53 protein-coding genes, 1 tRNA gene and 1 pseudogene (1 of these 55 running past the window's edge) are annotated in these 57,511 nt (G+C 54.4%); 34 read left to right on the top strand and 21 right to left on the bottom strand.

Annotated elements, in window-relative coordinates:
• The 5 genes from ubiI to L3068_RS18700 all read left to right on the top strand — a co-directional run.
• Positions 1–926: the 3' portion of an FAD-dependent 2-octaprenylphenol hydroxylase gene (gene ubiI, locus L3068_RS18720; RefSeq protein WP_117581059.1), read on the top strand. The gene continues 277 nt to the left of window position 1, outside the view; 926 of the gene's 1,203 nt are visible here — the last part of the coding sequence; the start codon falls outside the window, past its left edge; its stop codon occupies positions 924–926.
• A 397-nt stretch (positions 927–1,323) separates the two neighbouring features.
• Entirely contained in the window at positions 1,324–2,418 is a 1,095-nt protein-coding gene (gene gcvT / locus L3068_RS18715) for a glycine cleavage system aminomethyltransferase GcvT (RefSeq protein WP_117581057.1), read from the top strand.
• Positions 2,419–2,441: 23 nt separating this feature from the next.
• Positions 2,442–2,831 (top strand): glycine cleavage system protein GcvH, encoded by a 390-nt coding sequence (gcvH, locus tag L3068_RS18710; protein ID WP_014885143.1) that lies wholly within the window; start codon positions 2,442–2,444, stop codon positions 2,829–2,831.
• A gap of 124 nt (positions 2,832–2,955) precedes the next feature.
• A complete protein-coding gene (gene gcvP, locus L3068_RS18705) occupies positions 2,956–5,829 on the top strand; it encodes an aminomethyl-transferring glycine dehydrogenase (protein WP_214602899.1) in 2,874 nt (957 codons plus the stop codon).
• Positions 5,830–5,899: 70 nt separating this feature from the next.
• The gene (locus L3068_RS18700; protein WP_117581053.1) at positions 5,900–6,643 is read left to right on the top strand and encodes an SDR family oxidoreductase; all 744 of its coding nucleotides are present in this window, start codon (positions 5,900–5,902) and stop codon (positions 6,641–6,643) included.
• Between the two features lie 88 nt (positions 6,644–6,731).
• Here the strand turns inward: L3068_RS18700 and bglA are convergent, their stop codons facing one another.
• Both bglA and L3068_RS18690 read right to left on the bottom strand, forming a co-directional pair.
• Positions 6,732–8,165, bottom strand: a complete 1,434-nt coding sequence (bglA, locus tag L3068_RS18695; protein ID WP_014885140.1) for a 6-phospho-beta-glucosidase BglA — start codon at positions 8,163–8,165, stop codon at positions 6,732–6,734.
• 116 nt (positions 8,166–8,281) lie between these two features.
• Complete coding sequence (locus L3068_RS18690; RefSeq protein WP_014885139.1) at positions 8,282–9,013, bottom strand: MurR/RpiR family transcriptional regulator; 732 nt, start codon at positions 9,011–9,013, stop codon at positions 8,282–8,284.
• A 265-nt stretch (positions 9,014–9,278) separates the two neighbouring features.
• On the opposite strand from L3068_RS18690, the gene trhA reads away from it, so the two are divergent.
• The gene (gene trhA, locus L3068_RS18685; protein ID WP_023331242.1) at positions 9,279–9,938 is read left to right on the top strand and encodes a PAQR family membrane homeostasis protein TrhA; all 660 of its coding nucleotides are present in this window, start codon (positions 9,279–9,281) and stop codon (positions 9,936–9,938) included.
• An 84-nt stretch (positions 9,939–10,022) separates the two neighbouring features.
• Here trhA and ygfZ read toward each other — a convergent pair whose 3' ends face one another.
• On the bottom strand, positions 10,023–11,003 hold the full coding sequence (gene ygfZ / locus L3068_RS18680) for a tRNA-modifying protein YgfZ (protein WP_088127263.1): 981 nt from the start codon (positions 11,001–11,003) through the stop codon (positions 10,023–10,025).
• A gap of 294 nt (positions 11,004–11,297) precedes the next feature.
• Between ygfZ and sdhE the strand changes: the two genes are divergently transcribed.
• Both sdhE and L3068_RS18670 read left to right on the top strand, forming a co-directional pair.
• Positions 11,298–11,564, top strand: a complete 267-nt coding sequence (gene sdhE, locus L3068_RS18675; protein WP_010435322.1) for an FAD assembly factor SdhE — start codon at positions 11,298–11,300, stop codon at positions 11,562–11,564.
• Positions 11,545–11,955 carry a protein YgfX gene (locus L3068_RS18670; RefSeq protein ID WP_014885136.1) on the top strand — a complete coding sequence of 137 codons (411 nt, stop codon included), beginning with the start codon at positions 11,545–11,547 and terminating at the stop codon, positions 11,953–11,955. Before sdhE ends, L3068_RS18670 begins: the two co-directional genes overlap by 20 nt.
• Before the next feature lie 5 nt (positions 11,956–11,960).
• Here L3068_RS18670 and fldB read toward each other — a convergent pair whose 3' ends face one another.
• Positions 11,961–12,482 (bottom strand): flavodoxin FldB, encoded by a 522-nt coding sequence (gene fldB, locus L3068_RS18665; RefSeq protein ID WP_014885135.1) that lies wholly within the window; start codon positions 12,480–12,482, stop codon positions 11,961–11,963.
• 101 nt (positions 12,483–12,583) lie between these two features.
• Between fldB and xerD the strand changes: the two genes are divergently transcribed.
• The 5 genes from xerD (at position 12,584) to lysS (ending at position 18,677) form a co-directional block, all read left to right on the top strand.
• The gene (gene xerD, locus L3068_RS18660; RefSeq protein ID WP_014885134.1) at positions 12,584–13,480 is read left to right on the top strand and encodes a site-specific tyrosine recombinase XerD; all 897 of its coding nucleotides are present in this window, start codon (positions 12,584–12,586) and stop codon (positions 13,478–13,480) included.
• A gap of 28 nt (positions 13,481–13,508) precedes the next feature.
• The gene (dsbC, locus tag L3068_RS18655) at positions 13,509–14,222 is read left to right on the top strand and encodes a bifunctional protein-disulfide isomerase/oxidoreductase DsbC (protein WP_014885133.1); all 714 of its coding nucleotides are present in this window, start codon (positions 13,509–13,511) and stop codon (positions 14,220–14,222) included.
• A 5-nt stretch (positions 14,223–14,227) separates the two neighbouring features.
• Positions 14,228–15,961, top strand: a complete 1,734-nt coding sequence (gene recJ / locus L3068_RS18650; RefSeq protein ID WP_023331239.1) for a single-stranded-DNA-specific exonuclease RecJ — start codon at positions 14,228–14,230, stop codon at positions 15,959–15,961.
• 90 nt (positions 15,962–16,051) lie between these two features.
• Positions 16,052–17,150, top strand: a protein-coding gene (gene prfB, locus L3068_RS18645) for a peptide chain release factor 2 (RefSeq protein ID WP_096059326.1) whose coding sequence is annotated in 2 segments (ribosomal slippage) — positions 16,052–16,126 and positions 16,128–17,150 — 1,098 coding nt in all. Because the reading frame shifts where the segments join, the coding sequence is not laid out codon by codon here.
• A gap of 9 nt (positions 17,151–17,159) precedes the next feature.
• A complete protein-coding gene (gene lysS / locus L3068_RS18640) occupies positions 17,160–18,677 on the top strand; it encodes a lysine--tRNA ligase (RefSeq protein ID WP_014885130.1) in 1,518 nt (505 codons plus the stop codon).
• Between the two features lie 38 nt (positions 18,678–18,715).
• Here lysS and idi read toward each other — a convergent pair whose 3' ends face one another.
• A complete protein-coding gene (gene idi, locus L3068_RS18635) occupies positions 18,716–19,258 on the bottom strand; it encodes an isopentenyl-diphosphate Delta-isomerase (protein WP_117581049.1) in 543 nt (180 codons plus the stop codon).
• Positions 19,259–19,422: 164 nt separating this feature from the next.
• Here idi and actS point away from each other — a divergent pair, with 164 nt between their 5' ends.
• Both actS and L3068_RS18625 read left to right on the top strand, forming a co-directional pair.
• Positions 19,423–20,166, top strand: coding sequence for an amidase activator ActS (gene actS, locus L3068_RS18630; protein WP_032635615.1), 744 nt, complete (start codon positions 19,423–19,425; stop codon positions 20,164–20,166).
• Between the two features lie 80 nt (positions 20,167–20,246).
• Positions 20,247–20,320 (top strand) — tRNA-Gly (locus L3068_RS18625).
• A 557-nt stretch (positions 20,321–20,877) separates the two neighbouring features.
• On the opposite strand, the gene L3068_RS18620 is transcribed toward L3068_RS18625, so the two are convergent.
• Positions 20,878–21,591 (bottom strand): hypothetical protein, encoded by a 714-nt coding sequence (locus L3068_RS18620; protein ID WP_236904759.1) that lies wholly within the window; start codon positions 21,589–21,591, stop codon positions 20,878–20,880.
• 207 nt (positions 21,592–21,798) lie between these two features.
• Between L3068_RS18620 and L3068_RS18615 the strand changes: the two genes are divergently transcribed.
• A protein-coding gene (locus L3068_RS18615) for an IS3 family transposase (RefSeq protein WP_089518920.1) occupies positions 21,799–22,946 on the top strand; the annotation gives its coding sequence in 2 pieces (ribosomal slippage) (positions 21,799–22,036 and positions 22,036–22,946; 1,149 coding nt in all).
• Between the two features lie 639 nt (positions 22,947–23,585).
• Here the strand turns inward: L3068_RS18615 and L3068_RS18610 are convergent.
• On the bottom strand, positions 23,586–23,879 hold the full coding sequence (locus L3068_RS18610) for a hypothetical protein (protein WP_117581045.1): 294 nt from the start codon (positions 23,877–23,879) through the stop codon (positions 23,586–23,588).
• Positions 23,880–24,260: 381 nt separating this feature from the next.
• Between L3068_RS18610 and arsR the strand changes: the two genes are divergently transcribed.
• From arsR to arsC, 5 genes are read left to right on the top strand one after another with little or no spacing between them, the layout of a single operon-like run.
• Positions 24,261–24,611, top strand: coding sequence for an As(III)-sensing metalloregulatory transcriptional repressor ArsR (gene arsR / locus L3068_RS18605; RefSeq protein WP_014885112.1), 351 nt, complete (start codon positions 24,261–24,263; stop codon positions 24,609–24,611).
• 48 nt (positions 24,612–24,659) lie between these two features.
• The gene (gene arsD, locus L3068_RS18600) at positions 24,660–25,022 is read left to right on the top strand and encodes an arsenite efflux transporter metallochaperone ArsD (protein ID WP_063861937.1); all 363 of its coding nucleotides are present in this window, start codon (positions 24,660–24,662) and stop codon (positions 25,020–25,022) included.
• Positions 25,023–25,039: 17 nt separating this feature from the next.
• Positions 25,040–26,791: an arsenite efflux transporter ATPase subunit ArsA gene (gene arsA, locus L3068_RS18595; protein WP_117581043.1), complete on the top strand. Its 1,752-nt coding sequence runs from the start codon at positions 25,040–25,042 to the stop codon at positions 26,789–26,791.
• Between the two features lie 47 nt (positions 26,792–26,838).
• Positions 26,839–28,128 (top strand): arsenite efflux transporter membrane subunit ArsB, encoded by a 1,290-nt coding sequence (gene arsB / locus L3068_RS18590; RefSeq protein ID WP_117581041.1) that lies wholly within the window; start codon positions 26,839–26,841, stop codon positions 28,126–28,128.
• Positions 28,129–28,140: 12 nt separating this feature from the next.
• Positions 28,141–28,566 carry a glutaredoxin-dependent arsenate reductase gene (arsC, locus tag L3068_RS18585; RefSeq protein WP_014885108.1) on the top strand — a complete coding sequence of 142 codons (426 nt, stop codon included), beginning with the start codon at positions 28,141–28,143 and terminating at the stop codon, positions 28,564–28,566.
• 75 nt (positions 28,567–28,641) lie between these two features.
• Here arsC and L3068_RS18580 read toward each other — a convergent pair whose 3' ends face one another.
• The 5 genes from L3068_RS18580 to L3068_RS18560 form a co-directional block, all read right to left on the bottom strand.
• Positions 28,642–29,712, bottom strand: coding sequence for an ABC transporter ATP-binding protein (locus L3068_RS18580; protein ID WP_045134115.1), 1,071 nt, complete (start codon positions 29,710–29,712; stop codon positions 28,642–28,644).
• Entirely contained in the window at positions 29,705–31,474 is a 1,770-nt protein-coding gene (locus L3068_RS18575) for an ABC transporter permease (protein WP_023331232.1), read from the bottom strand. The genes L3068_RS18580 and L3068_RS18575 overlap by 8 nt, the downstream gene beginning before the upstream one ends.
• A gap of 86 nt (positions 31,475–31,560) precedes the next feature.
• Positions 31,561–32,649: an ABC transporter substrate-binding protein gene (locus L3068_RS18570; RefSeq protein WP_045269584.1), complete on the bottom strand. Its 1,089-nt coding sequence runs from the start codon at positions 32,647–32,649 to the stop codon at positions 31,561–31,563.
• 168 nt (positions 32,650–32,817) lie between these two features.
• Positions 32,818–33,513, bottom strand: coding sequence for a response regulator (locus L3068_RS18565; RefSeq protein WP_014885104.1), 696 nt, complete (start codon positions 33,511–33,513; stop codon positions 32,818–32,820).
• Positions 33,497–35,137 (bottom strand): ATP-binding protein, encoded by a 1,641-nt coding sequence (locus L3068_RS18560; protein WP_117581039.1) that lies wholly within the window; start codon positions 35,135–35,137, stop codon positions 33,497–33,499. Before L3068_RS18560 ends, L3068_RS18565 begins: the two co-directional genes overlap by 17 nt.
• Before the next feature lie 177 nt (positions 35,138–35,314).
• On the opposite strand from L3068_RS18560, the gene yjdI reads away from it, so the two are divergent.
• On the top strand, positions 35,315–35,545 hold the full coding sequence (gene yjdI, locus L3068_RS18555) for a 4Fe-4S mono-cluster protein YjdI (protein ID WP_008499689.1): 231 nt from the start codon (positions 35,315–35,317) through the stop codon (positions 35,543–35,545).
• Between the two features lie 10 nt (positions 35,546–35,555).
• Positions 35,556–35,828 carry a GNAT family N-acetyltransferase gene (locus L3068_RS18550; RefSeq protein WP_014071634.1) on the top strand — a complete coding sequence of 91 codons (273 nt, stop codon included), beginning with the start codon at positions 35,556–35,558 and terminating at the stop codon, positions 35,826–35,828.
• Between the two features lie 63 nt (positions 35,829–35,891).
• Here L3068_RS18550 and L3068_RS18545 read toward each other — a convergent pair whose 3' ends face one another.
• Together L3068_RS18545 and L3068_RS18540 are read right to left on the bottom strand one after the other, a co-directional pair.
• Positions 35,892–37,121: an amino acid permease gene (locus tag L3068_RS18545; protein ID WP_032635639.1), complete on the bottom strand. Its 1,230-nt coding sequence runs from the start codon at positions 37,119–37,121 to the stop codon at positions 35,892–35,894.
• A gap of 119 nt (positions 37,122–37,240) precedes the next feature.
• Positions 37,241–37,702, bottom strand: a complete 462-nt coding sequence (locus tag L3068_RS18540; RefSeq protein WP_032635641.1) for a multidrug/biocide efflux PACE transporter — start codon at positions 37,700–37,702, stop codon at positions 37,241–37,243.
• A 104-nt stretch (positions 37,703–37,806) separates the two neighbouring features.
• On the opposite strand from L3068_RS18540, the gene L3068_RS18535 reads away from it, so the two are divergent.
• The 7 genes from L3068_RS18535 (at position 37,807) to L3068_RS18505 (ending at position 45,724) form a co-directional block, all read left to right on the top strand.
• Positions 37,807–38,673 carry a LysR family transcriptional regulator gene (locus L3068_RS18535; protein WP_117581038.1) on the top strand — a complete coding sequence of 289 codons (867 nt, stop codon included), beginning with the start codon at positions 37,807–37,809 and terminating at the stop codon, positions 38,671–38,673.
• 93 nt (positions 38,674–38,766) lie between these two features.
• Positions 38,767–39,945, top strand: coding sequence for an acetyl-CoA C-acetyltransferase (locus L3068_RS18530; protein WP_014885099.1), 1,179 nt, complete (start codon positions 38,767–38,769; stop codon positions 39,943–39,945).
• Between the two features lie 233 nt (positions 39,946–40,178).
• A complete protein-coding gene (kduI, locus tag L3068_RS18525; protein WP_117581036.1) occupies positions 40,179–41,015 on the top strand; it encodes a 5-dehydro-4-deoxy-D-glucuronate isomerase in 837 nt (278 codons plus the stop codon).
• Between the two features lie 62 nt (positions 41,016–41,077).
• Positions 41,078–41,839 (top strand): 2-dehydro-3-deoxy-D-gluconate 5-dehydrogenase KduD, encoded by a 762-nt coding sequence (gene kduD, locus L3068_RS18520; protein ID WP_014885097.1) that lies wholly within the window; start codon positions 41,078–41,080, stop codon positions 41,837–41,839.
• Positions 41,840–42,153: 314 nt separating this feature from the next.
• Complete coding sequence (gene araE, locus L3068_RS18515) at positions 42,154–43,569, top strand: arabinose-proton symporter AraE (protein ID WP_117581034.1); 1,416 nt, start codon at positions 42,154–42,156, stop codon at positions 43,567–43,569.
• A gap of 249 nt (positions 43,570–43,818) precedes the next feature.
• Positions 43,819–44,943, top strand: a complete 1,125-nt coding sequence (wzz(fepE), locus tag L3068_RS18510; protein WP_023337715.1) for an LPS O-antigen length regulator Wzz(fepE) — start codon at positions 43,819–43,821, stop codon at positions 44,941–44,943.
• A gap of 88 nt (positions 44,944–45,031) precedes the next feature.
• Positions 45,032–45,724: an aspartate/glutamate racemase gene (locus tag L3068_RS18505; RefSeq protein ID WP_117581032.1), complete on the top strand. Its 693-nt coding sequence runs from the start codon at positions 45,032–45,034 to the stop codon at positions 45,722–45,724.
• On the opposite strand, the gene L3068_RS18500 is transcribed toward L3068_RS18505, so the two are convergent.
• Positions 45,719–46,645 carry a LysR family transcriptional regulator gene (locus L3068_RS18500; protein WP_014885093.1) on the bottom strand — a complete coding sequence of 309 codons (927 nt, stop codon included), beginning with the start codon at positions 46,643–46,645 and terminating at the stop codon, positions 45,719–45,721. The genes L3068_RS18505 and L3068_RS18500 overlap by 6 nt on opposite strands.
• Positions 46,646–46,767: 122 nt before the next feature.
• On the opposite strand from L3068_RS18500, the gene lysA reads away from it, so the two are divergent.
• A complete protein-coding gene (gene lysA / locus L3068_RS18495) occupies positions 46,768–48,030 on the top strand; it encodes a diaminopimelate decarboxylase (RefSeq protein WP_117581030.1) in 1,263 nt (420 codons plus the stop codon).
• Here lysA and L3068_RS18490 read toward each other — a convergent pair.
• The gene (locus L3068_RS18490) at positions 48,000–49,037 is read right to left on the bottom strand and encodes a LacI family DNA-binding transcriptional regulator (protein ID WP_117581029.1); all 1,038 of its coding nucleotides are present in this window, start codon (positions 49,035–49,037) and stop codon (positions 48,000–48,002) included. The genes lysA and L3068_RS18490 overlap by 31 nt on opposite strands.
• A 221-nt stretch (positions 49,038–49,258) precedes the next feature.
• On the opposite strand from L3068_RS18490, the gene L3068_RS18485 reads away from it, so the two are divergent.
• On the top strand, positions 49,259–49,744 hold the full coding sequence (locus L3068_RS18485) for a GNAT family N-acetyltransferase (RefSeq protein WP_014885090.1): 486 nt from the start codon (positions 49,259–49,261) through the stop codon (positions 49,742–49,744).
• Here L3068_RS18485 and galR read toward each other — a convergent pair.
• Entirely contained in the window at positions 49,705–50,721 is a 1,017-nt protein-coding gene (gene galR / locus L3068_RS18480; protein ID WP_014885089.1) for an HTH-type transcriptional regulator GalR, read from the bottom strand. The genes L3068_RS18485 and galR overlap by 40 nt on opposite strands.
• Positions 50,722–51,344: 623 nt before the next feature.
• Between galR and aas the strand changes: the two genes are divergently transcribed.
• A complete protein-coding gene (aas, locus tag L3068_RS18475) occupies positions 51,345–53,504 on the top strand; it encodes a bifunctional acyl-ACP--phospholipid O-acyltransferase/long-chain-fatty-acid--ACP ligase (protein WP_023331223.1) in 2,160 nt (719 codons plus the stop codon).
• Positions 53,497–54,690 (top strand): lysophospholipid transporter LplT, encoded by a 1,194-nt coding sequence (gene lplT, locus L3068_RS18470; RefSeq protein ID WP_117581027.1) that lies wholly within the window; start codon positions 53,497–53,499, stop codon positions 54,688–54,690. The genes aas and lplT overlap by 8 nt, the downstream gene beginning before the upstream one ends.
• Positions 54,691–54,781: 91 nt before the next feature.
• On the opposite strand, the gene L3068_RS18465 is transcribed toward lplT, so the two are convergent.
• The 4 genes and pseudogenes from L3068_RS18465 to L3068_RS18450 all read right to left on the bottom strand — a co-directional run.
• Entirely contained in the window at positions 54,782–55,822 is a 1,041-nt protein-coding gene (locus tag L3068_RS18465; protein WP_014885086.1) for an NADP(H)-dependent aldo-keto reductase, read from the bottom strand.
• 131 nt (positions 55,823–55,953) lie between these two features.
• Positions 55,954–56,172, bottom strand: coding sequence for a YgdI/YgdR family lipoprotein (locus L3068_RS18460; protein ID WP_014885085.1), 219 nt, complete (start codon positions 56,170–56,172; stop codon positions 55,954–55,956).
• A 128-nt stretch (positions 56,173–56,300) separates the two neighbouring features.
• Positions 56,301–56,993 carry a DNA mismatch repair endonuclease MutH gene (gene mutH, locus L3068_RS18455; protein WP_014885084.1) on the bottom strand — a complete coding sequence of 231 codons (693 nt, stop codon included), beginning with the start codon at positions 56,991–56,993 and terminating at the stop codon, positions 56,301–56,303.
• 154 nt (positions 56,994–57,147) lie between these two features.
• Positions 57,148–57,213, bottom strand: a pseudogene (locus tag L3068_RS18450) (hypothetical protein); the annotation flags it as partial.
• Between the last annotated feature and the right edge of the window lie 298 nt (positions 57,214–57,511).

The following is a 57,511-nucleotide window of genomic DNA, read 5'->3' as shown; positions in this document are numbered from 1 at the left end:
CTTTTGATGATGAAAGCATGGGCTATAGCCATCTGGGTCACATCATTGAGAATGCGGTGATCCACCACGCGCTGTGGCAGAAAGCTCAGCAGTGCAGCGACGTAACGCTGGTTGCGCCTGCGCAAATCCAGCAGGTTGCGTGGGGCGAAAACGAGGCGTTTATCACCCTGCAAAGTGGCGATATGCTCACCGCGCGTCTGGTGGTCGGTGCCGATGGCGCTAACTCTTGGCTGCGCAATAAAGCGGATATTCCGCTGACCTACTGGGATTACCGCCATCATGCCATGGTGGCGACGATCCGTACCCAAGAGCCTCACGGCGGCGTGGCGCGCCAGATTTTCCACAACGACGGCATTCTGGCATTCCTGCCGTTAAGCGATCCGCATCTCTGCTCAATTGTCTGGTCTCTGGTGCCGGAAAAAGCGCAGCAGATGCATGAGGCGACGCCAGAGGCCTTTAACCAGGCACTGTGCGTGGCGTTTGATAACCGTCTGGGGCTTTGTACTCTTGAGAGCGAGCGTCAGGTCTTCCCCTTAACCGGACGCTATGCGCGTCAGTTTGCCGCGCACCGTCTGGCGCTGGTGGGCGACGCGGCCCATACCATTCATCCGCTGGCCGGGCAGGGCGTTAATCTCGGCTTTATGGATGCGGCGGAGCTGGTAGAAGAGCTGCGTCGTCTGCAGCGAGAGGGTAAAGATATTGGGCAGCATGTGTATCTGCGTCGCTACGAGCGCAGCCGCAAGCACAGTGCGGCGATGATGCTTGCAGGCATGCAGGGCTTCCGCGAGCTGTTTGCCGGGGCAAATCCGGCGAAAAAACTGCTGCGTGATATTGGGCTCAAGCTCGCCGATACCCTCCCTGGCGTCAAACCTCAACTCCTGCGTCAGGCGATGGGTCTTAACGACCTGCCGGACTGGCTGAAATAAAATAGACCCCCGTCACACTTTCTTTTCCCGGCCTCTGTGCCGGGAAAATTCCCTCGTTTGAAATATTCTAATTCCACGTCATTTTTCGCATTAGATAATCTAATGTCATGATTTTTATGTGACGGAAATTCGGCCCGTTTTTCCGCATGAAATATCACCATGTGCTAAATCCTGTTAGATCATTGTTAATTTTGTGCGGGGTTAATCGCATTTTTCCAGTGAATAACTCTGTAGGCTTTTCAGCGTTTTTTGGTCATAAGCTAATGTGATGACCCGTTTTACCTTATGGTTAACCGCCGGTTTCGGTGGTAAGTTCAGGTAAAAGAGAACGTTTGCGTCGGCATTCGGAAACGAGGCCGATACCGGGTTTCACGGTGAATTTTTCAACGAGGACAAGATGGCTCAACAGACTCCTTTGTACGAACAGCACGTGTTATGCGGCGCCCGCATGGTGGATTTCCATGGCTGGATGATGCCGCTGCACTACGGCTCGCAAATTGATGAGCACCACGCGGTGCGCACCGATGCCGGTATGTTCGACGTGTCCCACATGACAATTGTCGATCTGCGCGGTAGCCGCACCCGGGAGTTTCTACGTTATCTGCTGGCGAACGATGTCGCGAAGCTGAAGACACCGGGGAAAGCGCTCTATACCGGTATGCTGAACGCCTCGGGTGGCGTGATTGATGACCTTATCGTCTACTACTTCACCGAAGACTTCTTCCGCCTCGTTGTAAACTCCGCCACCCGCGAAAAAGACCTCTCCTGGATCACCCAACACGCCGAACCTTATGCCATCGACATCACCGTCCGTGACGATCTGTCGCTGATTGCCGTGCAGGGGCCGAACGCGCAGGCGAAAGCCGCGTCTCTGTTCAGCGACGAGCAGCGTAAAGCCACCGAAGGGATGAAGCCCTTCTTTGGCGTGCAGGCGTGCGATCTGTTTATTGCCACGACCGGCTATACCGGTGAAGCGGGCTATGAAATTGCCATGCCAAACGAGAAAGCAGCTGATTTCTGGCGTGCGCTGGTGGAAGCGGGCGTGAAGCCGGCTGGCCTGGGCGCGCGCGATACGCTGCGCCTTGAAGCGGGGATGAACCTCTACGGTCAGGAGATGGACGAAGGCGTCTCTCCGCTGGCGGCCAACATGGGCTGGACCATCGCATGGGAACCCGCTGACCGTGAGTTTATTGGCCGCGAAGCGCTGGAAATGCAGCGCGAGAAGGGCACTGAACAGCTGGTTGGTCTGGTGATGAAGGAAAAAGGCGTGCTGCGCGGAGAACTGCCGGTGCGTTTTACCGATGCCGACGGCAATCCGCGCGAAGGCGTGATCACCAGCGGGTCCTTCTCCCCGTCGCTGGGCTACAGTATTGCACTGGCTCGCGTGCCGGCGGGCATTGGCGAGACGGCGGTGGTGCAAATCCGCAACCGCGAAATGCCGGTCAACGTGACCAAACCGATTTTTGTTCGCGCCGGTAAGCCGGTCGCCTAACTATTTTTATCAGGAGAACTTCAATGAGCAATGTGCCAGCAGAACTGAAATACAGCAAAGAACACGAGTGGCTGCGCAAAGAGGCGGACGGCACTTACACCGTAGGGATCACCGAGCATGCGCAGGAGCTGCTGGGCGACATGGTGTTTGTTGACCTGCCGGAAGTGGGCGCAACCGTGAGCGCGGGCGATGACTGCGCCGTGGCGGAGTCCGTTAAAGCAGCATCCGATATCTACGCACCGGTAAGCGGTGAAATTGTGGCCGTGAACGACGCGCTGAGCGATTCGCCGGAGCTGGTGAACAGCGAGCCTTATGAAGGTGGCTGGATCTTCAAGATCAAAGCCAGTGACGAATCTCAGGTTGCCGCGCTGCTGGATGCGACCGCGTACGAAGCCCTGTTAGAAGACGAGTAAGCCATTATCCCTCTCCCCATTGGGGAGAGGGCAGGGGTGAGGGTGCCCATCTTCCCCTCACCCTAACCCTCTCCCGAGGGGAGAGGGAACTTAAATTCACTGCACGTTTCAGGAACCATCGCTCATGACACAGACTTTAAGCCAGCTTGAAAACCGTGGCGCTTTCATTGAACGTCACATTGGGCCGGATGCTCAGCAACAGCAGGAGATGCTGAAAACGGTTGGCGCGGATTCATTAAACGCACTGATCGGCCAGATCGTGCCAAAAGACATCCAGCTTGCCACGCCGCCTCAGGTGGGAGAAGCCACCACGGAATTCGCCGCACTGGCGGAGCTGAAGGCCATCGCTGGCCTTAACAAGCGCTATAAGTCTTACATTGGCATGGGCTACACCAACGTGCAGTTACCGCCGGTTATCCTGCGTAATATGCTGGAAAACCCGGGCTGGTACACCGCCTATACCCCGTATCAGCCGGAAGTGTCCCAGGGCCGTCTGGAAGCGCTGCTGAACTTCCAGCAGGTGACGCTCGACCTGACCGGGATGGATATCGCTTCCGCCTCGTTGCTGGATGAAGCGACCGCGGCAGCTGAAGCCATGGCGATGGCAAAACGCGTCAGCAAGCTGAAAAATGCCAACCGCTTCTTCGTGGCGGCGGACGTGCATCCGCAGACGCTGGACGTGGTGCGTACCCGTGCGGAAACCTTTGGTTTTGACGTGATTGTCGACGACGCTGACAAAGTGCTGGATCACCAGGACGTCTTTGGTGTGCTGTTACAGCAGGTGGGTACCACCGGCGAAGTGCATGATTACAGCGCACTGATTGCCGAGCTGAAATCCCGCAAAGTGGTGGTCAGCGTTGCCGCTGATTTTATGGCGCTGGTGCTGCTGACGGCTCCGGGCAAACAGGGTGCGGATATTGTATTCGGCTCGGCCCAGCGTTTCGGCGTGCCGATGGGCTACGGCGGACCGCACGCGGCATTCTTTGGCGCGAAAGATGAATTTAAACGTTCCATGCCGGGCCGCATTATTGGCGTATCGAAAGATGCCGCCGGTAACACCGCGCTGCGCATGGCGATGCAGACTCGCGAGCAGCATATCCGCCGCGAGAAAGCGAACTCTAATATCTGTACTTCTCAGGTTCTGCTGGCAAACATCGCCAGCCTGTACGCCGTCTTCCACGGCCCGGTTGGGCTGAAACGCATTGCCGGCCGCATCCACCGTCTGGCGGATATTCTGGCCTGTGGCCTGCAGCAGAAAGGCCTGAAGCTGCGTCATGAGCACTACTTCGACACGCTGTGCGTTGACGTCGCAGATAAAGCGGTGGTGCTGGCACGTGCGGATGCCGCACAAATTAACCTGCGCAGCGACATTCATCACGCCGTGGGCATCACCCTTGATGAATCCACCACGCGCGACGATATCGTCAACCTGTTTAATGTCGTGCTGGGCGATGCGCACGGTCTGGATATTGATGCGCTGGACAAAGAGGTCGCGCATGACAGCCGCTCTATTCAGGAGAGCATGCTGCGCAATGACGCTATCCTGACGCATCCTGTGTTCAACCGTTATCACAGCGAAACCGAGATGATGCGTTATATGCACTCTCTGGAGCGCAAAGATCTGGCGCTGAACCAGGCGATGATCCCGCTGGGCTCGTGCACCATGAAGCTGAACGCCGCGGCAGAAATGATCCCTATCACCTGGCCTGAGTTCTCCGAGCTGCACCCGTTCTGCCCGCCAGAGCAGGCGGAAGGATATCATGTCATGATCAACCAGCTTTCCGACTGGCTGGTGAAACTGACCGGTTATGACGCGCTCTGTATGCAGCCGAACTCCGGCGCGCAGGGTGAATATGCGGGGCTGCTGGCAATCCGTCACTATCACGAAAGCCGTAACGAAGGCCACCGTGATATCTGCCTGATCCCGAGCTCTGCCCACGGCACCAACCCGGCGTCTGCCCAGATGGCGGGCATGGAAGTGGTGGTCGTGGCGTGTGATAAGAACGGTAACATCGACCTGGCCGACCTGCGCGCGAAAGCCGAGCTGGCGGGCGATAAGCTCTCCTGCATCATGGTGACCTACCCGTCGACTCACGGCGTGTACGAAGAAACCATCCGCGAAGTGTGTGAAGTGGTGCATCAGTTCGGCGGTCAGGTGTACCTCGACGGCGCGAACATGAATGCTCAGGTGGGCATTACCTCTCCGGGCTTCATCGGCGCGGACGTGTCGCACCTGAACCTGCACAAAACCTTCTGCATCCCACACGGTGGTGGCGGTCCGGGCATGGGGCCTATCGGCGTGAAAGCGCATCTGGCGCCGTTCGTGCCGGGTCACAGCGTCTTGCAGATAGAAGGTATGCTAACCCGTCAGGGCGCGGTCTCTGCTGCACCGTTCGGTAGCGCTTCAATCCTGCCAATCAGCTGGATGTACATCCGCATGATGGGCGCGGAAGGGCTGAAACAGGCAAGCCAGGTCGCGATCCTGAATGCTAACTATATTGCGACTCGCCTGAAGTCGGCCTTCCCGGTGCTTTACACCGGTCGCGATGGGCGTGTGGCACACGAGTGCATCCTCGATATTCGTCCGCTGAAAGAAGCGACGGGTATCAGCGAACTGGATATCGCCAAGCGTCTGATCGACTACGGCTTCCACGCACCAACCATGTCGTTCCCGGTTGCGGGTACGCTGATGGTGGAGCCAACGGAGTCTGAAAGCAAAGCCGAGCTGGACCGCTTTATTGACGCGATGCTGGCCATCCGCATGGAGATAGACCGCGTGCAGGACGGCGAATGGACGCTGGAAGATAACCCGTTGGTTAACGCTCCGCACACCCAGCACGAGATGGTGGCCGAGTGGAATCACGGTTATTCCCGTGAACTGGCTGTCTTCCCGGCAGGCGTGGCGAATAAATACTGGCCGACCGTGAAGCGTCTTGATGACGTATACGGCGACCGTAACCTGTTCTGCTCCTGTGTGCCGATGAGCGAATACCAGTAATTTTTTTGCTGTAGTAACGTAGGCCGGGTAAGGCGAAGCCGCCACCCGGCTTTTTTATTGGGAGAAGACAATGGCAATTGCACTGGTCACCGGCGCCAGCCGCGGCATTGGCAAAGCCACCGCGCTGCAACTGGCTCGCGAAGGTTATACCGTGGCGGTGAACTATCACCACAATATCAAAGCCGCAAAGGACGTCATCAATCAGATCGTTGAGGCGGGTGGAAAAGCATTTGCCCTGCGTGCAGACATTAGCGATGAAGCGCAGGTCATGGCCATGTTTGACAGCCTCGATCGCGAAGGTGAGCCCCTTACCGCGCTGGTCAATAATGCAGGCATTCTGTTTGAGCAATCCACTATTGAAAATCTGTCCGCTGAACGCATTAATCGCGTGCTGAGCACCAACGTCACGGGCTATTTTCTCTGCTGCCGTGAGGCGGTAAAGCGCATGTCGCACAAACATGGCGGCAAGGGTGGCGCGATTGTCAATGTCTCCTCTGCCGCGTCTCGTCTGGGCGCGCCGGGGGAGTATGTCGATTACGCGGCCTCCAAAGGCGCGGTAGATTCCCTGACTACCGGATTATCGCTGGAGGTCGCGGCGCAGGGTATCCGCGTAAACTGCGTGCGGCCCGGGCTGATTTATACCGATATTCACGCGTCTGGTGGGGAGCCGGGGCGGGTGGAACGCGTGAAATCGTTACTGCCGATGCAGCGCGGCGGCCAGCCGGAAGAGGTCGCGCAGGCGATAGTCTGGCTGCTGAGCGAGAAGGCGTCATACGTGACGGGCAGTTTTATTGAACTGGCGGGCGGGAAATAAACGCCGGGTGGCGGCTTCGCCTTACCCGGCCTACGATTCGCAGGTTTTGTAGGCCGGTGCAAGCGTAGCGCCGCCCGGCGTTACGGCGTTAAAGTTGCTCGCCGTTGCTGGCAATCACGCCTTTATACCATTCGAAGCTTTTCTTACGGGAACGCGACATGTCGCCGGTGCCGTCGTCGTGTTTATTGACGTAGATAAAACCGTAGCGCTTGCTGTACTGGCCGGTAGTGAATGACACGCAGTCAATGCAGCCCCATGGCGTATAGCCCATCAGATCCACGCCATCGTGGGTGACGGCTTTGATCATCTCTTCAACGTGGGCGCGCAGGTAGTCGATACGATAGTCATCGTTGATGCTGCCATCCTCTTCCACCTTATCGTAGGCACCGAAGCCGTTTTCCACGATAAACAGCGGCTTCTGATAGCGTTCGTACAGTTCGCACAGGGAATAACGCAGGCCCACCGGGTCAATCTGCCAGCCCCAGTCGGACGCCTTGACGTGCGGATTAGGTACGCTGCCCTCGAAGCCAGAAATCGCGTCACCGGTGCCACCTTCCGCTTTCACCGCATTGGTCATGTAGTAGCTGAAGCCCAGGTAGTCGCAGGTACCTTCGCGGAGGATCTGCTCATCGCCTGCGTCCATTTTGATGGAGAAACCGCGGCGCTCCCATTCATTCAGTACGTAAGATGGATAGTAGCCACGCAGCTGAACATCGGTAAAGACATAGCGCTCGCGCATGGATTCCTGGGCGAACATCACGTCTTCCGGTTTGCAGGAGAATGGATAGAGCGCCACCATGGCCAGCATGCAGCCGACTTTCATCTCCGGATTGATACGGCGCGCGGCTTTCACCGCCAGGGCACTCGCCACAAACTGGTGGTGCAGCACCTGATACATGGTCTCTTCCGGATTTTCATGTTCGGTATAGACCACGCCTGAGCAGCAATAACCAAAGAGCGGCGCACGCCAGTTACGCTGGTTGTTGATTTCATTGAAGGTCATCCAGTATTTGACCTTGTGCTTGTAGCGCTCAAAAACCACTTCCGCGAAGCGTACAAAGAAATCGACCACTTTACGGTTGGTCCAGCTGCCGTACTCCTGCACCAGGTGCAGCGGCATTTCGAAGTGGGAGAGGGTGATCACCGGCTCGATGTTGTATTTCAGCAGCTCATCGAACATGTCGTCATAGAACTTCAGCCCTTCCTCGTTTGGCTGCGTTTCGTCACCTTTCGGGAAGATGCGCGTCCAGGCAATCGAGGTGCGGAAACATTTGAAGCCCATCTCGGCAAACAGCTTGATATCTTCTTTGTAGTGGCCGTGGAAGTCGATGGCCTCGTGATTTGGATAGTATTTACCCGGCACTACGTCCTGCGTGATTTCGCGCGGCACGCCGTGCGCCCCGCCGGTCAGTACGTCGCAGATGCTCGGCCCCTTGCCGCCTTTGTCCCAGCCGCCTTCAACCTGATGCGCCGCAACGGCACCGCCCCATAGAAAATCTTTCGGTAAGGTCAATTTTTTCATCGCTGCTATTCTCAATAAATGACGTATTGGTTTTGAGTCTAGCAAAGCGAAATTGAATGTCACGATATAACAATTCGCGGAAATTGTGATTTGTCACATCAAAAAAACAGGATGTTTTATTCCGCCAGTTTCTTCGCCAGTTTGCGTCCGAGAGATTCCAGAATATAGATAACGGGGATTTGTGTGGTGATGTCGTAGACGCCTGCAATACGCGTCTGGGGAACGTGCCAGGAGAGATTAAAGTCCGCCAGTTTTGCCAGGCGTGAGTGTTCATGGCTGGTAATGGAGAGAACCTTGCAGTGATGCAGGCTGAACTGGCTGGCGAAGCGCAGGATCTCCTCGGTCTCGCCCGACACAGAGAGCACAATTGCCAGTGCATTTTTCGCCATATCATTGGTGACCGGGAAATAAGGGTCATCAATATGGTTGCTGAATTTTCCGATATTCGAAAAGAAACGGGCACCGTATTTTGCCAGCGATCCTGATGTCCCTGCGCCGACAAATATAATTCGCTCCGAAGAGAGAATGATATTTACCGCGTCATCCAGTAAAGCGTCGAACTCTTCATTATTCACGCTTTTAAAGAAACTGATAATTTCGCTGGCGCCGAAATTCGCCTGCTGAGGTTCGTTCTGTTCAAGATAGAGCTTAAAGCGCACGCGAAACTCAGAATACCCTTCACAGTTGAGCTTACGGCAAAAGCGCAGGATGGTGGTGGTTGAGACGCCCGCCGCATCCGCCAGTTCGCGGATGGTCATGTACATCACTTTGTCACGGTTTTTAATGACATAGTTGTAGACCATCATCTCCAGGTTATTGAGACTGGCAATGGCGGAGTGGGTGAACATACTCACAGTGGCAAAACTCTCATTCAGACCTCGTTTAACCATCATAACATGCAGCCAGACGGCAGGATCTAATTTTATGCTATTGATTCGTAAAGCATAAATTTTAATGTGAACAAATGTCAGGTGAAAAATATATCTATGTTTTTGATTTTTATTGTAAAAAAATCACAATGAAAATATTTTAGCTAACAGGTGTTCACTGGAATCATTCTCAGTTAGCATAGTCATGCGATGAATAATCATCTTTAGTTTCCCGGAGTTTTGTATGGCGAGCAGACCATTAATCGCACAGGGATATTCACTGGCGGAGGAAGTAGCCAACAGCATCAGCCATGGCATTGGCCTGGTGTTTGGGATAGTCGGTTTAGTGTTATTGCTGGTACAGGCGGTTGATACCAATGCCAGCGCGATGGCGATTACCAGCTATAGCCTGTATGGCGGAAGCATGATCCTGTTATTCCTGGCGTCGACGCTCTATCACGCGATTCCGCATCAACGGGCCAAGATATGGCTCAAGAAATTTGACCACTGTGCTATCTATCTGCTTATTGCAGGAACCTATACGCCTTTTCTGCTGGTGGGGCTCAACTCGCCGCTGTCGCGCGGACTGATGATTGTCATCTGGAGTCTGGCGCTGCTGGGGATCCTCTTCAAGCTAACCATTGCACACCGGTTTAAAGTGTTGTCACTGGTGACCTATCTGACCATGGGTTGGCTGTCGCTGATTGTGGTGTATCAACTGGCGATTAAGCTGGCGGTTGGCGGGGTTACGTTGCTGGCAGTGGGAGGCGTAGTGTACTCGTTGGGCGTGATTTTCTACGTCTGCAAGCGCATTCCATACAATCATGCCATCTGGCACGGTTTTGTACTGGGCGGCAGCGTGTGCCATTTTTTGGCGATTTATTTGTATGTGGGGCAGGTGTAGTTTGTTGTCGGGTGGCGGCTTCGCCTTACCCGACCTACGGGATCGGTAGGCCCGGTAAGCGCAGCGCCACCGGGCGATACAGCATCACTCTTCCAGCGAATACGGTAACGGCTCAATACTCAACGTATTCGCATCATCACGCACGCGGAACACGCTGTCGGCTTCCATGTCGTTGTTCATGACGGCCTGGACTAAAAGACGACCATCATCCAGCTGTACGGCGGCTAACACGGTGCCGGTACGGCGCCAGTTATCGCCCATTTTCAGCTCTAAATCTTCACCCGCTTCCGGTACGCGGCTGGCATGACCTGCCAGTGTCCACAGTGCACGTTTATTTGCCCCACGGAATTTTGCACGCGCCACCATCTCCTGGCCGGTGTAACAGCCTTTTTTAAAGCTGATGCCGCCCAGCGCCTGCAGGTTAGTAGCCTGTGGAATAAACTGCGCGCTGTTGGCGGCGTCAATGATCGGCAGACCGGCTTCAATATTCAGCGCCAGCCACTGCTGGCTGTTGTTGAGCTGCGCTTCGCCGCGCAGTGCTTCGGTGACGCGTTCGGCGGTTGCTGCATCCGTGACAAGAAGGAAGCGCTCCGCCGGATGTTCAAACCACAGGATGGAGGTGGCCCCCTCGCTGACGACCTGTTTTTCTGCATCCGGCAGCTCAGCAAACAGATTTTTCAGCGCGGCACGTGCCTGGAAGCCCGCCACGCCCAGCAGAACATGTTCGTCGTCCGGGACGATAGTGACTTTGGAAAAGACTGCATACTTTTTCAGTTCTTTGAGCTGCGCATCTCGCAGGCTGCGGCGTTCAATAAAGGCAAAACCGTCCTGACGGCGGAAAAGATGCAGATTGCTCCACATTTTGCCTTTGGGGTCACAATGCGCCGCCAGCAGGTGCTGGTGTTCGGTCATCTGGCTGACGTCGGTGGTGACCTGGCCCTGGAGGTATTTTTCGGCGTCGGCGCCGGCGAGCGTCGCCAGCGCCCAGTCATCAAGAGAAATAAGCGTCAGCGGCAGACGCGCAGAGGCGGCGGGCTGGCGAGGAGAAAATGGTGTAAATGCCATAACGATATCCTGAATTGCTTAACGCTTTGATAATGCCTAATGGTAAAAGAGCCTGCTGGCAATGCAAGCGCTTTCAGCAGACCATTTGTGCCATAAACCGGTTATGCGTAGCGCTACGCAAAATAGTGTAATCCGCTGTCTTTGTAGGGTTTATTCTGGAAGCCTGCTCGTTGATCGCAATATTCCAGTAATGAAACGGTCAAAAACACGTTACACTAGCTGGTGTCCCCGTAGAGAAATAAAGAACACTGAACGGGGGCCCGACTGTGCCAAACGTAATGCAGGAAACTGAACATGGATATTAACAACAAGGCCCGTATTCACTGGGCATGCCGTCGCGGCATGCGTGAACTTGATATTTCCATCATGCCTTTCTTCGAATATGAGTATGACAGCTTAAGCGATGATGATAAGCGGCTGTTTGTTCGCCTGCTTGAGTCTGACGATCCGGATTTATTCAACTGGCTGATGAACCACGGCAAACCCGCCGACACCGAGTTGCAACGGATGGTGCAATTAATTCAAACACGGAATCGGGAACGTGGTCCTGTGGCAATCTGATCTTCGCGTCTCGTGGCGCTCACAGTGGATGTCGTTAATGCTCCACGGCCTGGTTGCGGCCATCGTGTTACTCATGCCATGGCCCCTGAGCTATACACCGCTGTGGCTGCTGTTACTTTCGTTTGTCGTTTTTGACAGCGTACGCAGCCAGCGTCGCATTAATGCTCGTCAGGGTGAGATCAAGTTACTGATGGATTCCCGCCTGCGCTGGCAGGGAAAAGAGTGGGATATTCTGGGTATGCCATGGATGCTCAACTCCGGCATGATGTTACGGTTACGCAATGTGGACGGCGGGCGTTGCCAGCACCTGTGGCTGGCGGCTGACAGTATGGATGCTTCAGAATGGCGAGATCTGCGCCGGATGTTGTTGCAACAGCCGACGCAGGAGTAACCCACTTAGCTAAATTTTTCTGCCATTTCGCCAAGTATCTGTTCGCACCAGGCCTGCAGGCGCTCGTCGCTGAGATCGTACTGATTGGTTTCATCCAGCGCGAGTCCGACAAACAGCTGGCCGTCGGCAATGATCGGTTTTTGACTGGTGAACTCGTATCCTTCGGTTGGCCAGTAGCCGATAAACGTCGCCCCTTTCGGTACCAGTTTGTCATGCAGCATGCCAAGTGCATCAAGAAACCATTCGCCGTAGCCCAACTGATCGCCCATGCCGTACATCGCAATGATTTTGCCGTCGAGATTGACTGAATCGAGCTGATCCCAGATAGCTTCCCAGTCTTCCTGTATCTCACCAAAATCCCAGGTTGGGATGCCGAGGATCAGTACATCGTACTGTTCCATCAGCGCGACCGCGTCATCTTTCAGGTTATGCAACGTCACCAGTTCGGGGCCAATGATGTCGCGAATTTTCTCTGCCGCCATTTCGGTGTAGCAGGTGCTGGAACCATAGAAAAGACCAATATTCATCGCGTAACTATCTCAATTCATGCTTTGACTTTGTGCGTAGTGTACCAGAAACCGGTCGCAATCAGGCATAATGGCCTGACTGCAGAATCAAAGGGGCCGATGTGGAAAAGGATCTCGCACTCGTTGAACAGTTTCTCGATGCGCTGTGGCTGGAGAAAAATCTGGCCGAGAACACGCTCAGTGCCTATCGGCGCGATCTCACCATGCTGGTGGAGTGGCTGGCGCGTCGCGAATTATCGCTGGCGAGTGCGCAAAGCGACGACCTTCAGGCGCTGCTCGCGGAACGGGTTGAAGGGGGCTATAAGGCCACCAGTTCTGCACGCTTGCTCAGCGCGATGCGTCGGCTGTTCCAGCATCTCTACCGTGAGAAGATTCGGGAAGACGATCCGAGTGCGCTGCTGGCGTCCCCTAAACTCCCGCAGCGGCTGCCGAAAGATCTCAGCGAAGCACAAGTTGAGAGATTATTACAGTCACCTGCTGTTGACCTGCCGCTGGAGTTACGCGATAAAGCCATGCTTGAGCTATTGTATGCTACCGGTTTGCGTGTCTCTGAACTGGTTGGCCTGACGATGAGCGACATCAGCCTGCGTCAGGGCGTGGTGCGCGTCATCGGTAAAGGAAATAAGGAAAGGCTGGTGCCGCTGGGAGAAGAAGCGGTTTACTGGCTGGAAACGTATCTTGAGCATGGCCGTCCATGGTTGCTCAATGGCGTGTCTATCGACGTCTTGTTTCCGAGCCAGCGCGCACAGCAGATGACACGACAAACGTTCTGGCATCGCATCAAGCATTACGCCACACTGGCGGGTATCGACAGTGAAAAGCTTTCGCCGCACGTATTGCGTCACGCTTTCGCGACGCATCTGTTAAACCACGGCGCAGATTTACGCGTGGTGCAGATGCTACTGGGACACAGCGATCTTTCTACGACGCAAATTTACACCCATGTCGCGACGGAACGCCTGCGGCAGCTACACCAACAGCACCACCCTCGTGCGTGAGTGCCGACAAATTGTAACGGGATCAACTATGAAAAAGTCTTTCGCGCTGTTCACCCTGCTGGCAGCCTCTTTTACCGGGTTCGCCCATGCGGATGACGCCGCTATTAAACAGTCACTGGCTAAACTGGGCGTTACCAGCAGCGACATCCAGTCTGCACCGGTTGCCGGGATGAAAACGGTACTGACTAACAGCGGCGTGCTGTATGTCACCGAAGACGGCAAACATATTATTCAGGGGCCAATGTATGACGTGAGCGGCGCGCAGCCGGTCAATGTCACCAACCAGCTGCTGATGAAAAACCTGAATGCGCTCGAAAAAGAGATGATCGTCTATAAAGCGGCGCAGGAAAAACATGTGATTACCGTCTTCACCGACATCACCTGTGGCTACTGCCACAAGCTCCATGAGCAGATGAAAGACTATAACGCACTGGGCATTACCGTGCGTTACCTGGCCTTCCCGCGTGCAGGCGTGCAGAGCCAGCCAGAGCAAGACATGAAAGCGATTTGGTGTGCGAAAGATCGCAACAAAGCGTTTGACGATGCGATGAGCGGTAAAGAGGTTAAGCCTGCGTCCTGCGATATCGATATTGCTAACCACTACGCGCTGGGCGTGCAGTTCGGCGTAAGCGGTACGCCAGCGATTGTACTGAGCAATGGCTATGTTGTGCCGGGTTACCAGGGACCAAAAGAGATGAAAGAGTTCCTCGACGCGCACCAGAAACAGTTTGGTGGTAAATAATCCGCGTGAAAGCCCCGATAAAATTGCGCCGCCGCGAGGCGGTTGAACCGGTTGATTTGCCAGACGATCTCCCGCCCCTGCTGAAGCGTCTCTACGCCAGCCGCGGCGTGCGCAGTGCTGAGGATCTTGAACGCAGCGTCAAAGGGATGCTGCCCTGGCAGCAGCTCAACGGCATCGAAAAAGCCATCGAAATGCTCTACAACGCGCTCCGTGAGGGAACGCGTATTGTGGTGGTAGGGGATTTCGATGCAGATGGCGCAACCAGCACGGCCTTGAGCGTTTTGAGTCTGCGCGCGCTGGGCTGCGATAACGTCACTTACCTTGTGCCGAACCGCTTTGAAGACGGTTACGGCCTCAGCCCGGAAGTGGTCGATCAGGCTCACGCCCGCGGGGCACAGATGATCATGACCGTTGATAACGGGATCTCTTCCCATGCAGGTGTCGATCATGCGCACGCGCTGGGGATCCCGGTGTTAGTCACCGATCACCACTTGCCGGGTGAAACGTTGCCGGACGCTGAAGCGATCATCAATCCCAACCTGCGCGACTGCGATTTCCCGTCAAAATCTCTCGCCGGTGTGGGGGTAGCGTTTTATCTGATGCTGGCGCTGCGGACCCTGCTTCGTGATAAGGGCTGGTTCGAATCACGCGGTATCGCCATACCAAACCTGGCCGAATATCTCGACCTGGTGGCGCTGGGTACCGTCGCGGATGTCGTGCCGCTCGATACCAATAACCGTATTTTGACCTGGCAGGGCTTAAGCCGCATTCGCGCGGGCAAGTGCCGTCCGGGGATTAAGGCGCTGCTGGAAATTGCCAACCGCGATCCGCTCAAGCTGGCGGCAAGTGATTTGGGTTTTGCCCTCGGGCCGCGTCTGAACGCTGCCGGAAGGCTGGACGATATGTCCGTCGGTGTGGCGCTGCTGCTGTGCGATAACATCGGCGAAGCGCGCGTCCTGGCCAATGAGCTCGACGCGTTGAACCAGACCCGTAAAGAGATAGAGCAGGGAATGCAGGTCGAAGCGCTGACCCTTTGCGAAAAACTCGAACGCAGCGGTGAAACGCTGCCGGGCGGGCTGGCGATGTATCATCCTGAGTGGCATCAGGGTGTGGTTGGCATTCTGGCCTCGCGCATTAAAGAGCGCTTCCACCGCCCGGTGATCGCGTTTGCCCCGGCTGGTGACGGCACGCTGAAAGGCTCTGGCCGTTCGATTCAGGGTCTTCACATGCGTGATGCACTGGAGCGTCTGGATACGCTGTACCCGGGCCTGATGATCAAATTTGGCGGCCATGCGATGGCGGCGGGTCTGTCGCTGGAAGAGGCGAAATTTGACGAATTTCAGCGGCTATTTGGTGAACTTGTCACCGACTGGATTGACCCTGCCTTGTTGCAGGGAGAAGTGGTGTCCGACGGAGAGCTCTCACCGCATGAGATGACAATGGACGTGGCGCAGATGCTGCGCGATGCCGGTCCGTGGGGACAGATGTTCCCTGAACCGCTGTTCGACGGCCGTTTCCGCCTGCTTCAGCAACGTATCGTCGGCGAGCGTCATCTGAAAGTCATGGTTGAGCCCGTTGGCGGCGGACCGCTGCTGGACGGCATCGCCTTCAACGTCGATACGGCCATCTGGCCGGACAACGGCGTGCGCGAGGTCGAACTGGCATACAAACTGGATATCAACGAGTTTCGCGGAAACCGCACCCTTCAGATCATCATCGACAATATCTGGCCAATTTAGCGGCAGTAATCTCTATAAAAAAGGGCGTGGATTCGGTACAATCCCGCTCTTATCACCGCATTTTGACAAGTCCATAAAAGAAAACAGACCATGTTTGAAATTAATCCGGTAAAAAACCGTATTCAGGACCTCACGGAGCGCTCTGACGTTCTTAGGGGGTATCTTTGACTACGATGCCAAGAAAGAGCGTCTTGAAGAAGTAAACGCCGAGCTGGAACAGCCGGACGTCTGGAACGAACCTGAACGCGCACAGGCGTTGGGTAAAGAGCGTTCCTCTCTCGAAGCTATCGTAGATACGCTGGATCAAATGGCTCAGGGGCTGGAAGATGTTTCCGGTTTGCTCGAGCTGGCCGTCGAAGCCGACGACGAAGAAACCTTTAACGAAGCCGTGGCAGAACTCGACGTGCTGGAAGAGAAGCTGGCGCAGCTGGAATTCCGTCGTATGTTCTCCGGCGAATACGACAGCGCTGACTGTTACCTCGATATTCAGGCAGGTTCTGGCGGTACCGAAGCGCAGGACTGGGCCAGCATGCTGACGCGTATGTACCTGCGTTGGGCAGAAGCGCGCGGCTTCAAAACCGAAATCATCGAAGAGTCTGAAGGTGAAGTGGCCGGTATTAAATCCGTCACCATCAAGATCATTGGCGACTACGCCTACGGCTGGCTGCGTACCGAGACCGGCGTTCACCGTCTGGTGCGTAAGAGCCCGTTCGACTCCGGTGGCCGTCGCCATACCTCCTTCAGCTCGGCGTTTGTTTACCCGGAAGTTGACGAAGATATTGATATCGAAATTAACCCGGCGGACCTGCGTATTGACGTTTATCGCGCCTCCGGTGCGGGTGGTCAGCACGTTAACCGTACGGAATCGGCGGTGCGTATTACCCACATTCCAACCGGGCTGGTAACACAATGCCAGAACGACCGTTCCCAGCATAAGAACAAAGACCAGGCCATGAAGCAGATGAAAGCGAAGCTTTATGAGCTGGAGATGCAGAAGAAAAATGCTGAGAAACAGGCGATGGAAGATAACAAGTCCGACATCGGTTGGGGCAGCCAGATCCGTTCTTACGTCCTTGATGACTCCCGCATCAAAGACCTGCGTACCGGAGTTGAAACCCGTAACACGCAGGCGGTGCTGGACGGCAGCCTGGACCAATTTATCGAAGCAAGTTTGAAAGCAGGGTTATGAGGAACCAACATGTCTGAACAACAAGCACAGGGCGCTGACGCGGTAGTCGATCTTAACAACGAACTGAAAACCCGCCGCGAGAAGCTGGCAGCGCTGCGTGAGCAGGGCGTGCCGTTCCCGAACGATTTTCGTCGTGACCACACCTCAGACCAACTGCACGCTGACTTCGACGGTAAAGAGAACGAAGAGCTGGAAGCGCTGAACATCGAAGTGGCCGTTGCTGGCCGTATGATGACCCGTCGTATTATGGGTAAAGCCTCCTTCGTGACTTTGCAGGACGTGGGTGGCCGTATTCAGCTGTATGTTTCCCGTGACGATCTGCCGGAAGGCATCTACAACGAGCAGTTCAAGAAGTGGGATCTGGGCGATATCCTTGGCGCGAAAGGTAAACTGTTCAAAACCAAAACCGGTGAACTGTCTATCCACTGTACCGAGCTGCGTCTGCTGACCAAAGCGCTGCGTCCGCTGCCGGACAAATTCCACGGCCTGCAGGATCAGGAAGCGCGCTATCGTCAGCGTTATCTGGATCTCATCTCTAACGATGAATCCCGCAAGACCTTCAAAATTCGCTCCCAGATCATGGCCGGTATTCGCCAGTTCATGGTGAACCGCGACTTTATGGAAGTGGAAACCCCGATGATGCAGGTGATCCCAGGCGGTGCGTCTGCCCGTCCATTCATCACCCATCATAACGCCCTGGACCTGGACATGTACCTGCGTATCGCGCCGGAACTGTACCTGAAGCGTCTGGTGGTAGGTGGCTTCGATCGCGTATTCGAGATCAACCGTAACTTCCGTAACGAAGGTATCTCCGTTCGTCATAACCCAGAGTTCACCATGATGGAACTCTATATGGCGTATGCAGATTACAAAGATCTGATCGAGCTGACCGAATCCCTGTTCCGTACCCTGGCGCAGGACATTCTGGGCACCACCCAGGTCCCTTACGGTGAAGAAGTGTTCGACTTCGGCAAGCCGTTCGAAAAACTGACCATGCGCGAAGCGATCAAGAAATACCGTCCTGAAACCAACATGGCGGATCTGGATAACTTCGACTCTGCGAAAGCAATCGCGGAAAGCATCGGTATTAAGGTTGAGAAGAGCTGGGGTCTGGGCCGTATCGTGACCGAGATCTTCGAAGAAGTGGCCGAAGCGCACCTGATTCAGCCGACCTTCATCACCGAATACCCTGCTGAAGTGTCTCCGCTGGCGCGTCGTAATGACGAGAACCCAGAAATCACTGACCGTTTCGAATTCTTCATTGGCGGCCGTGAAATCGGCAACGGCTTTAGCGAGCTGAACGATGCGGAAGATCAGGCGCAGCGCTTCCAGGATCAGGTTGATGCGAAAGCAGCGGGCGATGACGAAGCGATGTTCTTCGACGAAGACTACGTGACCGCGCTGGAGCACGGCCTGCCACCGACGGCGGGTCTGGGTATTGGTATCGACCGTATGGTCATGCTGTTCACCAACAGCCACACCATCCGTGACGTGATCCTGTTCCCGGCGATGCGTCCGGTGAAATAAGGCGTTAAGATGTAAAAAAAGCCCCGTTAGGGGCTTTTTTATTGCGCGGCAAACGCTCTCAAAGCGTCTCGTGCGACCGTTGCTTCCAGCACCATCCACGGGCTGAAACCCCAGGGCGCGGCGTTTAGGGCCTGGAACAACGATTCCAGTTCAACCCATTCAAATTCCATCACTTCTTCGTGATTAATACGCAGTTCGCTGGTAATACGTGCCGCGAATACCGGGCAAATCTCATTTTCCACAATCCCGGAAGGATCGGTTTCGCGGTAGCGAAACTCGGCGGCCACGGGGGTAATCGCCGTGATTTCAGCGCCAACCTCATAGCGGCAGCGGCGGATAATCGCCTCTTCTGTCTTTTCACCGGTTTGAGGGTGCCCGCAGACGGAATTCGTCCAGACGCCCGGCCAGGCTTTTTTGTTTAGCGCGCGTCGGGTGACCAGGCACTCCCCTTCGGCGTTAAACAGCCAGGAGGAGAAGGCCAGATGCAGAGGGGTTTGGGTGGTGTGTGCGGCGTACTTTTCCTGAGTGCCAATCACCATTCCCTGGTCGTTTACCAAAATAACGTGTTCTTGAATACTCATTCGTGCTCCAGTGCCAACGATGCGGATGGTTCTGCACCATCAGCAGAGCACTATTATACGGCATTCTTATACGAACGGTTTGACCCACAGAGCGGAAAAGGGCTGACCCATTTCTGCCAGGGCTGGTATCATAGGGCGCCATTCACGCTGACCGAGGATCTGTTTTGTTTGCAGGAAGCCTGACGAGAAACCCCATCATCGCCATTTTTTGCCTGACGCTGACATTATTACTGGCCGGCTGTTCGGGGAGTAAATCTTCGGATATGGGCAGCTATTCCGGTTCGGTCTACACCGTTAAGCGCGGTGACACGCTGTATCGGATTTCGCGCGCGACGGGGACCAGCGTGAAGGATCTGGCGCGTCTGAATAACATCTCTCCACCGTATACCATCGAAGTGGGGCAGAAGCTGAAGGTTAACGGCAGTTCGACCTCGGGTAAAAAATCCTCTGCGAAAGGCAAAACCGCTAAAGTGACGCCATCCTATGCGGTGCCGCAGTCCTCCTGGCCACCGGTCGGTCAACGCTGCTGGATTTGGCCAGCCAGCGGTAAAGTGGTGCTGCCGTACTCTCTGTCTGAAGGGGGGAACAAAGGCATTGATATCGCCGCTGCACGCGGTACGCCGGTTTACGCCTCAGGCGCAGGTAAGGTGGTTTATGTCGGTAACCAGCTACGCGGCTACGGCAACCTGATCATGATTAAGCATGGCGAAGACTACATCACGGCCTATGCGCACAACGACACGATGCTGGTCAATAACGGGCAAAACGTCAAAGCAGGGCAGAAGATTGCCACCATGGGCAGCACGGGAACGGATTCGGTGAAGCTGCACTTCCAGATTCGTTATAAGGCGACGGCCATCGATCCGCAGCGTTATCTTCCGGCACCCGGCAGCAAACCGAAGTGCTAAGTGATTATTTTATCGCCACTTAGTGGTGAAGAGGCTTGTATGAAGAGGCGTAAGGTCTATAATGCCTTACGCACCTCAAAGCGGGCGTAGTTCAATGGTAGAACGAGAGCTTCCCAAGCTCTATACGAGGGTTCGATTCCCTTCGCCCGCTCCAATCTCATGATAAATCAACAAGTTATGATTTATCAGTTAGTTACGTTGCCCCGCTTTAGCAGCTACAACTTAAACTACCCATTGTTCTACGCTCGTACCTGTCGCGTGATTGGTCTGTGGTACAAGGGAGCATATCATCACGCTGGCGGTGGTTCCAAGTTCTTACCGCGACAGTACAACAACGAACAAAAAGCCGCATACCTGGCATAACTCCCGAACAGATTGATCATACGCATTTAAGCCCGATGTGCGGCCTTGTGGCTGCGGAAACAGGTGAATAGTGGTAAACGTACCTGCACACGACATGCAGGCTCTGCCAGCGCTTCGCTCACGCTCCGAAAGGTACACGAGCACCCTGATAAGGTGTGATCCCTCTGACAATCTGATTTGGTCACTGGTGACTTTCGCAAAGCGAAACCAACTAGGTTGGCCTGATGCAGTCGCTACGCTCCGCTTGTTGCTTGTACCACTAACGGGGCTTTATGGCTTCTATTGTCTGAAGTTAAATGTATATCATTAGGAAAAGTGCGGGAGACATAGCTCCCGCACTCATGGCTGTTAAGGTAAGTATCTGAGGATTTCAGCAGCCCAGTTTCTTCGATGAATTACTCTGGCGCGGTGCAAATTTCCATCTAATATCTCAGCTTTCGTTAGTTGGGATAATTGTTGCCAATCGTTGTTAAAAATATAGGTTGCGTTGTTACATTGCGAGCTTTCCAATACGTAGGTATTGTGATTGGGAAACCCAAAAATTACATATCCCTGGAAGCCAGCTCTTCCGACAGCGACAAAATCAGGTTGCTTACTGTTAATGAGTTCAAGTCTACCCTCTACAACAGCAGCATTTCCTTTTCCTCTCGGTTTGATAGCTGACATAATTTGCGAACCAATGGTGGTCCAAGGATATTGTCCTTGAGGTAGGAGACTCCAGTTTAGTTTTATAGATTGAGTAGTAACGATAGTGTTGAGATCTTCGTCAACAACTTCGCAAAGACCAAATAACTCTAAAAACAAGTTAACGCAATGTGTTACAAGGTCTTTGTTTTCTTCTGTCAAAGTCAACTTAGGTGAAATCACTAGCTTTTGACCATTCAGGTTCTCAACAATTTTCAACTCGATACTTGGTGGTGGACTGAAAATCCTCTGGTAACGTTGATACTCCATTTCTCGAGTCTCAGTGACCTCTTCAGTCTCGCCTCTACCAACCCATTTTTTCCAGGTCCATGATACTTGCCGATAAGCTGTTTCTTTAGGCAACGTTTTGTCTGGCACTGATTTCCCGTTGGCGTTGAAGCGAGTTATTGCACCAACGATGTGAGGAAGAACTTCCTCTCCAAGAGATTGGTTAGCAGTGAACCCAATTGATTGCCCCTTTTGTTGGCTTGGCAGTGCATGAGCGATAAATACATCTCTGCCTGAATCGCCACGGGTTTAACAGACACCTCAGAGTCATTTAAGATGGCTTAAAGAGAGGTGCCCATGAGCGGTAAGCGTTATCCCGAAGAGTTTAAAATTGAAGCAGTCAAACAGGTTGTTGATCGCGGTTATTCTGTTGCCAGCGTTGCAACACGTCTCGATATCACCACCCACAGCCTTTACGCCTGGATAAAGAAGTACGGTCCGGATTCTTCCGCTAATAAAGAACAGTCAGATGCTCAGGCCGAGATCCGCCGTCTCCAGAAAGAGCTGAAGCGGGTTACCGACGAACGGGACATATTAAAAAAAGCCGCGGCGTACTTCGCAAAGCTGTCCGACTGAGGTACGCCTTTATCCGTGACAACACCTGTTGCTGGCCTGTTCGCCTGCTCTGTCGGGTGCTGGATGTTCATCCCAGTGGTTTTTACGCCTGGCTTCAGCAGCCGCATTCACAACGCCATCAGGCAGACCTGAGACTGACAGGACAGATTAAACAGTTCTGGCTGGAATCGGGATGCGTCTATGGTTATCGCAAAATCCATCTGGATCTGCGTGACAGCGGGCAACAGTGCGGAGTGAACAGAGTCTGGCGACTGATGAAACGTGTCGGGATAAAGGCTCAGGTCGGATACCGGAGCCCGCGGGCACGTAAAGGCGAGGCCAGTATCGTGTCGCCCAACAGGCTCCAGCGACAGTTCAATCCGGATGCTCCGGATAAGCGTTGGGTAACGGACATAACCTACATCAGGACCCACGAAGGCTGGCTGTATCTTGCCGTGGTTGTTGATCTGTTCTCACGCAAAATTATCGGCTGGTCCATGCAATCCCGGATGACAAAGGACATTGTCCTGAACGCACTGCTGATGGCTGTATGGCGCCGTAATCCCCAAAAACAGGTGCTGGTTCATTCGGATCAGGGCAGTCAGTACACAAGCCATGAGTGGCAGTCGTTCCTGAAATCACACGGCCTGGAGGGCAGCATGAGCCGTCGCGGTAACTGCCATGATAATGCGGTTGCAGAAAGCTTTTTCCAGTTGTTGAAACGCGAACGGATAAAGAAAAAGATCTACGGAACGCGGGAAGAAGCCCGCAGCGATATTTTTGATTACATCGAAATGTTTTATAACAGTAAGCGTCGGCATGGTTCCAGCGATCAGATGTCACCGACAGAATATGAAAACCAGTATTATCAACGGCTAGGAAGTGTCTAGATTATCCGTGGCGATTCAGCCATCAAAAACAGTGATGTAGTTGTTGATGTTTCTAATTCGCTTCTTCTGAATAAGCATGGTAATTCCTTTTGCGTAAAAACTTATGGTTTACACAACCAACCAAGCCTGGCACAATCAAGCCGTCAGAAATGATGGCGAGGCTAACTATCGTTATGAGTCTGCAAACTCACGGTGGTCATGCTTCAAGGACCGGGTTCATAAATTGAATCCGGTTTTTTTATGCCTACGTATTACATACGGGCACTACATATAGGGGTTTTGAATCAGTTATCCCCTATATGGTGAGTATTCTAGTATCGAAACTTTTCAGCACAAGGGTTGATTTTGACGTTAAATTGAGGTTGTGAAAGGGTAAAAATGCAAAACCCTACTCAGCATAAGGCTTGGAAGACATGTCAATAATTAAGAAAAAAAATTCAAAATTTGATCGAGTGCTGATTTCTTCAACGGGAGGGCAGAATTGCGCAACATGATGTCGTGCAATCTCTATAAGAATTTCTGATTACGTTAGTCGTTTTGGTGGTTGGATATAACATATAGTTAACATCTATGTGTGCGAAAGGATATGACCAAGAATGACCTTTTCAGCCCATGCTCATGTAAAGACCTATAGCGGCTTCAATCCTTTTTAAATCCTAGTAACTTGCTAATGATATGGCTGCTGAGAATAAAAACCAGTATCCCCACAATGATGGAAACTAATGTCTGTGCAGTCTTGTCCCCGTCTATCGAACTAAAGCGACGATCCACGAAAATAATAGTGCTCCAAGTTGTAATCAAAGGGATCACAATCATTAAGACCATCCTTAATGCGAGTAAGGGTTTTTTGACCGCTTGGAGGATTAAGCCAACTGTAACGTACAAAATGACAATCGAAAGCATGCCGTACGCAAAATCGCTGATTGGATACATTTACTTACCTGTCTAGTCGAGTCCTGTTCTTCAGTTTACATCCCCCTATCAAAAATGTACCCGTAACAGTTGGTGATCTGTTAGACCGTTAGCCCAGGCCCTCGGTGAAAAGCGTATTTCTTCACCAAATATCGCTACGTGATGCCTTCAGCGACACGTCTCTTTGCAATAAGCAGTGCAGTTGAACAATGCTGCTTTGGACTGACGCAAGGGAGATAACTTGATGTTTTGAAGTGCCCCTGTTTACTAATTGTACAGACATTTAACATATTGTATCCGTCGCGATTCAAACCCATCATTAAAAACATATGTGTTTTTCCGAATGTGTATTGAGTTTTCGTTCATGCCGGGTATCCTGTTGGTAAATACTCAGGAGGTTTGATGTCACTAACATCCTTACAACTCTTCAAATACCTCTCCGATGAAACCCGTCTGGGCATCGTACTGCTGCTCAGAGAGATGGGAGAGTTGTGCGTATGCGATCTCTGCACGGCACTGGATCAGTCGCAGCCCAAGATTTCCCGTCATCTGGCAATGCTAAGGGAAAGTGGGCTATTGCAGGATCGTAAGCAGGGCAAGTGGGTTCACTATCGTCTTTCCCCGCATATTCCGTCATGGGCTGCTCAGGTGATTGAGCAAGCCTGGTTAAGCCAGCAGGACGACGTACAGGCCATCGCCCGTAAGCTGGCAACGGCAAATTGCTCTGGTAGCGGTAAGGCTATTTGTCTCTAAAAAAATTTGCCTGAACATATATGATTTTTCAAATGTGAGGTGTTCAGAATGAAAACGTTAACGGTGTTTGACCCGGCATTGTGCTGCAGTACCGGCGTATGTGGTTCAGATGTCGATCAGGTTCTGGTTGATTTTTCTGCGGATGTGCAGTGGTTGAAAGGACGTGGCGTACAGGTGGAACGTTACAACCTGGCGCAGCAGCCCATGAGCTTCGTTCAGAACGAAAAAGCGAAAGCCTTCCTGGAAGCCTCGGGAGCAGAAGGGCTTCCGCTGCTGTTGCTGGACGGTGAAACGGTAATGGCCGGGCGATATCCAAAACGCGCTGAGCTGGCTCGCTGGTTTGGGATCCCGCTGGAAAAAGTGGGCTTAGCGTCCACCGGCTGCTGTGGTGGGAAGACTTCCTGTTGCTGAGTATGTCGGGAGGACATATGAAATTCTTACAGAATATCCCGCCTTACCTGTTTTTTACCGGAAAGGGCGGTGTGGGCAAAACCTCCATTTCCTGCGCGACGGCTATCCGCCTGGCGGGACGGGGTAAGCGGGTATTGCTGGTGAGTACCGATCCCGCTTCCAATGTCGGCCAGGTCTTTGATCAAACTATCGGTAACACGATCCACTCTGTTCATGCCGTTCCCGGGCTTTCCGCTCTGGAGATTGACCCACAGGAAGCTGCCCAGCAGTATCGCGCCAGAATCGTTGATCCTGTTAAGGGGCTTTTGCCTGATGACGTCGTTAACAGCATCAGCGAGCAGCTTTCCGGCGCCTGTACGACTGAGATTGCGGCGTTCGATGAGTTCACCGGTTTATTGACAGACGCTTCCCTGCTGACCCGCTTCGATCACATCATTTTTGATACAGCGCCGACGGGCCACACTATCCGCTTGCTCCAGCTTCCCGGTGCATGGAGTAACTTCATTGAAAGTAACCCGGACGGTGCTTCCTGTCTCGGCCCGATGGCCGGGCTGGAAAAACAGCGTGAGCAGTACGCACACGCGGTAGAGGCGTTATCCGATCCTGCGCGTACCCGTCTGGTTCTGGTTGCACGACTGCAGAAATCCACTTTGCAGGAAGTCGCCCGCACTCATGAAGAACTGGCGGCGATCGGCCTGAAAAACCAGTATCTGGTGATTAATGGCGTTTTGCCGGCAGCCGAAGCGGAACATGACGCACTGGCTGCTGCGATATGGCAACGGGAGCAAGAGGCACTGGCAAATCTTCCTGCCGGTTTATCCGGGCTGCCGACAGATACCTTATTACTGCAACCCGTCAACATGGTTGGCGTGTCGGCATTAAAGGGCCTGCTGGACAGCCGTTCTGAGGCATTACCGCTCCCTGCAACGAACGCCCTGGATACGCCTGAAAACGCAACGCTCTCTGGCCTGGTCGAGGATATCGCCCGTAACGAACACGGCCTGATTATGCTGATGGGCAAAGGTGGCGTGGGTAAAACCACGATGGCGGCTGCTGTCGCCGTCAGGCTGGCAGACAGGGGGTTTGATGTCCATCTCACCACCTCCGATCCCGCCGCACATCTCAGCACAACGCTAAATGGCAGCCTGAATAACCTGCAGGTCAGCCGGATCAACCCACACGAGGAAACCGAACGCTATCGCCGGCATGTCCTTGAGACGAAGGGAAAAGGTCTGGACGAAGCAGGGAAACGGCTACTGGAAGAAGATTTACGTTCCCCCTGTACTGAAGAGATCGCCGTCTTCCAGGCATTTTCCCGCGTGATCCGCGAAGCAGGTAAGCGGTTTGTGGTGATGGATACGGCTCCCACGGGGCATACGCTGTTGCTGCTGGATGCAACCGGGGCTTATCACCGCGAAATTGCCAAAAAAATGGGCGACAAAGGCCATTTTACTACCCCGATGATGCAGCTTCAGGACCCGGAGCGAACCAAGGTGCTGCTGGTTACGCTTCCGGAAACCACTCCAGTGCTGGAGGCAGCGAATTTGCAGGCCGATCTTGAACGCGCGGGGATTCATCCGTGGGGCTGGATTATCAATAACAGCCTTTCTATTGCGGATACGCGTTCTCCATTGCTTTGCCAGCGCGCCCGGCAGGAATTGCCGCAGATTGAGGCGGTTAAGCATCAGCATGCTGACCGTATAGCGCTTGTTCCGTTACTGGCGTCAGAGCCTGCCGGTATCGAAAAGCTCAGAGCGTTGATGCGCTAATTTATTGGTTAATACAGGGCGGCAGAGCCGCCCTGTCAGGAGGTTTTATGTTACTGGCAGGCGCTATTTTTGTCCTGACCCTTGTTTTGGTTATCTGGCAGCCGAAGGGGGTGGGAATTGGCTGGAGCGCGACGCTGGGCGCAGCCCTGGCTTTAATTTCAGGCGTTGTGCATTTAGGCGATATTCCGGTGGTGTGGAATATCGTCTGGAACGCGACGGCAACGTTTATTGCCGTCATTATTATTAGCCTGTTGCTTGATGAATCCGGCTTTTTCGAATGGGCAGCGCTGCATGTTTCGCGTTGGGGAAACGGTCGGGGCCGTTTGCTCTTTACCTATATCGTTCTGCTCGGCGCAGCGGTGGCTGCACTGTTTGCCAACGACGGTGCTGCTCTTATTCTGACACCGATCGTGATTGCCATGCTGCTGGCATTAGGGTTCAGCAAAGGCACCACGCTGGCATTCGTGATGGCCGCCGGGTTTATTGCCGATACCGCCAGCCTGCCGCTTATCGTGTCGAACCTGGTGAATATTGTTTCGGCAGACTTCTTCGGTCTGAGGTTCACCGAATACGCGTTGGTGATGGTTCCGGTCGATATTGCAGCCATTGTCGCCACGCTGGTGATGCTGCATCTGTTCTTTCGCAAAGATATCCCGCCGACTTACGAGCTGTCTCTTCTTAAGACACCGGCAAAAGCGATTAAAGATCCGGCGACGTTTCGTACCGGCTGGGTCGTTTTAATTCTGTTGCTGGTAGGTTTTTTCGTCCTTGAGCCGCTCGGTATTCCGGTGAGCGCGATTGCGGCGGTGGGGGCCGTCATCCTGTTTGCTGTGGCGAAACGCGGCCATGCCATTAACACGGGCAAAGTGCTGCATGGCGCACCCTGGCAGATCGTCATCTTCTCGCTGGGGATGTACCTGGTGGTCTACGGTCTGCGCAACGCCGGGCTTACCGAATACCTTTCAGGTGTGCTGAACGTGCTGGCGGATAAAGGACTGTGGGCCGCGACGCTGGGTACCGGTTTCCTGACGGCTTTCCTGTCCTCCATCATGAATAACATGCCGACCGTGCTGGTTGGTGCGCTCTCTATTGATGGCAGCACCGCAACCGGTGTTATCAAAGAGGCGATGATCTACGCCAACGTGATTGGCTGCGACCTGGGGCCAAAAATCACCCCTATTGGGAGCCTGGCAACGCTGCTCTGGCTGCATGTCCTTTCACAGAAGAACATGACGATTACCTGGGGATATTATTTCCGCACCGGGATCGTTATGACTCTGCCTGTGCTATTTGTAACGCTGGCCGCGCTGGCGCTACGTCTCTCTTTCACTTTGTAATGAGATACTGTTATGAGCAACATCACTATTTATCACAACCCGGCCTGCGGTACGTCCCGTAATACGCTGGAGATGATCCGCAACAGCGGAAATGAGCCGACCGTCATTCATTACCTGGAGAATCCGCCGTCTCGCGATGAACTGGTCAAACTCATTGCAGATATGGGGATCACGGTACGGGCACTGCTGCGTAAAAATGTCGAGCCTTATGAAGAACTGGGGCTGGCGGAAGATAAGTTTACTGACGATCGGTTAATCGACTTTATGCTGCAGCATCCGATCCTGATTAACCGGCCTATTGTCGTGACGCCGCTGGGAACCAAACTGTGCCGTCCTTCAGAAGTGGTTCTGGATATTCTTCCGGATGCGCAGAAAGCGGCTTTCGCGAAGGAAGACGGCGAGAAGGTCGTTGATGAAACAGGTAAACGATTGAAATAAGTATGGAGGAGCGCATTCGCGCTTTGAGTGTCGGCCTGCCATCCCGTTTAGCCACTGAATGGCAGGCCGATTTCTCTAGTTTTTCGGGAATATCCAGACATGCTTCTCTGGCAGCGATAGATGACAATGCTGCGGGTCGCGAAGCTCATTCCCGTAAGCGCGGATCACATAATCATCCCCCGCCGTGCGGAACAGGTACTCCCAGCGGTCGCCAAGATACATGCTGGTGAGGAGCGGCAGCGCAAGTTGATTTTCCCCCGGCCCCTCGACAACCGCCACGCGCTCGACGCGGATCACCGCCGTAGCCTCATTACCGCTCTGCACCCCTTCACCCGCCTGGCCCCAGAGCACCCAGTCTTTTCCTTCAATGCGTGCTTTGCCGTCGCGTACTTCGGTGATTTTGCCATGCAGGCGGTTATTACTGCCCATAAACTCGGCCGTAAAAAGCGTTTTCGGCGAACCGTACATCTCCTGCGGTGTACCCTGTTGCTCAATTTTACCGTTGTTGAGCAGCAGGATGCGGTCAGAAATCGACATCGCTTCGTTCTGGTCGTGCGTCACCATCAGCGCGGATAACCCGAGCTTAATGATCAGCTCGCGCAGAAATACGCGGGCCTCTTCGCGCAGTTTGGCGTCGAGGTTGGACAGCGGCTCGTCCAGCAAAATCACCGGCGGGTTATAGACCAGCGCCCGGCCAATCGCCACGCGCTGCTGCTGCCCGCCGGAGAGCTGGTGCGGATGACGTTTACCAAGATGGCCGAGACCCAGCTGGTCCAGCACATCCTGTACGCGCTGCTGGATCTCTTTAGCCGGGACTTTACGCAACTTGAGCGGATAGGCCACGTTTTCAAATACGGTTTTGTGCGGCCACAAGGCGTAGGACTGGAACACCAGCCCCAGGTTACGCTCCTCCGCCGGAACCTCGCTGCGCGGCGTACCGTCATAAACTTTATTTTGGCCAATGACAATCGACCCCTGGGTCGGTTTTTCCAGACCCGCGACGGCGCGCAGCAGGGTGGTTTTGCCGCTGCCGGAAGGGCCCAGCAGGGAGACCACTTCGCCGCGTTTCAGGTTCATGGAGACCCCTTTTAAAACAGGATTGTCGCCGTAGGTTAAGTGCAGATCGTCAACCGCTAATTCAATCATGTAATTTCACTCCGAAACGAAGGGCAATGCCCAGACCTACCACGACCAGCAGGATATTAATGAAAGAGAGCGCCGCCACGATATCAATCGCACCCGCGGCCCACAGGGAAACCAGCATCGAGCCGATGGTTTCCGTGCCGGGGGAGAGCAGGTACACACCGGTTGAATATTCGCGCTCAAAGATCAGGAACATCAGCAGCCATGAGCCGATAAGCCCGTAGCGGGAGAGCGGAATGGTGACATGGCGGGTGATCTGGCCGCGCGTCGCGCCGGTGCTGCGCGCCGCCTCTTCAAGCTCCGGCCCCACCTGCAACAGCGTGGAAGAGATGAGCCTCAGTCCGTAAGCCATCCACACCACGGTATAAGCCAGCCAGACGCTGAAAATGGTGCTGCGCAGCGAGCGCAGCCAGACGATGACGTTTTCGCGCATCCAGTCGGTCCAGACGAATCCGGAAAGCCAGCCGGATTTCAGGGCGTTATCCAGCCACATCGGCAGGAAGAGAAACACCCACAAAAAGGCCAGACCCGCCAGCAATCCCGGCACGGCGCGCGGCACCAGCACGCTGTAATCCAGGAACCGCGTGGTGTTGTCCGGTTTACGGTGCATGGCAATACCAACAAACAGGTAGCACGCGACGGCCAGTGCGCCGCCAATCACGCCAATCGACATCGAGTTGACGATGGCGCGCAGCAGGTTAGGCTGCGCCCAGATGGTGCGAAAGGTACTCAGCGAAAGCTCATCCCACAGTGAAACGCCCACCCCCCAGTTGGAGATGAACGCGCGCAGCACCACGCCAAGCAGGGGAACACCGATGGTGACAGTCAGCCAGAAGGCGACCACCGCCCCGGCCACCCAGCGCCATTTACCCAGTGGTAACGCGCGAGCCTGAGAGGCTTTCCCTTTCATGGTGACAAAGCGGTTGGCGGTGCGCATCAGGCGACGCTGGAGCATGACCAGCGGGATAGTGATGCAAATCAGCACCACGGCGACCGCCGCCATCAGATGATAGGAAGGCGTTCCGAGCTTGTTCGTCAGCTGGTACAGATAGGTCGCCAGCACCATGTTGCCTTCCGGATCGCCAAGTACCAGCATCAGACCAAACACTTCCAGCCCGAGGAAGAACAGCAGCACGATGGCGTACAGGATGGATGGCCGCACCATCGGCAGGCTGACGGAGGTCATCACCTGTAGCGGAGAGGCGCCCGCGGTGCGCGCGGCTTCTTCCACATCGGAGCCCACGCTACGCAGCGCGGAGGAAATATAGAGATAGGCATGCGGAACATGCGTCAGGCCGGCAATGACCACGATGCTCGACATGTCATAGATGTTCCACGGCACAAAGCCGATCAGCGCCTGTGCCCACAGGGACAGGAAGCCCACCGGACCGGCTGCCACCACGTAGCCAAAACCCAGCACCATCGGTGAAACGAAAATCGGGACCAGGATCAGCGGTTCGATCAGGCGTCGGCCTGGCAGATCGGTACGCACCATCAGAAACGCCAGCACGCCACCCAGCGGAATGGCAATGATGACCAGCCCGAACGCGAGAAGAAAGCCGCTTCTCAGGGCCTTGTAGAAATCAGGGTCGGTGAAGATAAAACCAAATGATTCAAGGCTCCACTCTTTTGCCGGGGAAAAGAACGGAGCGGACAGGAAGCTCTGTATCACGATAAACGACAGTGGCGTATAGATAACCAGGGCGGTTATCAACACGACAATACCGCGCGGCAGGCTTTGCCACTTTCTGCGTAATGTATTCATGGGGTATCCCTGGTGTTGCAGCCCAGAAAAATGAACTCAGTCAGATGAACAGACGCGCGACGGCGCACGCCGCCGCGCCAGGACGCTTATTTGGCGGCGGCTGCACGCCACTCTTTGATGTACTCCAGGCGTTTCTTCGGTTGCAGATACTCCAGCAGCGATTCATCAACCGGGATCGGCTTCAGCGCAGTGCCGAGGATTTTGGTCAGGCCGTCGATATCGTTTTTGCCTTCGATATCGTTACGAATGGATGGAATGTCCGCCTGATTTGCCAGGATGCTTTGGCCTTTTTCAGACAGCACATAGTCCAGCCACAGTTTTGCCGCATTGCTGTTTTGCGCCTGCTGGCTGATGAACGACACGCGCGACAGCACGAGGGTGTAATCTTTTGGATAGGATATGCCGAGCGACGGGTCGTTCTTCGCACGCGCTTCAGCGTAAGAACCAAGGATATTGAAGCCGATCAGGTTTTCACCGGAGGAGACCCTCTCCATCATGGTGCCGGTAGACGACTGCACCGCTAAGCCACCTTTGGCAACGTCGGCCAGGGTTTTAAAGTAATTTGGATCGGCCTTGTGATCCTGCACTGAGAGCATAAAACCAAGACCTGATTTCTCAATGTCATAGGTGGTGACTTTACTCTTGAATTTATCCGTCTGGCTGGCAATCAGCTTCGCCAGCGCGGCGTGTGAATCCGGCACGTCACCGGCCGGGATCAGGCGTTTGTTGTAGATAAAGACCACTGGCTCATAGGTGGTGCCGTACGCCTTATCTTTCCAGACCGCCCATTTCGGCAGCTGGCTCTGCTCCGGCGATTTATACTCCATAGCGTAGTCAGCGGCGAGCTTCAGTCCGGTGTCCATGGACGAGCTCCAGACCACATCACCGCTACCGCCACCGGAGGCCTGTTCGCTGATAAAACGGTTGTACAGTTCCGTGCTGTTCATGTCGTTATATTCAACTTTGATGCCTGGATACGTTTTTTCGAAGCCTTCGATCAGCGGCCCGGCGGCTTTGGTGTCGGTGGTGGAGTAGATGACAACTTTGCCCTCTTTCGTGGCGGCATCGACAACCTTTTGATACTCAGCCGGATAGCCCTGCGGCAGGGCAGACAGCGCAGAAGCGGAGAACAGGACGGTAGCGGTAATCAGAGAAATTCGGAATGTGTTCGACATTATAGTTAACCTTTTAGTTACATTTGAGGAACTAATTGTCAACATAGCCTATCGGCCTCCACCCACAATAGGGGGAAGCGGGCGATGATTCCGAAGTGTGATTGTCACCGTCGTTTCAGCAATTAACACCATAGAATCCGCGAACGTTTGCTGGCTAATGTTCGCGGATTACGTTTTATCGGGGGCTTTACGGTATAGCCTTCTGGGATGACCGATATTGCCGTACAGCATTTCGACGCTGATTAACCCACTCTCCACGCAGTATTCAAGATAGCGACGCCCCGTGGTTTTGCTGACCCCGACGTTTTCCACGACCTCCTCCACCGACATTGCGCTGTCGGGACGATCGGCGAACAGCCGTTTGATCCGCTCCAGGGTCTGAGGCTCAATGCCCTTCGTCGACGGCGTGTGCGGGGATTCCGCAGCAGGCAGGTTAAACAGGCGATCCAGCGCATGCTGGTCAACGACTTTTACCTGCTGCACGGTGTGGATGAAGCGCATAAAACGCTCCAGCGAGGCGTGCAGGCGCTGGAAAAAGACCGGTTTAATCAGGTAATCAAACGCGCCGCTGCGCATGGCATGGCTGCAGGTCTGCATATCGCTGGCGGCGGTGATGAAAATCACCGAGCACTCATAGCTTTTCAACAGGGGAGTGTCGATTAACTCCACGCCTTTGCCGTCCGGGAGATAGTTATCCAGCAGAATAAGCCGCGGCTGATGCTGGCGAATCAGGCTGCATGCCTGCTCAATCGACGCGGCGATGCCCACCACGTGCAGATGAAAGTTCTGCTCAATATACTCGCGATGCAGCTCCGCCAGGTGCGGCTCATCCTCAACGATCACAACATCAAGTGCTTGGGTCATGCTTTAGCCCATTCGGAATAAATACAGAGAAAATCGTGCCCTGCGGCGTATTGTCGGCAATCTCAATGCTGCCGCCCGCTTTGTTGATATAGCCTGCCACCAGAAACAGGCCGATACCGTGCTCGGTACCCACAATGTCGTTTTCACTGTCCGGCTTGCTGCTGAATCCCTGTCGAAAGATATGCGGCTTCAGCGCATCATCCACCCCGCAGCCCCGGTCGGCCACCTCAATCAGCAGCTCCTGGTTGCGATCGGAAATATAGAGTTCTACCGGCGCGGGGACCGGTGCGGTGAGGGTCGCATCCACGGCGTTATCCAGCAAATTACCAATAATGGACATCAGCTCCGTTTCACTGAGGCGGGACGGCATGCGGGTGAGCTGGCATGCGGGATCAAACTGTAGCTCAACCCCTTTTTCCCGTGCGCTGACATATTTCCCGAGCAGCAGCCCGCATAAGGCCGGAGAGGCAAAATGGGCCGACACGAAGTCCAGCACGCGCTGTGCTCCTTCCGACTGCACCTGGATATAGCGGATCGCTTCGTCATAGTGTTTCATCTGCAACAACCCCACCAGCGTCGCGGTCCAGTTCAGCTGTTCGTGGCGCATAATGCGCAGGTTGTCGGCATAGCGTTTGATCTGGCTGAGCTGGCTGCTGAGGGTATTAATGTCGTTTTTGTCGCGAAAGCTGTATACCCAGCCGCTTTCAACGCCGGGCTCGACCTCAATCGCCACGCGGTTGACGATGACCTCGCGCTGGTTAAGTACCGCAATCTCGTCGTGGCGGCCGCTGCTCACCGAGGCGTAGCGCTGTGTTAAAAACCCCGGCGAGGTTTGCAGAACCTCGTCCAGCGGCTTGCCGATAAGATCTTTTTCACTCCGATGAATATCCAGCATTTCTCGTGCCGCGCGGTTAATTAAAATCAGCTGCTTCTCTTCATTGACGGCAAATACCCCTTCATACATGGCTTCTAACAGCGCCCTTTGCTGCAAAACCAGCTGGGCAATATCTTTCGGCTCAAGTCTGAACATCTGTTTTTTAAGGTTGCGGGTAAACAGCCAGGAGAAAATAAACAGCAGCAGCAGAAGGGCAATCCCGTATAAACCGGCCTGCCAGAGAATGCGGGTGTTAATGTTGGCGATATACGAAGTCAGATAGCCGACCGAGACAATGCCAATCACCTGATGCTGTGCATTGAAGATGGGCGCTTTGCTGCGCAGCGAAACCCCAATCCCGCCCTGACGCACGGAAATAATGGTTTTGCCCTTGAGTACTTCGGCATTATCACCGCCGATCATCGGTAAATTAATGCGCTCCGGTGATTCCGAATGATAAAGATGCTGCTCGTGGGTATCGCCAATCACAATATAGCTGGCGTCACTTTCGGCACGCAGCGGCTGAATTAACCGGGCGATGCCGGGGATATCTCTGGCCGCCACCTTTTCAGCCAGACCCGGCATCAGCGCAATCTCACTGGCCTGAACCCGGGCGCGCTGGCCGAGATCGTGATGGAGCTGCCGGTCAATAAAATGAAACAGGATCGTACCCAGCAGCACTAACAGCAGGCAGGAGAAGCACACCAGCGCTAAAAACAGCTTTACCTGAAAAGAGAATCTGCGTTTCATTCAACCCGCGCTAGCCTTGGAAAAGGGGATATTTATGGAGCCTGACATGTGCAAATAGTGGACGCAATCCGGTAAGAAAAGAGTTGTGAGCTGGCTTTTCGTTTTCAGCGTGATAGCCATCGGGATCCCGTAAGGCTATGCTTCATTCAGCACGAGAATAATTACAGAGGCAATGTCATGGATAAAGAACTACTGGATGCGGGTTACCGGGCCTATACCGGCGAGAAAATTGACGTGTACTTCAACACCGGGATCTGCAAACACTCAGGTAACTGCGTGCGTGGGAGCGCAAAGCTGTTTAATCTGAAACGTAAACCGTGGATTATTCCTGATGAAGTGGACGTCGAAACGGTTGTACGCGTAATTGATACCTGCCCGAGCGGTGCGCTGAAGTATCGCCAAAAATAAGCGAGGAACCATGGATATTCTGGAAGGCCATAACAAGTTTTACGTGAATGATGCAGACGGAAATCAGGTGGCGGAGATTGTCTTCGTGCCGACCGGCGAGCACCTGAGCATTATTGAGCATACTGATGTCGATCCGAGCCTGAAAGGGCAGGGCGTTGGCAAACAGCTGGTGGCGAAAGTGGTCGAGAAGATGCGCGGTGAGAACCGTAAAATTATTCCGCTGTGTCCGTTTGCGAAACATGAGTTTGATAATACGCGGGAATATGACGATATCCGGGCGTGATTCTCTGTAGGAATGTAGGCCGGGTAAGCGCAGCGCTACCCGGCACAATGTATGGCAGGAACATTAGCCAACAAACATCACCGACACGCACAGCACGCCGACGATCAGCGTCAGCAGGCTGCCAGGGGAGCGGTAAGGCTTCAGCGAAGGGATCAGGTACGTCGACAGCGTCGGCATGATAAACAAAATCATGGCGATAAGCGGGCCGCTGATGGCGTAAATCATCGAAATCGCGTTCGGGTTGATGCAGCAGACCGCGAAGGTAATTAACGACACACCCATAATGGAAATCGCGCGGTTAAAGGCGCGGCTCTTTTTCACACCCACCTGATTGAGCGACGACTTCACGATCTCCGTCGCCCCTTCAATGACCCCAAAATAGGTGCCGAGGAACGATTTCGACATCGCAACAATCGCCACGATTATCCCGGAAATGCCGAGCCATGCGGGAGAAGAGGGCATCATCGACAGTGCTGACAGGATGGTTACCCCTTGCTCTTTGGCGGCCACAATGTAGGACGGCGGAATCGAGAGCAGGCAGCTGAAGACAAAGAACAGCACGCTCAGGCAGATAATCAGGTACGCCACCTTCATGATCTTCTTGCATTTATCCATGGCGGCGTCAGCAAACTTCTCGCGACGATCCACGGCAAATGTCGAGATAATCGGGGTATGGCTGAAGGCAAACACCATCACCGGAATGGAAATCCATACCTGATGCAGCGTATGGCGATCAACGGCCATCTGGCTGGTAAGTAGCGAGGGTTGCCAGCTCCCGGTCAGGTAGATCGAGACAAACAGGAAGTAGGCAATCAGCGGGAATACCAGGAAGCCCATCACCTTTATCGTGATATGCCGTCCCATCAGGAAGATCAGATTCAGCACCAGCACCACACCTAAACTGACCAGCACGCGCACGGCGGTATCCACCGTCAGGTGTTTTGCCAGTTGCTCGGTTAACGAGTTGGTGATGGCCACCGCGTAAATCTGCACTACAACAAAGAAGGCGATGAAATAGAGTGTGGTGATCAGATTGCCAATCTTCTTGCCGTAATAGTGCGAGACGGCGCCGGTGATCCCTTCATTGCCTTTTGTTTTTGAAGAGAGAATAAATTGCGCCAGCGCGCGATGCGGCCAGTAGGTTAACGGGTAGGCCACAAGGGCGGTAATAAACAGAACAATAGCGCCTGCAGAGCCCAGCTGAATGGGCAAGAACAGCGTTCCTGCGCCCACGGCCGTGCCATAGAGAGCGAAACTCCAGAGAGTCTCATCTTTTGACCAAATTTTCGACATTAGAGCAACGTTTCAACTATCAAACCATCAGAATGGCGTGCAATTTACCATAGTTATGCTCGTAGAGCGCAGTTGCTTCGTTGGCGTTTGGCCGGAACAGGCGTCCGGCCAGAGAGCATTTAGCCTGCCAGGGCGCGTCGTTGCTGGCGACGCTTAAGGAATTTTTCACGCAGGTTATCGTATGCCCAGTTATAGAACATGGTGTAGGGCAGGAAGAACAGGAAGAAACCTATTTCCAGTGTGAATGCCTGAAGCAAGGTGACGCCCAGCACGGCAGCGACAATCGACACGCCAATCACAATAAACCCACATTCGAACCCCAGGGCGTGCAGCGCACGCACTTTTGCCGTGCGTGTTACCCGCTGGACTGGCCAGAAACGGTCGAAACCGAAGTTATAAATAATGTTCCAGAGCATGGCGGTAGTGGCCAGAATAACGGTCAATCCCCCCATTTCCACTACGGAGCGCTGCATGAGCCACGCGGCCGTAGGGGCGAGGATCGCCGTGGCAATCCCTTCGAAACAGACAGCATGGAAGATCCGCTCCGGCAGTTTACGTTGGAGTGCATCCTGATGTTGCATAGTGTAGACCTCGTTAATTCGCCGGTATGGGCGGTGATGTGGCCTATTTTTATCGTTAAAGCTGATATATTAAAGATGGTATCCATCGATAAAGTAGATAGGTTATGCGCTATTCACCTGAAGCCCTTACCGCGTTTGTTGAGGCCGTTGCGGCTGGCTCTTTCTCTGCCGCCGCACGCCGGCTGCGTAAAAGTCAGTCGACGATCAGCACCTCCATTGCCCATCTTGAAGCCGATCTTGGTTTTGAGCTGTTTGACCGCTCGGCACGCCAGCCGGTGTTAACGGCTCAGGGTGAACAGGTGCTGGGTTATGTGCAGGCCATCCTTGCCGCCAGCACGCGGCTGGATCAACTGGCGGTGTCGCTAACGGCACAAACGGAGGCGCGTCTGACATTTGTCCTTTCCGATACCCTGAACCCGGACGTGCTGGAAGAGATGATGAAGCAGTTTGACGCTCGCTTTCCCCATACGGCGTTCGAATGTCTGATTGGCGAGGAAGAGGATGTGATCGATCTGCTGCAAAAGGCGCGAGCGCAGGTGGGGCTGACGGAAGCGCGGGACAGTTACCCCACCGATATTGGCGTTACCCGCCTGCCGATGCAGACCCGTATGGCAATTTATGTTGCGACTACGCATCCCCTGGCGGGCCAACCCGAAGTGCAGAGTGACGAGCTGCACGGCTGGCGCGAACTGCGGCTTAGCACCTACCTGGAACGCGAGGCTGAAATTGCGCGAGGGCCCGTCTGGTCAGCACCGAATTACCTGTTACTCTTGAGTATGGCAGTGCAGGGATTCGGCTGGTGCGTGTTGCCGTGCGCGCTGGTGGATGAATTTGCCGCCGCGAAATCCCTGGTTCAGCTCAATGTGCCTGGCTGGCCAAGGGCGATCGGCATCGATCTGCTGTGGAATAAACGATCCCCTCCCGGCGTTGCCGGAAGCTGGCTGCGGCAGTATCTGCAGGATGTCCGTTAATCCTTGTGATTAAACTCACTATTTTTAAACAATTAAGATAATTGCCAGTAACAATCCTCTACTATCGTCATGTCATTTAACACAGAGGTCGTGATGAAAGATGTCGTCATAGTGGGTGCGTTGCGTACAGCTATCGGCTGTTTTCAGGGAGCGCTCGCGCGTCACTCGGCGGTTGACCTGGGCAGCGTGGTGGTCAAAGCGCTGGTGGAACGTAGCGGGGTCGCCGCACATGAAATTGATGAGGTGATCCTGGGGCAGGTTCTCACTGCCGGAGCCGGGCAAAACCCTGCGCGCCAGGCGGCCCTGAAAGGCGGTCTGCCCAACACCGTATCCGCCATCACCATCAACGACGTCTGTGGTTCAGGACTCAAAGCGCTTCATCTCGCTACGCAAGCCATTCAATGCGGTGAAGCGGATGTGGTTATTGCTGGCGGACAAGAGAATATGAGCCGTGCGCCGCACGTTCTCACCGACAGTCGTACCGGCGCGCAGTTAGGTAACAGTCAGTTGCTCGACAGCCTGGTGCATGACGGGCTGTGGGATGCGTTCAATGACTATCATATGGGCGTGACGGCGGAAAACCTGGCGCGCGAGTACGGCATCAGCCGTGAATTGCAGGATGCTTACGCGCTCAGTTCCCAGCAAAAGGCGCGTGCTGCGATTGATTCTGGTCGTTTTCGCGACGAGATTGTCCCGGTCAGTACGCAGCGTCAGAACGGCGAGGTGGTTGTCGTGGATACTGACGAACAGCCGCGCACTGACGCCAGTGCTGAAGGCCTGGCAAGACTCAATCCTGCGTTTGAAACCCAGGGCTCGGTCACGGCGGGCAATGCCTCTTCCATTAACGACGGCGCCGCAGCCGTTATGATGATGAGTGAAAGTAAAGCCCTGGAGCTGGATCTCCCTGTCCTGGCCCGCATCAAGGCGTTTGCCAGCGTGGGTGTTGATCCGGCACTGATGGGGATCGCACCCGTCTACGCTACCCGTCGCTGTCTGGATCGCGCAGGGTGGCAACTCTCCGATGTGGATCTGATTGAAGTGAACGAAGCGTTTGCCGCGCAGGCGATCTCGGTCGGCAAAATGCTGGAGTGGGATCCGCTGCGGGTCAACGTAAACGGTGGGGCCATTGCGCTGGGTCACCCTATCGGGGCGTCCGGTTGCCGGATACTGGTTTCACTGGTCCACGAAATGAAAAAACGCAATGCCCGCAAAGGGATAGCAACGCTCTGTATAGGCGGCGGGCAAGGGGTGGCGCTGGCCATCGAACGCTAATCTTTCCTGATTAATGAAACCTCCTCCGGGAGGTTTTTTATCCTCCCTTCATTCCCATACCTCTTAACCGTGATCCGGGTGTCATTTTCGTTATAAACAAAATAAAAAATGAAACGTTGTTTTGAATTTAATTGAAAAGCCTATTTTATGCCGATAGTATGTGTTCATCATGAAAACGGAACGTTGTTTCGTTTATTTTCTTCTTTTGGGCATGACCACATCTGGAGGTTACCGTGGACGTCAGACAAAGCATTCACAGTGCGCACGCCAAAACGCTGGATACGCAGGGGCTGCGCAGTGAGTTTTTAGTTGAGCAGGTGTTCGAGGCCGACAAGTACACCATGGTCTACAGCCATATCGACCGCATTATTGTCGGCGGCATTATGCCGGTGGCAAAAACCGTCTCCGTGGGCGGGGAAGTGGGTAAACAGCTGGGCGTGAGCTATTTTCTGGAGCGTCGTGAGCTGGGGGTGATTAATATCGGCGGGCCGGGCACGATTACCGTGGACGGCCAGTGCTTCGAGATTGGTCACCGCGATGCGCTGTACGTCGGTAAAGGGGCGAAAGAGGTGGTCTTTGCCAGCATCGACGGCGGTAATCCCGCGAAGTTTTACTATAACTGCGCCCCTGCGCATACCTCATACCCGACAAAAAAAGTGACGCCTGAGGACGCAGCGCCCGTAACGCTGGGCGATAACCTCACCAGCAACCGTCGCACCATCAATAAATATTTCGTTCCGGATGTGCTGGAAACCTGCCAGCTCAGCATGGGGCTGACTGAACTGGCTCCGGGCAACCTGTGGAATACCATGCCGTGCCATACCCATGAACGCCGCATGGAAGTCTACTTCTACTTCAACATGGACGACGATGCCTGCGTGTTCCACATGATGGGGCAGCCGCAGGAGACGCGCCATATCGTCATGCATAACGAGCAGGCGGTGATTTCACCAAGCTGGTCTATTCACTCTGGCGTAGGGACCAAAGCCTATACCTTCATCTGGGGTATGGTCGGCGAAAACCAGGTCTTCGATGACATGGACCACGTTGCTGTTAAGGATCTGCGCTAGTCGCGGGCAGTTAAGTATCAATCTGCCTGTTGGTGACAGGCGCTGAAGAGTAAGGAACTAACATGATTCTGGATGCATTTTCTCTGCAGGGCAAAGTGGCGGTGGTTTCCGGTTGCGACACTGGCCTGGGTCAGGGGATGGCGTTAGGTCTGGCGGAAGCGGGTTGTGACATCGTCGGGATTAATATCGTTGAACCCACAGAAACGATTGAGCGCGTGACTGCGCTGGGGCGTCGTTTTCTTAGCCTTACCGCCGACCTGCGTAAAATTGACGGCATTCCGCAACTGCTTGAGCGCGCGGTGGCGGAATGGGGCCATATTGATATTCTGGTCAACAACGCGGGTCTGATCCGTCGTGAAGACGCGATTAATTTCAGCGAGACTGACTGGGACGACGTCATGAACCTGAATATTAAGAGCGTATTCTTTATGTCTCAGGCGGCGGCAAAGCACTTCATCGCGCAGGGAAAAGGCGGCAAGATCATTAACATCGCCTCGATGCTCTCCTTCCAGGGCGGCATCCGCGTGCCGTCTTATACGGCGTCAAAAAGCGCGGTGATGGGCGTGACCCGTCTGCTGGCGAACGAGTGGGCGCAGCACAATATCAACGTCAACGCGATTGCCCCGGGCTACATGGCCACCAATAACACCCAGCAGCTGCGGGCGGACGAAGAACGCAGTGCGGCCATTCTGGAGCGTATCCCGGCCGGGCGCTGGGGTCTGCCGAGTGACCTGATGGGGCCGGTTGTGTTTCTGGCCTCCTCAGCCTCGGACTACATCAATGGTTATACCATTGCGGTGGATGGCGGCTGGCTGGCGCGATAACCCCGCTTCTGACAAAAACCTCTGCCCTTCAGCGGAGGTTTTTTTTTGCTTAAAAATTGTCAAAATCCATATCGATAAACACGAAAAATCCATACTGAAAAATGATAAATGACCGCTATCACACTTTTATTCCTGAAAAATTAACGCATTAGTAAAATATTGTGATTATTCAGGATTAGTTGAAATTGTAATGTCCATCACAGATCGCTATGCCATAGCGAAATCATCCATATCTTCGCGAATTCCAGCCTGACACTTTTCCGCGCTTTCTCGTAATTTCACTTAACAAATTTTGCTGTTGAGGCAGGAAAAATATGACATCTATCAATGACTCTACCCTGATGCCCGCTGCGCTGCGCGATACCCGACGCATGAACCAGTTTGTCTCCATTGCGGCAGCTGTAGCGGGTTTGCTGTTCGGCCTGGATATCGGCGTCATCGCCGGGGCGCTGCCGTTTATTACCGATCATTTTACGTTGAGTAATCGCCTGCAGGAGTGGGTGGTGAGCAGCATGATGCTTGGTGCGGCTATCGGTGCGCTGTTTAACGGCTGGCTTTCGTTCCGCCTCGGGCGCAAATACAGCCTGATGGTCGGCGCCGTCCTGTTTGTTGCGGGGTCGATTGGCTCTGCATTTGCGACCAACGTAGAGGTGCTGCTGCTTTCCCGCGTGCTGCTCGGCGTGGCAGTGGGGATCGCCTCCTACACGGCACCGCTTTATCTCTCTGAGATGGCAAGTGAGAATGTGCGCGGCAGGATGATCAGTATGTATCAGCTGATGGTGACGCTGGGCATCGTGCTGGCGTTCCTGTCCGATACGTACTTCAGCTACAGCGGCAACTGGCGCGCCATGCTCGGCGTGCTGGCGTTGCCTGCGGTGGTGCTGATTGTACTAGTGATCTTCCTGCCCAATAGCCCGCGCTGGCTGGCGCAAAAAGGGCGTCACGTCGAGGCGGAAGAGGTGCTGCGGATGCTGCGCGATACTTCTGAAAAAGCGCGTGAAGAGCTGAACGAAATCCGCGAAAGCCTGAAGCTGAAGCAGGGGGGCTGGGCGCTGTTTAAGATCAACCGCAACGTGCGCCGCGCGGTGTTCCTCGGCATGTTGCTGCAGGCGATGCAGCAGTTCACCGGGATGAACATCATCATGTACTACGCGCCACGCATCTTCAAAATGGCCGGTTTTACCACCACTGAGCAGCAGATGATTGCCACGCTGGTGGTGGGGCTCACCTTTATGTTCGCCACTTTTATTGCGGTATTCACCGTCGATAAAGCCGGGCGTAAACCGGCGCTGAAAATTGGCTTTAGCGTGATGGCTCTCGGTACGCTGATCCTCGGCTACTGCCTGATGCAGTTTGATAACGGCACGGCCTCAAGCGGTCTTTCCTGGCTTTCTGTCGGGATGACCATGATGTGTATTGCCGGTTACGCGATGAGCGCCGCACCAGTGGTGTGGATCCTGTGCTCCGAAATTCAGCCGCTCAAATGCCGTGACTTTGGGATCACCTGTTCCACCACCACCAACTGGTTGTCGAACATGATCATTGGTGCGACCTTCCTGACGCTGCTGGATGCCATTGGCGCTGCGGGAACCTTCTGGCTCTACACGGTGCTGAACGTGGCGTTTATTGGCGTGACCTTCTGGCTGATTCCGGAAACCAAAGGTGTGACGCTGGAACATATTGAACGCAAACTGATGGCCGGGGAAAAACTGCGTAATATCGGCGTGTAATGTGAATACCGGGGGCCCTACGTTTACTGGGCCTGCGTGGGCAAAATGTACGCCGGGTAAGCGCTAGCGCCACCCGGCTTTTTTCTAGATCGATGTTTAACAAGAGCCATGTTGTAAATAACTACCAACTTTGATAGCAAGCGCACACATAGCCGATTCTTGCGTTCAGATTATTCTCATTTCCTAGTATTATCTGAAAACTGAACTCACCAGGCAGAACTTTACTGCAATCGCAATAGAAGAACGGCTATGTCAGCAATGGATTTCAAAAAAAATACGGATCTCGATTTTCCTTCATATGCTACCCCCGCAATCTCTCCAAAAGAGATCGACCTTCTGGGTCTGTTAGATGTTCTGCTGGCCGCGAAAAAACGCATCGTCACCATCGTCTTTATCTTTGCGCTGGCAGGCCTGGCTATTGCGTTTCTGTTGCCGCAAAAATGGACCAGTAAAGCGGTGATCACCCCGGCAGAGCAGACGCAGTGGAACCCGCTGCGCCAGATGATGGTTGCGCTGCAGGTTCTTGACGTGAAGGCGCAGGTGACACGTTCGGAAATCTTTGACCTGTTTATCAAAAAATTCCAGTCGCAGTCATTGCTCAAAGAGTATTTGACCTCTTCCCCTTACGTCATGTCACAGCTTGAAGAGGTTGAGGTTGACGCGCTTGAACTGCACCGTGCGGTCGTCAATATTGCGGAAAGAATGAAAGCGGTGAATGACGCGCAGGTAAAAGATGCGGATAAAGTGCCTTATGTCTCCTGGACACTGAGCTTCACGGCACCGAAAGCCAGTGATGCGCAAACCGTACTGGAGGGGTATATCAATTATATCGCGGCGGTTGTTGAAAAAGAGACAGTGCAAAATATCCGTAACCAGATCGCCCTGAGGACGAATGAGGTAGAGCAGCAGCTGAGGCTAGACCGTGTTCGCCTGACCAATATTCACAATACTAACCTGCAGCGGCTGAATTATTCGCTGGAAGTGGCGAATGCCGCGGGCATTAAGAAGCCAGTCTACAGCAGCGGGCAGGCGGTAAAAGATGACCCGGATTACTCCGTTGCGCTCGGTGCCGACGGAATCGCGCAAAAGCTGCAGATTGAAAAAAATCTCAAAGACGTGACGGAGCTGAACGCGGACTTCCAGAACCGGGAATACTATCTGGCGCAGCTGAAAAATCTCTCCTTTGCAGACGTTAAGCTTGAACCCTTCAGGTATCAGCTTTCTCCGTCTTTGCCGGTGAAAAAAGACGGTCCGGGCAAACCTCTGATTGTAATTCTGGCGGCACTCCTGGGCGGGCTCTTTGCCTGCGGTAGCGTGTTGCTGCGTGAAGCGATGCTCTCCCGTCATCCGCTGTCAGAGCCGTTGACACAATAAACGCAGGGTTTAAAAAGGCGCTGAATACAGCGCCTTTTTTTATGGGCGTCGGTTGTGTTAAAAGAGATACCAGAGATAAGGAGAGATAATGAAAACGATCGGCCTGATAGGTGGGATGAGCTGGGAATCGACAATCCCTTATTACCGCCTGATTAACGAAGGGGTAAAGCAGCGTCTGGGCGGACTGCATTCTGCGAGTCTGCTGCTGCACAGCGTTGATTTCCATGAAATTGAAGCCTGTCAGTCGAGCGGAGAGTGGGATAAAGCCGGTGAAATACTGGCGGATGCCGCGCTGGGGCTGGAGCGTGCGGGGGCGCAGGGCATTCTGCTGTGTACCAATACGATGCACAAAGTCGCATCGCACATTGAAGCACGCTGTTCGCTGCCATTCCTGCACATCGCCGATGCTACAGGACGTGCTATTCGCTCGTCGGGGATGTCGCGCGTGGCATTGCTCGGCACGCGCTACACCATGGAGCAGGATTTCTATCGCGGGCGTTTGCACAGCGAGTTCGGCATCGAAAGCTTGATACCGCATGAGAAAGACCGGGCGCGCCTCAATCAGATTATCTTCGAAGAACTGTGCCTGGGTACCTTCAGCGAGCCTTCCCGGGCGTATTACGTCAGCGTGATTGAAAAGCTGGCGCAGCAGGGGGCTGAAGGGGTGATCTTCGGCTGCACGGAGATCGGCCTGCTGGTGCCTGCAGAGCGAAGCCCGGTCCCGGTCTTTGATACCGCCGCCATTCACGCCGCCGATGCCGTGGAGTTTATGCTCTCATAATGGGTTTTGCCGTTCAGGTAAGCGAAGCGCCACCTGGCGGGCGTGCTCCATTAAGTGTTCGGTGAATGTGTCCACCAGCGCGGAGGCCGGACGGTGTAGCGGGCGGATCAGGCTCACGGTGAACGGAACGGATAGGCTAAACGGGCGAATCACGATATCGCTCCCGGCATAATCCAGCGCCGTGAGCGGGTTAACGACCGCGACGCCGACGCCCGCCCGCACCATTGCACATATTGACGCCGCGCTGTGCGTTTCCACTACCATCCGCCGTTTCACCTGATGCTCAGCAAAAAGCGTATCCAGCAGCTGCCGGTAGCTGTCGGTTTGCGACAGGCTAATATAGTTCTCCCCGTGGAAATCCTCTGGTGCAATCACTGTCTTACCGGCGAGCCGGTGCCCGGCGGGCAAAACGCACACTTCATCTAAAGAAAGTAACTCCGTGCGTGCCGTTCCCGCAGGCGTGGAGAGCGTTTCGGTCAGACCCAAATCATGACGCTGTGCTGAAAGCCACTCTTCAAGCAGGGGGGACTCCTGCGGCACGATGGTGAGATTGACCTCCGGATAGCGGGCCAGAAAAGGCTGAAGCAGGGTCGGTAAAAAAGACTGAGAGAAAACCGGAAGACAGACAATCGACAGCTCGCCCTGACGAAACTCGCGCAGACTTTCCGCCGCACTGACAATTCTGTCCAGCCCGTACCAGGAGCGCTGGACTTCCTCAAACAGGCGCAACCCCTGCACCGTCGGGTGAAGTCTTCCCCGGGTGCGCTCGAACAGTTTCAGTTCCAGTACCTTTTCGAAGCGCGCCAGCTCGCGGCTGACCGTCGGCTGCGACGTATGCAGCATCTGCGCGGCTTCGGTGAGATTGCCGGTGGTCATCACAGCGTGAAAAATCTCTATATGGCGTAAATTCACAGCGGGCATAGGGCACCTGAAAGCAGAGAACTGTCCATATCATTTTTGCATAGACTCACGATAAAACGATATTTTTTATTCTCCTTCCGCTGTGGCGTAATCATGAAAAATGAATTTATCCGGAGAAGACCATGCCACGCCCGCTCAATAAAGCTGATACCGATTTAAATGCCGAAAATCTGCTGCGCCTGCCCGCCGAGTTTGGTTGCCCGGTATGGGTCTACGACGCGCAGATCGTTCGCGAGAAGATCGCGGCCCTGCATCAGTTTGACGTGGTGCGTTTTGCCCAGAAGGCCTGCTCCAATATTCACATCCTGCGCCTGATGCGTGAGCAGGGGGTCAAGGTTGACTCTGTCTCGCTGGGTGAAATCGAACGTGCGCTGGCGGCCGGATTTGATCCGAAAACCGATCCAGACGCGATTGTCTTTACTGCGGATCTGATTGACGATGCCACGCTGGCGCGCGTGCATGAACTGCAGGTGCCGGTAAATGCCGGTTCGGTGGATATGCTGGAGCAGCTGGGTCAGGTTTCGCCAGGTCATCGCGTCTGGCTGCGTGTGAATCCGGGTTTCGGTCACGGTCATAGCCAAAAAACGAACACCGGCGGCGAAAACAGCAAGCACGGCATCTGGTATGCCGACATGCCTGCCGCGCTTGACGTGTTGCAGCGTTACAACCTGAAGCTGGTGGGTATTCACATGCACATTGGCTCTGGCGTGGATTACGGCCATCTGGAGCAGGTTTGCGGAGCGATGGTGCGCCAGGTTGTCGATTTTGGCCAGGATCTTGAGGCGATCTCTGCCGGGGGCGGGCTTTCCATTCCTTACCGCGAAGGAGAGGAGGCGATCGACACCGATCACTATTACGGCCTGTGGAGCGCCGCGCGTGACCAAATCGCCGCCCATCTCGGTCATGCCGTGAAGCTGGAAATTGAGCCGGGTCGTTTCCTGGTGGCCGAAGCCGGTGTGCTGGTGGCGCAGGTCCGCAGCGTCAAAGAGATGGGCTCCCGCCACTTCGTATTGATTGACGCGGGCTTTAACGACCTGATGCGCCCATCGATGTACGGCAGCTATCATCACATTACCGCGCTGGCCGCTGATGGCCGCGATTTAACGCATGCGCCGCGCCGCGAGACGGTTGTCGCAGGCCCGCTGTGTGAATCGGGGGACGTATTCACTCAGCAGGAAGGTGGAAAAGTGGAAACCCGCGCGCTGCCAGAGGTGAAGCCGGGCGATTACCTGGTGCTGCACGACACCGGGGCGTACGGGGCGTCGATGTCCTCGAACTACAACAGTCGCCCGCTGCTGCCGGAAGTACTGTTTGATAACGGCAAAGCGCAGTTGATTCGTCGTCGTCAGACCATTCAGGAACTGCTGGCTTTAGAACTCATCTGAGTAAAGTACGGCCCGGTGGTGACCGAATCGCGTAATACCAGCGTGCCGGTAAACGGCGGGATCGCATCGACCGGCTGGTTTTTTGCCAGCCGGATCGCCTGATCGATGGCCGTAATAATCATGTTATCTATTGGCAGATAAACCGATGAAAGCGCAGGCTCCAGCCACTTCGCGCTTGGGGCATCGTCAAAACCGAACAGGGAGATATCCTGCGGGATCTTGAGTCCTGCCTGGTGCAATGCTTTGGACGCACCCAGTGCCATATCATCGTTACAGGCAAACAGGGCGCTAAACGGCACGCCGTCGGCAATCAGCTCCTTGCACAGTTCATAGCCTCTCGTCATTCCGGCATCACCGTACTTAATTCGACGCTCGTCCAGGCGAATACCGTGCTTTTCCAGCGCTTTGCGATAGCCCATCAGCCGCGCTTTACCCGTGGGCGTGTGGATAGGGACGGTAATACAGGCGACCTCCCGGTGACCCTGATTGATCAGGTAATCCACTGCTTTAAATGCGGCATCCTGCTGTTCGAAGAACACGCAGCGATCCGGAGCCTGACTGACTTCACGGTTGATGACCACCAGCGGCGTTTGCACGGTATTCATCAGTTTGATGATCGCCTTTTCGCTCATATAGCGCGTGTAAAGCACGATGGCATCACACTGACGATCGGCCAGCATTTGCACTGCCTGTTCTTCCTGTTCCGGCGCGTCGTGACCGTCGGTGACGATCAGCTGTTTGCCGTGGGTTTCGGTCTGCCGCGACGCCTGCTGCAGAAGGCGCCCAAAATAAAAGCCGTCGAAGGTGGAGACGACCAGACCAATGCTGTTGCTGGTCTGGTTAGCCAGTGAGCGCGCGAGAAAGTTGGGGCGGTAGCCCAGCTCTTCCATCGCAGCAAAGACCTGCTGACGCGTACTCTCTTTAACCTGACCCGTGCCGTTCAGCACGCGCGAGACGGTAGCCTTCGACACGCCCGCACGCAGTGAGACATCCAGCATTGTTGCCATTCTACATTCCTGCTTCCACGTAATGCCCTGCAGTTTAACACAGACCTGACGGCGTATAAGCGATGCGGGAAGGGCAAAACTTCTGCCACGATCACGCTTTTTGGTAACGATTCGCCTGGCCCCTCAGAAGTAAAACGTAATAGTCTGACTCTGGTAAAATAATCGACAGACCGGGCTGGAGGCGTCAGGCTAGCCCATTAATAAGAACACCCAGGTGAAACGTGAAAAAGAGTGTCATCCTCCCGCTTTATGAAGCCCCGCAGTATGCGGAGCAGGTTACCGACTGGATATGGCAGGCGTTTGGCGAGGGGCTCCCACGGGCATTTTTCCACAGCATCGTTGAGCACAGCCAGGCGCCGGGGGCACTGCCGTTGACGTTTATCGCTTTAGAAGACCAACAGCTTCTCGGCACGGTGGGCCTCTGGCGCTGCGATTTGATTACCCGACAGGATCTCTGTCCGTGGCTGGCGGCGCTCTACGTTGATGAGGCGGCGCGCGGTAAGGGACTGGCAGGTAAGTTACAGCAACACGTTATCGCCTTTGCCGCACAGGCCGGATACGACGAACTCCATCTCTGGTCTGCCTGCCGTGACTTCTATGAACGTTACGGCTGGCAGTACATTGGCGATGGGCTGGAGTATCCCGATAAAACGGTACATCTGTACCGTTATTCGCTTTGCGCTTCAGCAGGCGACGCAACGGAGTGACGGCGCACTAAGGTTGGGCTGAAGAGATGGGTAATTTCCGGTGGCTGGCGTTGCTCGGCCAGCGCTAACGCCAGCTCGGCAGCCTGTGTGGCCATCGTGATGATAGGGTAACGCACGGTGGTCAGGCGCGGGCGCACATAGCGAGAGACCAGCACATCATCAAAGCCAATCAGCGAGATTTCTGCCGGGACCTCAATCCCGTTATCATTCAATACCCCCATTGCGCCAGCGGCCATCGAGTCGTTATAGCTGGCCACTGCCGTGAAGTTCCGTCCGCGGCCCAGCAGTTCCGTCATAGCCTGTTCGCCACCGCTCTCGTCCGGTTCACCATAGGCCACCAGACGGTCATTACAGGGCAGACCGTTTTCGCGCAGGGCATCGTAGTAGCCCTGAAGACGATCTTCTGCGTCAGAAATAGGGTGGTTGGAACAAAGATAGCCAATCCGCGTATGTCCCTGTTGAATCAGATGACGGGTCGCAAGCCAGGCGCCGTAGCGGTCGTCGAGAGCCACGCAGCGTTTTTCAAATCCAGGAATAATGCGGTTGATGATGACCATGCCGGGCATCTGCTTCATCAGGTGGATCAGTTCGGCATCCGGGATCATTTTGGCGTGAACCACCAGCGCTGCGCAGCGGTGGCGGATCAGCTGTTCGATCGCCTGGCGCTCTTTTTGCTCATTATGATAGCCATTGCCGATCAGTAAAAAGTTACCCGTCTGATAAGAGACCTGTTCAACCGCCTTCACCATGGCGCCGAAAAAGGGGTCGGAGACATCACCCACCACCAGACCAATGGTTTCAGTGGACTGCTGGGCGAGCGCGCGAGCATTGGCGTTGGGGTGGTAGTTCAGGGTTTCCATGGCGCTTTGTACCGCCTGGCGTGATGCGTCGCTGGCTTTGGGGGAATCATTAATCACGCGGGAGACGGTGGCAACCGAAACACCGGCCAGACGAGCCACATCCTTTATTGTCGCCATTTATAACCTTCTTATTAGGGGTAAGCGTTTACACACCAAATAGTGTTGCGGAAAAGTGGCGTGCATTCAAGGGGCACCGATTTCCCCTCACTACAAACGTGACGCAGAACACCCCTGATCGTGTAATCGTTACACGTGCAGTCATGTCAGAAGACGGTGAATCTGAACCTTTGGTTACACTTTGCCTCAGGCTGTTGCGATTGTCCGGTGGCGATGACGTTAAAGAGGTTGATAGAGTCGAGATCCCAGAGGTATTGATAGGTGGAATCAACTCCGGTTGATTAACACGACTTACACCAGCCTGCGTTTTTACGCAGGTTTTTTTTGCCTGATAGTTCAACCTGTAACAGCAAAAGAGAATATTCACACCTGGTTGCACTTCGGCTCATTCCTTTGCGTTTTCCTGCTGGCGAAGCGCAGGGGCAACGGCCACAATCAAGATCCCAGAGGTATTGATTGGTGAGAATTCTTAGTACGTTTTCGTACTCATCTCTTGCACCAACCTGCGCGGATGCGCAGGTTTTTTTTTGCCTCCACTTTTGCTGTCGCTCCCATACCACTTCTCGTGTAATCTGCCACCATTTACTGTCAACCCTCCACACTGTCTGGCAAAGGGAGTTGAGATGCTATTTGGGTTCTTCCGTACACTTTTCCGTATTCTTTTTCGCATCCGCGTCACTGGCGATGCCCAGGCGCTTCGCGGCGAACGCGTTCTCATCACACCAAATCATGTTTCCTTTATCGATGGCATCCTGCTGGCGCTGTTTTTGCCCGTGCGTCCGGTGTTTGCGGTGTATACCTCCATCAGCCAGCAGTGGTATATGCGCTGGCTCACGCCGCTGATTGACTTCGTGCCGCTCGACCCCACCAAACCGATGATGATTAAACATCTGGTACGTCTGGTTGAGCAGGGGCGTCCGGTGGTCATTTTCCCGGAAGGGCGCATTTCAGTGACCGGCTCGCTAATGAAAATCTATGACGGCGCGGGATTTGTCGCGGCGAAGTCAAAAGCGACCGTGGTGCCACTGCGTATCGAAGGCGCAGAGCTGAGCCACTTCAGCCGCCTGAAAGGGCTGGTGAAGCAGCGTCTGTTCCCAAAAATTACCCTGCATATTCTGCCGCCAACGTCGTTACCGATGCCCGATGCACCGCGTGCCCGCGATCGCCGTAAAATTGCCGGAGAAATGCTGCACCAGATTATGATGGAAGCGCGAATGGCCGTTCGTCCGCGCGAAACGCTGTATGAATCTCTGCTTTCGGCACAGTATCGCTATGGTGCCAGGAAAAACTGTATTGAAGACATCAATTTCACGCCTGACACATATCGCAAACTGCTGACCAAGACCCTGTTTGTGGGCCGCATTCTTGAAAAATACAGTAAGAAGGGTGAAAAGATTGGCCTGATGCTGCCTAACGCGGGCATCAGCGCAGCGGTGATTTTTGGTGCGGTGTCCCGCGGCCGTATTCCGGCAATGATGAACTACACGGCGGGTGTAAAAGGGCTGACCAGTGCCATCACTGCGGCCCAAATCAACACCGTTTTTACCTCTCGCCAGTTCCTGGATAAAGGCAAGCTGTGGCATCTGCCGGAGCAGCTGACTCAGGTTCGCTGGGTCTTCCTGGAAGATCTGAAGGCGGACGTGACGACGGGCGACAAGCTGTGGATTTTCGCTCACCTGCTGATGCCCCATCTGGCACAGGTTAAACAGCAGCCGGAAGATGACGCGATTATCCTCTTTACCTCCGGTTCGGAAGGCAACCCGAAAGGCGTCGTTCACAGCCACAAGAGTATTCTCGCGAACGTTGAACAGATCAAAAGCATTGCTGACTTTACCGCCAGTGACCGTTTTATGTCTGCGCTGCCGCTGTTCCACTCCTTTGGTCTGACGGTGGGGCTGTTTACGCCGCTGCTGACCGGCGCAGAAGTGTTCCTCTATCCCAGCCCGCTGCATTACCGCATTGTGCCGGAGCTGGTGTATGACCGTAACTGCACCGTCCTGTTTGGGACCTCAACCTTCCTGGGCAACTATGCGCGTTTCGCTAATCCATATGATTTCTATCGTGTGCGGTATGTGGTGGCGGGGGCGGAAAAACTGCAGGAGAGCACGCGTCAGATCTGGCAGGACAAGTTTGGCCTGCGCATTCTTGAAGGCTATGGCGTTACGGAGTGCGCACCCGTCGTCTCCATCAACGTGCCGATGGCGGCGAAGCCGGGTACGGTTGGCCGAATTCTGCCGGGAATGGACGCGCGTCTGCTGGCGGTACCGGGCATTGAGGACGGTGGCCGCCTGCAGCTGAAAGGACCAAACGTGATGAACGGTTACCTGCGTGTGGAAAACCCGGGCGTGCTGGAAGCGCCAACCGCGGAAAACGTGAACGGTGAGGTCGAAACCGGCTGGTACGACACCGGTGATATCGTTCGCTTCGACGAGCAGGGCTTTGTGCAGATTCAGGGGCGCGCAAAACGCTTCGCCAAAATCGCCGGTGAAATGGTCTCTCTGGAGATGGTTGAACAGCTGGCGACGGCGGTGTCCGCGGATAAGATGCACGCGACGGTGGTGAAGAGTGATGCCAGCAAAGGCGAGGCGCTGGTCCTGTTTACCACCGACAGTGAGCTGAAGCGCGACAGGTTACTTAGCCATGCGCGTGAGCATGGCATTCCCGAGCTGGCGGTACCGCGCGATATTCGTTACCTGAAACACCTTCCGGTACTGGGTAGCGGTAAGCCTGACTTTGTGACCCTGAAAGGCATGGTTGAAGAGGCGGAACAGCAAAATGCGTGAGTCAGTGCACACTAACACATCGCTTAGGTCTAAAGGCATGATGGCAGTGATTGCCGCGCAGTTTCTCTCTGCGTTCGGCGATAACGCGCTGTTGTTTGCCACCCTGGCGCTGCTGAAGGCCGAGTTTTACCCTGACTGGAGCCAGCCGATCCTGCAGATGGTGTTTGTGGGCGCTTACATTATCTTCGCGCCGTTTGTGGGGCAGGTGGCGGACAGTTTCCCGAAAGGCCGGGTGATGATGTTTGCTAACGGTCTGAAGCTGCTGGGGGCCGCCAGCATTTGCTTTGGTTTCAATCCGTTTATTGGCTACACGCTGGTGGGCATTGGTGCTGCCGCCTACTCACCGGCGAAATATGGCATCCTCGGAGAGCTGACCACGGGTGATAAGCTGGTGAAAGCCAACGGCCTGATGGAGTCGTCTACTATCGCCGCTATCCTGCTCGGCTCCGTCGCGGGCGGTGTACTGGCCGACTGGCATGTCCTGGCGGCGCTGGGCGTTTGTGCGGTGGTGTATGGCGGTGCGGTCGTGGCTAACCTGTACATTCCGAAGCTGCCGGTAGCCCGTCCGGGACAATCCTGGCGCTTCAAACCGATGACCGGCAGTTTCTTTAATGCCTGCCGCGTGCTGTGGCGTAACGGTGAAACACGTTTCTCTCTGATGGGCACCAGTATGTTCTGGGGTGCAGGCGTCACGCTGCGCTTCCTGCTGGTGCTGTGGGTGCCGGTGGCGCTGGGCATTACCGACAATGCGACGCCGACCTATCTTAACGCGATGGTGGCGATTGGCATTGTTGTTGGCGCGGGCGCGGCGGCGAAGCTGGTGACGCTCGAAACGGTGGCACGCTGCATGCCTGCGGGGATCCTGATTGGCGTCGTGGTGCTCCTTTTCTCGCTACAGCATGCGTTATTGCCTGCTTATGTTCTGCTGATCCTGATTGGTATTCTGGGTGGTTTCTTCGTGGTACCGCTCAACGCGTTACTGCAGGAGCGCGGCAAGCAGACTGTTGGGGCGGGAAATGCCATTGCGGTGCAAAATCTGGGTGAAAACCTGGCGATGCTGTTAATGCTCGGGCTCTACTCGCTGGCGGTGAAAGTCGGTGTGCCAGTGGTGGGAATTGGCGTCGGGTTTGGTGCGCTGTTTGCGCTGGCGATTGCCGCATTATGGCTTTGGCAACGTCGCCGTTGATTTATGCGGTCTGATGCCCTCACCCCGGCCCTCTCCCAGGGAGAGGGGGCGAACACTAAAAACGGCAACGTGCGTTGCCGTTTTGCATTTATTACGGTGCAGGATACGTATAAACCTGATGCACCGCTTCAATCTCCGCTAACACCTCTTCACTCAGGTCCAGATGGAAACTCTCAATATTGGTTTTCAGCTGTTCCAGAGTGGTAGCCCCCAGCAGAGTACTGGCCACAAACGGCTGACGGCGCACGAAGGCCAGCGCCATCTGTGCGGGGTCAAGACCGTGACGCTTTGCGATATCCACATAGGCCGCAACGGCTTTCTGTGTCTGCTCGCCGCTGTAGCGGGTAAAGCGGCTAAAGAGGGTATTACGCGCCCCGGCCGGTTTTGCGCCGTTCAGGTATTTCCCCGTCAGCGTGCCAAAACCGAGGCAGGAATAGGCGAGCAGTTCCACCTCTTCATATTGTGTCACTTCCGCCAGGCCAACTTCGTAGCTGCGGTTAAGCAGGCTGTAGGGGTTTTGAATGGTGACGATGCGCGGCAGATCGTGTTTATCCGCCAGGTGCAGATAGCGCATCACGCCAAAGGCCGTTTCGTTAGACACGCCAATATAGCGGATTTTCCCCGCGCGCTGGCATTCGGTCAGCGCTTCCAGCGTTTCCAGCAGCGTAACGGCGGGAGCACTCTCATTCCAGCTGTAGCCGAGCTTACCGAAACAATTGGTTGGACGCTGTGGCCAGTGGACCTGGTACAGATCAAGATAGTCGGTTTGCAGGCGCTTCAGGCTGGCATCCAGCGCGGCGCGGATATTTTTGCGATCGAGGATTTGGTTTGGGCGGATCCCGGCATCGTTATTGCGCGAGGGGCCGCTGACTTTCGAGGCGATAACCAGCTTTTCACGGTTGCCGCGTTTTGCCAGCCAGTTACCGACGTAGGTTTCGGTAAGTCCCTGGGTTTCAGGGCGTGGCGGCACAGGGTACATCTCTGCGACATCAATCAGGTTAATGCCCTGGCTGACGGCATAATCGAGTTGTGCATGGGCATCGGCTTCGCTGTTTTGTTCACCAAATGTCATCGTGCCCAACCCCAGTTGACTTATCTCCAGAGCGCTGTGGGGGATACGGTGATAATGCATAGCCGGCTTCCTTCAATAGACATGTAGACCGCGTCAGGAACCTCCCGACAAAGGAATATAAACATGGCAGAGGGGAAGCAAAAGGGGAAGAAAAAAATCAAAAAGGCCAGTACGCTACTGACCTCTGACTGTTATCGCTCAATAATTTGCGAAACTTCGTCGCGATTGATCTGCATTTTATTGCCTGCCTGGTCGTGGTAGCTGACCAGACCGGTATCGTCGTCGACTTCGGGTTTGCCGTCGGTCAGGATCATCCGGCCATCTTTTGTCGCCATAACGTAATCGCTGCTACAGCCCGATACAGCAAACGCCAACCCGACTGCTGAAATTAACACCGCCCATTTTTTCATCGTTATCGTCCTCATCTGGCTCGTATCAAATCATAGTGTAGTATTAACCCGTTATGAAAACAGGGAGAAGCAGTAAAATCTTAAAAACCAGGCGATTATGTTTGTTAGCTCGCAAAATAAGTAAAAATCTATGTTTTTAGTAAGAAATGACGAGCAAGCAGTGCGCCGGTGAAATTCTTTTTGAGATAAAAACCGCGCGGCAACGTCAGTATCGGCTCGCCCATTGCGCCGATCGCCTCGGTCAGCGCTTTGCTGTTAGCCGCCTTTGGGCGCAGCTGTAACACTTCTCCGTGTCGGGCGGTGATGCGCTCCACCTGCCCGAGCACGATCATGTCCATCAGCTCTTCCCAGTCCAGACGCAGCTGATGCTCTTCCTCTTCATCCGGGCTCCAGAGCAGTGGCGCGCCAACGCGACGCTCAGCCAGTGGGATCTGACGTTCACCTTCAACCGGAACCCACAGCACGCGCTTCAGCTTATGGCGCACGTGGCTGGTCTCCCACGTCACGCCGGTGTTACCGGTTAAAGGCGCAACGCAGACAAACGTGGTCTCCAGAGGCTTGCCCTGGCTGTCGATGGGAATGGTTTTTAACTCTACGCCAAGGGCGGCAAAATCTTGCTCTGGTTTGCTCCCGGCGCTGGCACCCAGCCACAGTTCCAGCAGCATGCCGATCCAGCCTTTATCTCGTTTCAGATCCTTCGGGATCGGAAGCCCTGCCATCGCCGCCAGTTCGCCCAGCGAGAAACCCGCCAGACGCTGAGCCTGCTGCAGCAACTGACGCTCGCTTGACGGCGGTGTGAGCAAGGGGGTAAGCGGATGCATGAAGGTAACCTTTTGATTAAAAAATAAACGAAGAAATTGTCCCTTGTGGATAGAGTTTAACTTTTTCTGTACCAATATTCCATGCCTATGATTTATAGGTTTTTTTATCGAAAATTTAGCACCAGATCTGAAACGTAAAATGGGTTGTTCAAATCTGGTCACTGACAATAAACAGGATCTTACACCATGTTATCCACAGAAAAGTGGGATAACTGGGCATAACCCTGACTACTGTTTCAATTTACAGCCTTGACGTGCGACGAAAATCCAAATTTCAGACAAATTGTGTTTAACTTATTGGCACAATCTGTGGATAAAACCGACGCTGTTCGATCTTTCATCAGCACGATGATCCCTGGTGTGATGATCGTCACGCTATTCTCTTTTTTGTTGATGGTTTCGTACTTAACTGCATGAAAATAATAATTTTATATAATTTCATTAAAAGAGGGAGCCTGACGGTGATTCAGGTTGTTCATGGGTAATCAGACACTTCTTCACAACTATATCCACAGAAA

It is taken from the genome of Enterobacter cloacae complex sp. ECL414 (assembly GCF_021869685.1).
GTDB lineage: Bacteria > Pseudomonadota > Gammaproteobacteria > Enterobacterales > Enterobacteriaceae > Enterobacter > Enterobacter kobei.
The sequence above is the reverse complement of the archived record's forward strand: the minus strand, read 5'-3'. Positions and strand labels throughout refer to the sequence as shown.

What these genes read in the sequence shown, in the direction of transcription:
- trhA (WP_023331242.1), top strand. Translation starts at nt 9,279, where the DNA reads ATGGCGAGCAGACCATTAATCGCACAGGGATATTCACTGGCGGAGGAA.
- L3068_RS18550 (WP_014071634.1), top strand. Translation starts at nt 35,556, where the DNA reads ATGGATATTCTGGAAGGCCATAACAAGTTTTACGTGAATGATGCAGAC.
- L3068_RS18560 (WP_117581039.1), bottom strand. Translation starts at nt 35,137, where the DNA reads ATGAAACGCAGATTCTCTTTTCAGGTAAAGCTGTTTTTAGCGCTGGTG.
- L3068_RS18570 (WP_045269584.1), bottom strand. Translation starts at nt 32,649, where the DNA reads ATGTCGAACACATTCCGAATTTCTCTGATTACCGCTACCGTCCTGTTC.
- L3068_RS18565 (WP_014885104.1), bottom strand. Translation starts at nt 33,513, where the DNA reads ATGACCCAAGCACTTGATGTTGTGATCGTTGAGGATGAGCCGCACCTG.
- arsC (WP_014885108.1), top strand. Translation starts at nt 28,141, where the DNA reads ATGAGCAACATCACTATTTATCACAACCCGGCCTGCGGTACGTCCCGT.
- L3068_RS18490 (WP_117581029.1), bottom strand. Translation starts at nt 49,037, where the DNA reads ATGGCAACAATGCTGGATGTCTCACTGCGTGCGGGCGTGTCGAAGGCT.
- L3068_RS18575 (WP_023331232.1), bottom strand. Translation starts at nt 31,474, where the DNA reads ATGAATACATTACGCAGAAAGTGGCAAAGCCTGCCGCGCGGTATTGTC.
- L3068_RS18545 (WP_032635639.1), bottom strand. Translation starts at nt 37,121, where the DNA reads ATGTCGAAAATTTGGTCAAAAGATGAGACTCTCTGGAGTTTCGCTCTC.
- galR (WP_014885089.1), bottom strand. Translation starts at nt 50,721, where the DNA reads ATGGCGACAATAAAGGATGTGGCTCGTCTGGCCGGTGTTTCGGTTGCC.
- gcvT (WP_117581057.1), top strand. Translation starts at nt 1,324, where the DNA reads ATGGCTCAACAGACTCCTTTGTACGAACAGCACGTGTTATGCGGCGCC.
- arsA (WP_117581043.1), top strand. Translation starts at nt 25,040, where the DNA reads ATGAAATTCTTACAGAATATCCCGCCTTACCTGTTTTTTACCGGAAAG.
- gcvH (WP_014885143.1), top strand. Translation starts at nt 2,442, where the DNA reads ATGAGCAATGTGCCAGCAGAACTGAAATACAGCAAAGAACACGAGTGG.
- arsB (WP_117581041.1), top strand. Translation starts at nt 26,839, where the DNA reads ATGTTACTGGCAGGCGCTATTTTTGTCCTGACCCTTGTTTTGGTTATC.
- L3068_RS18535 (WP_117581038.1), top strand. Translation starts at nt 37,807, where the DNA reads ATGCGCTATTCACCTGAAGCCCTTACCGCGTTTGTTGAGGCCGTTGCG.
- lplT (WP_117581027.1), top strand. Translation starts at nt 53,497, where the DNA reads ATGCGTGAGTCAGTGCACACTAACACATCGCTTAGGTCTAAAGGCATG.
- yjdI (WP_008499689.1), top strand. Translation starts at nt 35,315, where the DNA reads ATGGATAAAGAACTACTGGATGCGGGTTACCGGGCCTATACCGGCGAG.
- fldB (WP_014885135.1), bottom strand. Translation starts at nt 12,482, where the DNA reads ATGAATATTGGTCTTTTCTATGGTTCCAGCACCTGCTACACCGAAATG.
- sdhE (WP_010435322.1), top strand. Translation starts at nt 11,298, where the DNA reads ATGGATATTAACAACAAGGCCCGTATTCACTGGGCATGCCGTCGCGGC.
- bglA (WP_014885140.1), bottom strand. Translation starts at nt 8,165, where the DNA reads ATGAAAAAATTGACCTTACCGAAAGATTTTCTATGGGGCGGTGCCGTT.
- arsD (WP_063861937.1), top strand. Translation starts at nt 24,660, where the DNA reads ATGAAAACGTTAACGGTGTTTGACCCGGCATTGTGCTGCAGTACCGGC.
- L3068_RS18460 (WP_014885085.1), bottom strand. Translation starts at nt 56,172, where the DNA reads ATGAAAAAATGGGCGGTGTTAATTTCAGCAGTCGGGTTGGCGTTTGCT.
- gcvP (WP_214602899.1), top strand. Translation starts at nt 2,956, where the DNA reads ATGACACAGACTTTAAGCCAGCTTGAAAACCGTGGCGCTTTCATTGAA.
- L3068_RS18500 (WP_014885093.1), bottom strand. Translation starts at nt 46,645, where the DNA reads ATGCCCGCTGTGAATTTACGCCATATAGAGATTTTTCACGCTGTGATG.
- dsbC (WP_014885133.1), top strand. Translation starts at nt 13,509, where the DNA reads ATGAAAAAGTCTTTCGCGCTGTTCACCCTGCTGGCAGCCTCTTTTACC.
- mutH (WP_014885084.1), bottom strand. Translation starts at nt 56,993, where the DNA reads ATGCATCCGCTTACCCCCTTGCTCACACCGCCGTCAAGCGAGCGTCAG.
- L3068_RS18505 (WP_117581032.1), top strand. Translation starts at nt 45,032, where the DNA reads ATGAAAACGATCGGCCTGATAGGTGGGATGAGCTGGGAATCGACAATC.
- L3068_RS18530 (WP_014885099.1), top strand. Translation starts at nt 38,767, where the DNA reads ATGAAAGATGTCGTCATAGTGGGTGCGTTGCGTACAGCTATCGGCTGT.
- araE (WP_117581034.1), top strand. Translation starts at nt 42,154, where the DNA reads ATGACATCTATCAATGACTCTACCCTGATGCCCGCTGCGCTGCGCGAT.
- L3068_RS18465 (WP_014885086.1), bottom strand. Translation starts at nt 55,822, where the DNA reads ATGCATTATCACCGTATCCCCCACAGCGCTCTGGAGATAAGTCAACTG.
- L3068_RS18690 (WP_014885139.1), bottom strand. Translation starts at nt 9,013, where the DNA reads ATGTTCACCCACTCCGCCATTGCCAGTCTCAATAACCTGGAGATGATG.
- arsR (WP_014885112.1), top strand. Translation starts at nt 24,261, where the DNA reads ATGTCACTAACATCCTTACAACTCTTCAAATACCTCTCCGATGAAACC.
- idi (WP_117581049.1), bottom strand. Translation starts at nt 19,258, where the DNA reads ATGAGTATTCAAGAACACGTTATTTTGGTAAACGACCAGGGAATGGTG.
- L3068_RS18610 (WP_117581045.1), bottom strand. Translation starts at nt 23,879, where the DNA reads ATGTATCCAATCAGCGATTTTGCGTACGGCATGCTTTCGATTGTCATT.
- L3068_RS18540 (WP_032635641.1), bottom strand. Translation starts at nt 37,702, where the DNA reads ATGCAACATCAGGATGCACTCCAACGTAAACTGCCGGAGCGGATCTTC.
- lysA (WP_117581030.1), top strand. Translation starts at nt 46,768, where the DNA reads ATGCCACGCCCGCTCAATAAAGCTGATACCGATTTAAATGCCGAAAAT.
- ygfZ (WP_088127263.1), bottom strand. Translation starts at nt 11,003, where the DNA reads ATGGCATTTACACCATTTTCTCCTCGCCAGCCCGCCGCCTCTGCGCGT.
- aas (WP_023331223.1), top strand. Translation starts at nt 51,345, where the DNA reads ATGCTATTTGGGTTCTTCCGTACACTTTTCCGTATTCTTTTTCGCATC.
- L3068_RS18580 (WP_045134115.1), bottom strand. Translation starts at nt 29,712, where the DNA reads ATGATTGAATTAGCGGTTGACGATCTGCACTTAACCTACGGCGACAAT.
- kduD (WP_014885097.1), top strand. Translation starts at nt 41,078, where the DNA reads ATGATTCTGGATGCATTTTCTCTGCAGGGCAAAGTGGCGGTGGTTTCC.
- lysS (WP_014885130.1), top strand. Translation starts at nt 17,160, where the DNA reads ATGTCTGAACAACAAGCACAGGGCGCTGACGCGGTAGTCGATCTTAAC.
- L3068_RS18700 (WP_117581053.1), top strand. Translation starts at nt 5,900, where the DNA reads ATGGCAATTGCACTGGTCACCGGCGCCAGCCGCGGCATTGGCAAAGCC.